The following is a 57,671-nucleotide window of genomic DNA, read 5'->3' as shown; positions in this document are numbered from 1 at the left end:
AGGCTCCTCCAGATACCCGGGCACCGACTTGCCTTCGCTGTGCCCGGCGATGTACTGGCCACGCACCACCTGAGTGGTCAGGCCTTCCGGACTGATCGGCGCCAGGGCCTTGAGCACTTTGACTTTCTCGTCACGGATGCTGTCGGCGGACAGGTCGGCCGGCGGGTCCATGGCGATCAGGCAGAGCAGTTGCAGCAGGTGATTCTGGATCATGTCCCGCAGCTGGCCGGCCTTGTCGAAATAGCCCCAGCGGCCCTCGATCCCGACCTTCTCGGCTACGGTGATTTCCACGTGGGAGATGTAATTCTGGTTCCACTGGGTTTCGAACAGGCTGTTGGCGAAACGCAGGGCGATCAGGTTTTGTACGGTCTCTTTGCCCAGGTAGTGGTCGATGCGGTAGGTGCGGTTCTCCGGGAAGAACTGCGCCACGGCGTCGTTGACCTTGCGCGAGGACTCAAGGTCCGACCCGATGGGTTTTTCCAGCACCACGCGGGTGTTTTCGGTGAGGCCGACCTTCGACAGGTTTTCGCAGATCGCGCCGTAGACCGCTGCCGGCGTCGCGAAGTAGGCAATCACTCGCTGGGCACTGCCGGCCGCTTCGGCCAGGGCGACGTAGTCGTCAGCCTTGAGGAAGTCGACGTGCAGGTAACTCAGGCGGGCCAGGAAGCGTTCAACCACCGCTTCGTCCAGCTCCTTGTCACTGACGTAGCGGCGCAGTTCGGCGGCGATGAATGCCAGGTGCTGCTGCTCGCTGCCAGGCTCACGGGCCAGCGCGATGATGCGCGTATCCTCATGAAGCAGGCCTGCGCCATCGAGTTGATAGAGGGCAGGAAACAGCTTGCGCAGGGCCAGATCGCCAAGGGCGCCGAACAAGGCAAAGGTGCACGGTTCAACCGTTATCGAAGGCATGATGTTTGTTCTTTTATCAAGTTAAGCTACAAATACCTTTTTTCAAGGCATCACTCAAGGGGAAATGTAGTAATAAACACAACATTTTAGCAAAATAGAGATTCCGAGTGGTGGTCGGTCGGAGCCATCAGTAGGATAGGCCACCGTGACGGGCCCGATCAAAGTCCCAATTTGCATAGCCGGGGCCCTTATTTGCATTGCTCTCTTGTTTGCGGAGCTAAGGAACATATATGGACCGCGTGCGAAATTTACTGGAACAGATCCAGAATCGCCTTGAAGACTTGAACAAGGCGGAACGCAAAGTCGCCGAAGTGATCCTGCTCAACCCACAGCAGGCCACCCGGTTCAGCATTGCCGCCCTCGCCCAGGCCTCGAAGGTCAGCGAGCCGACGGTCAACCGTTTCTGCCGTTCATTCGGCGTCAGCGGTTATCCGGAACTCAAGCTTCAATTGGCCCAGAGCCTGGCCAGTGGCGCGGCGTACGTCAGCCGTGCGGTCGAGGCCGACGACAATCCCGAAGCCTATACCAAGAAGATTTTCGGCAGCGCCATCGCCTCGTTGGACAGTGCCTTGCAGGCCCTTGATCCCAACCTGATCAGTCGCGCCGTCGACCTGTTGATCCAGGCCCGACAGATCCACTTCTTCGGCCTCGGCGCCTCGGCCCCGGTGGCGCTGGATGCGCAGCACAAGTTCTTCCGCTTCAACCTGGCCGTCACCGCCCATGCGGACGTGCTGATGCAGCGCATGATTGCTTCGGTGGCCCACACTGGCGAGTTGTTCGTGATCATTTCCTACACCGGCCGCACCCGCGAACTGGTGGAAGTGGCGCGCCTTGCCCGGGAAAACGGCGCCTCGGTGCTCGGCCTGACAGCCGAAGGTTCGCCCTTGGCCAAGGCCAGTACCCTGAGCCTGAACATTCCATTGCCGGAAGACACCGATATCTATATGCCGATGACGTCGCGGATCATTCAGCTGACGGTGCTGGATGTGCTGGCGACCGGCATGACCTTGCGTAGGGGCGTGGATTTCCAGCCGCATTTGCGCAAGATCAAGGAAAGCCTGAATGCCAGTCGGTATCCGATTGGGGATGAGTTCAACTAGGCCGATATCTTCATTACCTGCCTGAGCCTCTTCGCGAGCAGGCTCGCTCCCACAGTTGACCTGCTTTGAATACAAATACTGTGTCCACCGAAGATCTAATGTGGGAGCGAGCCTGCTCGCGAAGAGGCCAGCCGCAGCACTGCAAATCCTGGCCTAAACCCCTATCCGCGCCTGCAAACTCAAATGTGCCCGCTCCCCCGGCGCCAGGCTCAGGCTATCGGTCCCGCCACTCGCCGCTTCCACGCAGACAAACTCGGACATCTCATTCCAGCTCACCCCCAGCAACGGTCGCGACCCCGGATGCCAGACTACCGTGTCCGCATCGTCACCGGTGTCGATGCACAATTCGCGCTGCCAGGCGTGGTCCTTGAGCTGCAATTCGCCTTCCTGCTGGAACACTCGCTGACAGCCACCCTCGATTCGCAACTCGCCTTCCTGCTGACAAACCTGACGGTTCAACTGGTCGTAGCCTTGGGCACCATCGAGCCCAGACAGCGCTACCTCGCCGACGTCGCCAATACGCCAGTACGCATGCAACGCCTGGCTCAACTGGCACGGCAGGCTGTCCTGGTGCTCGGTGCTCAGGCGCAATTCCATGCGCTCGCCCAGGTGCGCATGCAGGTCCACTTGCCAGTCGCACAACTGGAGTTGCCAGTGCAGCCGCACGCCATCGTCGTCACTGCTGCTGTCCAGCAGCTTCCAGTCGAGCAGCCGGGCCCAGCCATGGGACGGCCAGGCGTTTTCGCTTGGATGGCGACCATACCAGGGCCAGCACACCGGCACGCCGCCGCGAATAGCCCCCACATGCGGCCATTTGGCTGCGCACCAGAGCCAGGGTTTCTGGTCCCGGGGCTGGAAGTGCAACAACTGCGCGCCCTGCCGACTGAACACCGCCTGACACAGCGGATGATCGATCACCAGCACATCGCGCATCTGATAGCGCTCCCACGCGAACACCGGACGTTCGCGCAAGGACTTGAAGAAGCGTTGTAGCGGATGCTCATGCATGTGCCACGGTCCTGAAAATCATCCTGTTACCCGGGGTGCGCCGCCCGCAAAAAAAAACGGACAGCCATGGCCGTCCGCAAAAATGCGCACATAGAGAGGAGCTTATCGCAACAACGTCAGAACACCGACTGAATTTTCAGGCCGGCCACCAGCGCGTTATCAACTTCATCCACACCACCCGGGTGAGTGATGTATTGCAGGTTGGGACGTACGGTCAGCCAGTTGGTCACGTGGAAGCCGTAGTTGAGCTCGTAGTTGTATTCGGTGTCGCGCAGCGGCGAGAAAGCCGGATCCTGGTAGTCGGTAGCGCCATTGGAGGCGTTGACCAATTGCGCGTTCTTCTTCACGTCATCGTTGACATGGATACGGGCGAAACCGATACCGACGTCATCTTTTGGACGGGCATCGAACGGACCCTTGTACACAAACATCAGCGACTGGTAGTTGTCGACGATGTTGGTGTCTTTATCGTGGAACGTGGCGTTCGCCGATACGGTCAGGCCGCGCGAAGCATCACCGTTGTGGCTGGTGAGTTGTTGCTGGGCAACGAACCAGTAGCCGGACTTGCTGCTGTGGCTGCGGTAAGCGTTGCCGCTGGTGGCCGCATCATTGCCGTCTTCGTCTTCACGAACGTCATCGGCCTTGGCCGTGCTTTTGTAGTAGCCGACACGGTATTCGCCCGGCAGGTTGTTGGGGTTGGGCAACCAGACCAGTTCGACCGGCAACACAGTGCCCTTGGTCCCACTGCCGCTGAGCTTGAAGCCGTTACCGTGTTCCAGTTGCGACGGGTTCTGGTTGTACGCGCCGATCTGCGCATAGAACTCGGGCGAGATGTTGTACTTCACGCGGATCGCGGCCTGGCTGACCGGCCAGTTGTACCAGATATTGGTCGCCCAGTTACCCACCTGGGAACCGCAGAACGCCAGGTTCTGGAACTCGCACGGGAAGGTGTTGAAGTCTTCGCCTTCGCCGAAGTAACCGGCCTTGACGTCCAGTTTACCGTCGAGGAACTGGTGCTTGATCCACAATTGGGTCAGGCGGACCATGTGGCCACGGCCGTAGACTTCCTGGGAGGAACTCAAGGTACCGGCACGCGGGTCGCCGACACGGTCATTGGAGATGTTCTCGCCGTTACGGTTGGTGAGCTGGATCTTGGCCTGGGTGTTATCCCAGCCCCACAGTTTTTGCAGGTCCAGTGCCACGCCCAGGCCAAACTGGTCGGCGTACCGCGCCGTCTTGTCGTTGTTGTAGCCGCCGTGGAGGTTGCCGCCCACTTCACCGACGTAGTCCATCTTGATGTCGATACCCTGCTCGATCAGCCGGGTCCGCTCGCCACCCCAATCACCGGTCATCCACTCGGAGTCGGCGCTGAACGCGTCAGCCGCGTGCACACTACCGGCCAGGGTCATTGCCGCAATCGCTGACAACTGGCAGATAAGCTGAGCGTTGTTGTTCTTCTTCATCCCTACATCCTCGTTTTATTGTTATTAACTGTTTTTATTTAACGCGGTTACATCGGTTACAGAGAGCGACAGGCCGCTCACTGCATATCCCCCTGCAGGAATCGGCTATTGTGGGAGCTGGCCTGCCGGCGATGGCATCAACTCGGTTCAACGTAAAACCGAGTCGCCTGCATCGCTGGCAGGCCAGCTCCCACACAACCGCATTCCCACACTTGTTCTTCAGCGGCCTTTGAATTGCGCTACGTTGGCAGCGTGAGCCTCGGCTTTTGGCACACCGGCCACCCCAAGTCGTTCACCCGTCTTGGCATCGAACAACAGCACTTTCGATGGGTCGAACTGCAGGGTCAGGGTCTCGCCCACGGCCGGTGCAACGTCCGGCGCCAGGCGGCAACAAACCTTGGTCTCGTTGAGGTTGACGAACACCAGGGTGTCGGGACCGGTCGGTTCGGTGACCTGGACTTCGGCGCGAATGGTCGGCAAACCGTTCGGCTCGGTGCCCGCCAGCACGATCTGCTCCGGGCGCATGCCGAGGATCACTTCGCGATCTTCCAGACCGGCATCCTGCATGCCCAACGGCAATTCGCAGCGCGCCTGGCCGCTGTCGAGCAGCGCCACCAGACGACCTTCCTTGCGCTGCAGTCGCAGGGGGATGAAGTTCATCGGCGGCGAACCGATGAAGCTCGCCACGAACAGGTTGGCCGGGTTGTTGTAGATGTCTTTCGGCGTGCCGAATTGCTGAATGATCCCGTCCTTCATCACCGCCACTTTGTCGCCCAGGGTCATGGCTTCGATCTGGTCGTGGGTCACGTAGACCGTGGTGGTTTTCAGGCGCTGGTGCATCAGTTTCATTTCGGTGCGCATCTCGACCCGCAGCTTGGCGTCGAGGTTGGACAGCGGTTCGTCGAACAGGTAAATCTTCGGCCGCCGCGCCAGGGCACGGCCCATGGCCACACGCTGTTGCTGACCACCGGAGAGCTGGCCGGGTTTGCGGCTGAGCAAATGTTCGATCTGCAACAGCTTGGCCACGCGAGCGACTTCTTCGTCGATTTCGGCAGTTGGCATCTTGCGAATCTTCAGGCCGAACGCGATGTTGTCCCGCACGCTCATGGTCGGGTACAGCGCGTAGGACTGGAACACCATGGCGATGTCGCGATCTTTGGGGCTCATGCCGCTGATGTCGGCGTCGTCCACCAGGATCGCGCCGCCGCTGATGTTTTCCAGGCCGGCGATGCAATTCATCAGCGTGGATTTACCGCAGCCCGACGGACCGACCAGGATCAGGAATTCCCCGTCATCGATCTTCAGTTCGATGTTTTTCAGGGTGTCCGGCAAGCCGGCGCCATAGGTCTTGTTGACGTTGCGTAATTCGAGAGTTGCCATGTTCTACCCCTTGACCGCGCCGGACGTCAGCCCACGCAGGAAATACTTGCCAGCGAATATGTAGACCAGCAGTGTCGGCAGCCCGGCGATCATCGCGGCGGCCATATCAACGTTGTATTCCTTGGCCCCGGTGCTGGTGTTGACCAGGTTGTTCAGGGCCACGGTGATCGGTTGCGCATCGCCACTGGCGAAGACCACGCCGAACAGGAAGTCATTCCAGATCTGGGTGAACTGCCAGATCAGGCAGACCATCACGATCGGGATCGACATCGGCAGCAGGATCTTCCAGAAAATCGTGAAGAAGCCTGCGCCATCCAGGCGTGCCGCCTTGACCAGCGCGTCCGGAATGCTCACGTAGTAGTTGCGGAAGAACAGCGTGGTGAACGCCAGGCCGTAGACCACGTGCACCAGCACCAGGCCGGTGGTGGTGTTGGCCAGGCCGAACTTGCCGAGGGTGAACGAGGCTGGCAGCAGCACGGTCTGGAACGGCAGGAAGCAGCCGAACAGCAACAGGCCGAAGAACAGTTGCGAGCCACGGAAGCGCCACATCGACAGCACGTAGCCGTTCATGGCACCGATGAAGGTGGAGATCAGCACGGCCGGAACGGTGATTTTCACCGAGTTCCAGAAGTAGCCGCCGACGGTGTCCCAGGCCTTGATCCAGCCGATGCCGTCAATCACCTGCGGCCAGCTCAGCAGGTTGCCGGTGCGGATGTCTTCCGGGGATTTGAAACTGGTCAGCAGCATCACCACCAGCGGGATCAGGTAGATCGCCGCGGCCAGTAACAAGGTGGCGTAGATGGCGATGCGGCTGAAGCTGATCGGCGGTTTTGCGAGTTGATTACTCATGGCGTTTGCCTCGCAATTCGGAGTACAGGTACGGCACCAGGATCGCCAGGATCGCACCAAGCATCATCATGGCGCTGGCCGAACCAATACCCATCTGGCCGCGGCTGAAGGTGAAGGAATACATGAACATGGCCGGCAGGTCGGACGAGTAGCCGGGACCACCGGCCGTCATCGCCGCCACCAGGTCGAAGCTCTTGATCGCGATGTGCGCGAGGATCATGAAGGCGCTGAAGAACACCGGGCGCAGGCTCGGCAATACGATCTTCAGGTAAATGGTCGGCAGGCTTGCACCGTCGACTTGCGCGGCGCGGATGATCGATTGATCGACACCGCGCAGGCCGGCCAGGAACATCGCCATCACAAACCCGGAGGCTTGCCATACGGCGGCGATCACCAGGCAATACACCACGCGATCCTGATCCACCAGCCAGTCGAGACGGAAGCCTTCCCAGCCCCAGTCGCGCAGCATCTTGTCCAGGCCCAGGCCCGGGTTGAGCAGCCATTTCCACGCGGTACCGGTGACGATCATCGAGAGCGCCATCGGGTACAGGTACACGGTGCGGATGAAGCCTTCCTTGCGGATGCGCTGATCCAGCAGCACCGCGAGGAACACCCCCAGCACCAGGCTGATGCCGATGAACATGCCGCCGAATAGCGCGAGGTTCTTGCTCGCGACCCACCAGCGATCGTTGTCCATCAGGCGGATGTATTGCTGCAGGCCGACCCATTTGTAGCTCGGCATGAAGCTGGAATTGGTGAAGGACAGAACGAATGTCCAGATGATGTAACCGTAGAAGCCAACCAGCACGATCAGCATGCTCGGCGCGAGTACCAACTTGGGTAACCAGCGTTGCAGCGCATCGAACGGTGAGGCTTTGCTGAAAACCGCCACAGAGCTCATCGGGATAATCCAGGTGAAGAAGTGAGGATCGGAGTGCGGTCCCTTGTGGGAGCGAGCTTGCTCGCGATAGCGGTGTAACAGTCGACATCTCTTTTGAATGTCAGCCAGCTATCGCGAGCAAGCTCGGTCCCACAGGGGAGAACTCACTCAGGTAAATGCAGCAGGGATTACTGGGCAGCTTTGACAGCCGATGCCAGTTGCGCGCTGGCCTTGGCCGGGTCAGCGTTCTTGTCGTTCATGAAGTTGGTGACCACGTCGAAGATCGCGCCCTGCACGGCCAGGGAAGTGGCCATGTTGTGCGCCATGCTCGGTTGCAGGCCGCCGGTCTTCTCGTCCGCCAGGAAATCCTTGGCCGCCGTTTGGGCACAGGAATCGAAGCCCAGACCGCTCATGTCGTTAAGCATGTCGGTACGCACCGGGATAGAGCCTTTGTTGATGCTGAAGATTTTCTGGAAGTCTTTACCCAGCGCGACCTTGGCCAGGTCTTGCTGAGCGGCGATGTCGCCTTTGCGATCAGCTTTCAACTTGAACACGGCCAGCGAATCGATGTTGTAGGTGAAGGCTTTTTCGGTGCCAGGGAATGGCACGCACTGGTAGTCCTTGCCCGCAACTTTTTTGGCCGCGGTCCATTCGCTCTTGGCCCAGTCGCCCATCATCTGCATACCGGCCTTGCCGTTGATGACGTCGGCGGCGGCGATGTTCCAGTCACGACCGGCGCGGTTCGGGTCCATGTAGCCGGTGAGTTTCTTCAGCTCGGTGAAGGCCTTGGTCATCTCGGCACCCGAGAGGGTTTTCTGATCCAGGTCGACCAGGGCTTTCTTGTAACCGTCGGCACCCATGACCGAGAGCACCACGTCTTCGAATACGGTGCTGTCCTGCCATGGCTGGCCACCGTGGGCGAGCGCGATAAAGCCGGCGGCCTTGAGCTTGTCGCCGGCGGCGTAGAATTCTTCAAGGGTGGTCGGCGCTTTTTCGATCCCGGCTTTCTTGAACACCTCCGGGTTGATCCACAGCCAGTTGACGCGGTGGATGTTCACCGGCACGGCCACGTAGTCACCTTCGTATTTCACCGTATCGGAGACTTTCGCAGGCAGCAGGCTGTCCCAGTTTTCCGACTTGGAAACGTCTTTCAACGCGTCGGTGCTCAGCAGGCCAGTGCTGCCCCACTCCTGGATGTCCGGACCCTTGATCTGGGCCACGCCCGGCGGGTTGCCAGCCACTGCGCGGCTCTTGAGCACGGTCATGGCCGTGGAACCGCCACCACCGGCGACTGCGCCGTCCTTCCAGGTGAAGCCGTCTTTTTCGACTTGAGCCTTGAGCACATCGACCGCTGCTTTTTCACCACCCGACGTCCACCAGTGAACGACTTCCACCGAACCTTTGGCATCGGCGGCAAGGGCACTCAGAGGGAATGCAGACAGAGGCAGCAACGAGGCGAGAGAAATGACAGTAGCGAGGCGAGAAATCGCATTCATCTAGTAGTACCTTTCTTGTTGTTATGCATGCAAGTCTGGTGCTTGCGCTGCATGTATTTTAAACAGGAGGCATCCCTTCGCAGGTAACGAAGGGACGTTCGAATGTCACCACATGGTTACACAGGAACGCTCTGGGACAACTGCCCCAGGGCAGTGGCCATGCTGGGTGCCAGTGGCAGGCGCGGGATCAGCAGGGCTTGCCAGGCGTGATACAGGTCCGGTTTGCCGGCCCAGATATCGGCGCTCGGGCAGTTCTGCGGATCGAGTTCGTGATACCAGCTGCCATCGTGGCGGTCGATGAAATGACTGTCACAAAATTCCCAAAACAGTCGGTACCAGTGTTCGTATTGTTCATCGCCCGTGCGCTTGAGCAAGGCACTGGCAGCCGCGCTGGCTTCGCAATGGGTCCAGTGCAGGCGATGACGCACCACCGCGCGATTGTCCCAGTCGAGGGTGTAGACAATCCCCGGAGCACCGTCGACGTTCCAGCCGTGACGGCAGTTGTGCTCGAACAGTTTTTGCGCATCGGTGGCGAGCCATCCCGGCGTCAGCATCCCCGCCTGCACCCGCGCCGCTTCCAGGTGCAGCAACAACCGCGCCCACTCGAAACCGTGGCCGGGCGTGGTGCCGTAGGGACGAAAACCGTCGGCCGGATTGTCGTGGTTGTATTCGCGCAACGGCTGCCAGTCGCGGTCGAAATGCTCGATCACCAGGTAATCGTTGGCTGCAGCATGGGCGTGGATGACGCGCTCGACGATGCGCTGGGCGCGAATCAGCCAGCGATTGTCCCCGGTGACATCGGCCAGGGCGAGGAAGGCTTCGGTGGCGTGCATGTTGCTGTTGGCGCCGCGATAGGCTTCCTCGCAACTGAAGTCGCGATTGAAAGATTCGCGCATGGCGCCCTCCTCTTCGCTCCAGAAGCGGGTGTCGAGAATGTGGATCGCATCGTCGAGCAAGGCTTGAGCGCCGGGGCGGCGGGCGACCACCGCCGAACTCGCGGCCAGCGCCACGAAGGCATGCAGGTAAGCGGCCTTGCCGGTATTGCCATCGCGGTGTCCGGGGACGGCGAACCAACCGCCGTGTTCGGCGTCGCGCAGCGGCCCGCAGAGGGCTTTGATACCGTGATCCACCAGCTCGGCAAAACCCGGCAGCCCCTGGATGTGGGCCATGGCGAAGCTGTGAGTCATGCGCGCGGTGTTCATGGTTTCGGCGTGGGCATTGGCCGGGAGGTGGCCCCGCTCATCGAGATTACCGAAGCCTTCAGGGAGTTTCGAAGCCTTGGCAAATGCGAGCAGGCGCAGGCCTTCGGCGCCAAGCCATTGCTGATGGGCAGGTGCGTTCAGCCAACTGCTGAAAGCCGGTTGGAAGGTGTCCATGGGGTGCCTTTTTTGTTGTTATGACTGGGGGCAGTCTAAACAACGGGCGGTGGCGGGCTTGTAACGAAGGGGGCGAGTTATGTCACCGTTCTGTGACATTTTTTTGAGGAATGTGTTGAATCGGCTGACGTCTTCGCGAGCAGGCTCGCTCCCACAGGGGGTTATGCGTCGTACACAAATCCACTGTGGGAGCGAGCCTGCTCGCGAAGAACGATAACGCGGTGTGCCTAATCAACACTGCGCGGCAATTGCAACGTCACCCTTAACCCGCCTTCACGCAAATTCTGCAGGCTGACCTCCCCCCCATGGCTATGCGCAATATTGCGCGCAATCCCCAACCCCAACCCATACCCCTGCTGCTGTCCGGCCAAGCGAAAGTGCGGTTCGAACACCTGCTCCATCCGCTGCTGCGGAACCCCCGGCCCTTCATCATCGACATGCAGGACAAATGCGCTTTCATCGTCATCGATGTGCAGGTGCGCTTTCTGTCCATACTTCAAGGCGTTGTCGATCAGGTTGCCAATGCAACGCTTGAGCGCCAACGGCTTACCGGGATACGCCGCCAGCGCCCGCCCCTGCTGGGTCACCCGGCCATTGCCGTTGGGTGCAAGATACGGCTCCACCAGGCAATCGAGCACATGATTGAGGTCCACCGGTTCGATGTTTTCGTGGATGTCGGTGTCTTTCACACATTGCAGCGCGCCTTTGACCAGCAGTTCCAGCTCATCCAGGTCGCGGCCGAACTTGGCTTGCAGTTTTTCGTCTTCGAGCAGCTCCACCCGCAGGCGCAGGCGGGTAATCGGCGTGCGCAGGTCATGGGAAATCGCGCTGAACAACTGGCTGCGTTCGGTCAGGTAACGGCTGATACGCTCACGCATCGCGTTGAAGGCGCGACCCACTTCGACCACTTCACTGCCGCCGCCTTCCGCCACGGGCTCGACTTCCGCCCCCAGGGACATATCCCGTGCCGCCCGTGCAAGACGCTTGAGCGGTCGGCTCTGCCAGTGCACCAGCAAGCCGATGAACAACAGCAGAAAACCACTGGTGAGGACGATGAACCAGACTTGTTGCGCCGGCAGCCCCTGCTCTTCAAGGCTGGTATACGGCTCGGGCAACAGCGAAGCGATGTACAGCCACTCCCCCGGCGCCATCTGGATCTGCGTGACCAGCACCGGTGGATTGACCGGCTCCAGAGTCAGTGCGTAATGCGCCCAGGAGCGCGGCAACTCGTCGAGTTTCAGGCCACCGTTGAAAATCCGCAGGTCTTCGGGGCTGACGAACGTCACGGAGATATCCGTGTCCTGACCCAGGGACTGGCGCAGCACTTCATCAACCGCCTTGAGCACCGCCGCTTTGCGCGGGGTGATCGGCAATACTTCCATGCCCAAGGGTTTGTCGTTGAGTGTCACCACGAACCGGGTGCCGCCCATGCTGCGCAACTGATCGAGCACCAGCGGCCGGAACGCCACGGGCAACGAGCGGAAGTAACTGACGCTGGCGGTCATCGAATGCGCCAGGCTGCGGGCACTGGTGACCAGGCCTTCCAGCTGCGTGGCGCGCAGTTGCGAGACCCAGATCACGCTCGACAGCGCCTGGGCAAACAGCACCGCGAGCAAGGTCAGCAGCAACATGCGCCCGAGCAGCGAACGCGGCACCGGCACCTTGGCGGCGAGCTTGCGGAAAAACTCAGTGACCATTGCCGGCAACCACATTGGCGGCCAGTTGGTAGCCGCTGCCGCGCACGGTACGGATCAGCCGCGGCGGTTTTTCAGTGTCGCGCAGACGCTGACGCAGACGGCTGACGGCCATGTCGACGATGCGATCCAGGGGCATCAGATCGCGGCCACGGGTGGCGTTGCCGATGGTGTCGCGGTCGAGGATTTCCTGAGGGTGATCGAGGAACAGTTTCAGCAGGGCGAAATCGGCGCCGGAGAGGATCACTTCTTCGCCGTCGATGTGGAACAGCCGATGACTGACCATGTCCAGGCGCCAGTCGTCGAAGGCCAGCACTTCACCGCCGGAACGTTCCTGGCCGAATTGCGCGCGACGCAGCAGTGCTTTGATCCGCGCCTGCAATTCACGGGGGCTGAAGGGCTTGCCAAGGTAGTCGTCGGCGCCCAGCTCCAGGCCAATGACACGGTCCGCTTCGTCGGAACTGGCGGTGAGCATGATGATCGGCACCTGGGCCTGACGCGGGTGCTGGCGAATCCAGCGGCACAGACTGAAACCGTCTTCGTCCGGGAGCATCACGTCGAGGATCACCAGGTCGCTCGGCGCCTCGTTCATGGCCTGGCGAAAGCCGGCGCCATCGGGGGTGGTGCGGACCTGGAAACCGGCGCGGGTCAGGTAGGTGTCCAGCAACTCGCGTATCTCTTGATCGTCATCGACCAACAAAATCGACTTGTTGACTGAGCTCACGGGGCGGCGTCCTTGTTATTTGAGTTGGGCGGATTATGCCTTAAGCACGAAATCTACAAACACCGCAGAACCAATTGTGGGAGCGAGCCTGCTCGCGATGGGGCCATCACATTCAACATCCTTGTTGACTGACACACCGCCATCGCGAGCAGGCTCGCTCCCACAGGATCGCATTTCAGGCTGGAATGGACTGATCCAGCGCCACACCCGCGCCAACAAGGCCCGAATACGGCGCCGTCACCAGCCACACCGGAATGCCCTTGAAGTAATCGCTCATGCAGCCCTTGTCGGCGAAGCACCGGGCAAAACCGCTTTCGATGAAGAAGTCGGCAAACCGCGGTATCACCCCACCGACGATGTACACGCCACCGCGTGCACCGGTGGTCAGCACATTGTTGCCGGCCACGCGACCGAGCCAGCAGCAGAACTGCTCAAGCACTTCCAGGGCAATCGGATCACCCGCCAGGCCGGCGGCGGTAATCGATTCCGGGGTGTCGAGCACGGCGTCGTGGCCGTCCACCGCACAGATCGCCCGATAAACCCGTGGCAAGCCGCTGCCACTCAACGCCGTTTCCGCGCTGACATGCCCGATCTCGGTGAAGATGTGTTGCCATAGCTGGATTTCGCGCCGGCTGCTCAAGGGCAAGTCAACGTGGCCGCCCTCCCCCGGCAACGCAGCGAACCGGCCTTCGCCCAGGTCCAGCAAGGTACCGACGCCAAGACCCGTGCCGGGCCCGATCACCACCGCGGGCCGCAACGGTTCCGGGGTACCTTCGCAGACCACGCGAAATTCGTCCGGCTGCAAGCGGGTCATGCCCAGGGCCATGGCCGAGAAATCGTTGACCAGCAGCAGTCGGTCCACCTGCAACAGCTTGCAGAACCCCTGGCGACTGAGCCGCCAATGATTGTTGGTGAACTTGAACTCATCGCCGCCGACCGGACCGGCCACCGACAGGCACACCGAACCGATCGACCCCGGCGCCAGGCCGAGCCCGCTCAGGTAGAGGCCGATGGCCTCTTCCGGGCTGGCGTGGTCTGCCGTCGCCAGCACCTGGATCGACTCCAGCTGCTGGTTTTTCCACAACGCGAAACGTGCGTTGGTCCCACCGATGTCACCGACCAAAGCCAGTTTCAATTAAGCGTCTCCAGGGCAGAAGTAAAGGCGCTGGCGCCCTGCTCTGCGGAGCTGAAGGCCATGCGCATGAAACCAAACAGTTCGCGACCGCTGCCGATGTTATTGCCCAACAGGCCCTTGGCAGGTTCGCGCGCTGCGAATTCCTCGGCGTCTACCTTAAGCTCCAGAGTGCCCTCGACGCCATCGACGCGGATGATATCGCCCTCTTGCACCCGCGCCAAAGCGCCGCCCACGTAAGCTTCGGGGCTGACATGAATCGCCGCCGGGATCTTCCCGGAAGCACCGGACATACGTCCGTCGGTCACCAGTGCCACTTTGAAGCCACGATCCTGCAGCACGCCGAGGAACGGCGTCATCTTGTGCAATTCCGGCATGCCGTTGGAGCGCGGGCCCTGGAAGCGCATCACGGCAACGAAGTCCTTCTCCAGCAAACCGGCCTTGAACGCATCGGCCAGGTCCTGCTGATCCTGGAACACCATCGCCGGTGCTTCGACGATCTGGTTTTCCAGAGCGACCGCCGAGACTTTCATCACGCCCCGACCCAGGTTGCCTTCCATGACGCGCAAGCCACCTTCAGGGGAGAACGCGCGTGCCACCGGCCGCAGGATGTTTTCGTCGAGGCTGTCGGTCGGGCCTTCGCGCCACACCAGCTCACCATTATCGAGGAACGGTTCCATGGTGTAGCGGCTCAGACCGTGGCCCAGCACCGTGTTGACGTTCTCGTGCAGCAGCCCGGCTTCCAGCAGTTCGCGGATCAGGAACGACATGCCGCCCGCCGCCTGGAAGTGGTTGATGTCTGCTTTGCCGTTCGGGTAGACGTGGCTCAGGGTCGGCACGACTTCGGAAAGGTCGGCCATGTCCTGCCAGGTCAATTGAATGCCCGCCGCCATGGCGATGGCCGGCATGTGCAAGGTGTGGTTGGTCGAACCGCCAGTGGCGTGCAGGGCGACGATCGAGTTCACCAGTGAACGCTCGTCGACGATTTCGCCGATCGGCATGAAATGGCCGTTCTGCTTGGTCAGGCGCGTGACCTGATGCGCCGCTTCGCGGGTCAGGGCATCGCGCAACGGCGTGTTCGGGTTGACGAAAGAGGCACCCGGCAAGTGCAGGCCCATGACTTCCATCAGCAACTGGTTGGTGTTGGCGGTGCCGTAGAAGGTGCAGGTGCCGGGGCTGTGGTAGGACTTCATTTCCGACTCCAGCAGCTCTTCGCGGCTGGCCTTGCCTTCGGCGTAACGCTGGCGCACATCGGCTTTCTGCTTGTTGGAAATGCCCGACACCATCGGTCCGCCCGGCACGAAGATCGTCGGCAGATGACCGAAACGCAACGCGCCCATCATCAGGCCCGGGACGATCTTGTCGCAGATGCCGAGCATCAGCGCGCCGTCGAACATGTTGTGCGACAGCGCCACTGCGGTGGACAGCGCGATCACTTCGCGGCTGGGCAGGCTCAGCTCCATCCCCGGCTCGCCCTGGGTCACGCCATCGCACATGGCGGGGGTGCCACCGGCGAACTGACCGACGGAACCGATTTCGCGCAGGGCCTTTTTGATCTGTTCAGGGAAGACTTCGTACGGCTGATGCGCCGAGAGCATGTCGTTATATGACGAAACAATTGCAATGTTGGCGGCGTTCATCATCCGCAGACTGTGCTTGTCGTCGCTGCCGCAGCCAGCCACGCCGTGGGCGAAGTTGGCGCATTGCAGCTTGCCGCGCATCGGACCGTCGCTGGCGGCACCCCGAATCAGTGCAAGGTAAGCCTCACGTGTGGCGCGGCTGCGGGCGATAAGCCGTTCGGTGACCTCAAGGACGCGGGGATGCATGTGTAGAACTCCAGGCTAACGGATGTGGCGACCTGATTGTCTATGCTGATCGAGGGCCGTTGTCGATGGGATGACAGACGGTTTTCTTGATCGGTCGGACCAGTTGGTTCAGGTCACTCGTTGTAGATTGAACAAAATATTGCCATTAAAAAGGCTTGTTTTCTATTTTTATGCGAATAATCTTGTAATTCCAACAACAAAACGACGGCGGCCCTGTTAAATGACTCTTCGAATCGCAATCAATGGTTTTGGCCGTATTGGCCGTAACGTGCTTCGCGCACTGTATACCCAAGGCTATCGCCAGGACCTGCAGATCGTGGCCATCAATGATTTGGGCGACAGTGCGATCAACGCTCATCTGCTCAAGTACGACACTGTTCATGGCACGTTCGACGCCGATGTCCAGCACGACCGCGAGAGCCTGACCGTCAACGGCGACCGTATTGCCGTCAGCGCCATTCGCAACCCGGCCGAGCTGCCCTGGGCCGCGGAAAAGATTGACGTCGTGTTTGAATGCACCGGGCTGTTCACCGACCGGGCCAAAGCTGCCGCGCATATTAGCGCCGGCGCGCGCAAAGTGATCATCTCGGCCCCGGCCAAAGGCGCCGACGCCACCGTGGTGTATGGCGTTAACCACGACATTCTGCGCCAGTCGCATCAAATCATTTCCAATGCTTCGTGCACCACCAACTGCCTGGCCCCGGTGGCCCAGGTGCTGCACCGCGAGCTGGGGATCGAAAGCGGCCTGATGACCACTATTCACGCCTATACCAACGATCAGAACCTGACCGACGTTTACCACAGCGATCCGTACCGCGCCCGTTCGGCGACCCAGAACATGATCCCGAGCAAGACCGGCGCTGCCGAAGCGGTCGGCCTGGTGCTGCCGGAACTGGCGGGCAAACTGACCGGCATGGCGGTGCGTGTACCGGTGATCAATGTGTCGCTGGTGGACCTGACGGTGCAGCTCAAGCGCGAAGCGTCGGCGGATGAAGTGAACGCGCGGCTCAAAGAAGCCAGCCAGCATTCGAAGATCCTCGGCTACAACACCCTGCCGCTGGTCTCCAGTGACTTCAACCATAACCCGCTGTCGTCGATTTTCGACGCCAACCACACCAAATCCAGCGGCAAGCTGCTCAAGGTGCTGGCCTGGTACGACAACGAATGGGGCTTCTCCAACCGCATGCTCGATAACTGCCTGGCGCTGTGCAACGCAGAGTAAGCGAAATTTGCTCATAGGAGCTGGCTTGCGGGCGAAGGCGATCTCACGGGCGCCCTCGCGGGCAAGCCAGACGCCCCCCGTTGCCTATGGAACAACCCCATGATCGGTATCAGCTTTACGCAAAAGACCGTGGCGGCGCGCAAGCGTATCGCCCTGGTTGCCCATGATCATTGCAAAGTGTTTTTACTGGAGTGGGCCGAGCGCCACAAAGACAAGCTCGCACAACATGAACTGGTCGCCACCGGCACGACGGGGTTGTTGTTGCAACAACGTCTCGACCTGCCCGTGGAAAGCATGATCAGCGGTCCACTGGGTGGCGACCAACAGCTCGGCGGGCGCATCGCCGAGCAACGGGTCGACATGCTGGTGTTCTTCTGGGACCCGTTCGAACCGCAGCCCCACGACCCGGATATCAAGGCTTTACTGCGGGTCGCGGCGGTCTGGAACATCCCCGTCGCCTGCAACGAATGCAGCGCCGACTATCTGCTGAGCAGCCCGTTGATGGACCAGGCGCATCAGCAACGGATCCCGGATTACGCAACCTATCTGTTGGGCCGTGCATAAACCTTCACAATTGAGCACTTGACCACTCGAGCGGATGATAAGCATTATCATTCGCTCGAAATGGATCAGGTCCTCCCGTGAGTCAATCGCGTTTCAATCACGTCTTCATCGCCCAGCGAGTCTCGCTGCTGCGCACGTTGGAGCGGATGGTCAATAATCACAGCACCGCCGAAGACCTCCTGCAGGAAACCTACCTGCGCGTGACCCGGGCGCTCAGTGAACGGGCCATCGATCACCTGGAACCCTTCGTTTTCCAGACCGCGCGCAACCTGGCACTGGACCATCTGCGTGCGCGCCGTATCCAGTCCAGGACAATGCTCGACGACGTTCCGCCGGACGTGGTGGAGAGCGTCGCGGCCCCCGCCAGCAGTGCCGAGGATGCCGCCTATGCCGAACAATTGCTGGAGCGTTTGAACGTGAGTCTCAGTGAACTCAGCAGCCGCCAGCAGCAGATCTTCATCCTCAGCCGCCTGCACGGGCACAGTTATCTGGAGATTGCCGAGAAACTCGACGTATCGTTGAGTACCGTGCAGAAAGAACTGAAGCTGATCATGGCGATCTGCATCGGTGTCGCCGAGCGCCTGAACAGCGACTGAGCCCGGGAGGCTTTGCTACCCTTGCCTCTCTTCCAGGCTTCATTAAAAAATACAGCGGTGCACAGACACTGCCGAGGAAACACCGTGACGGACACCCGCCGCTCGCCTCCGCCTTCGCCGGCGCAGGACTCCGCAAGCGCGATGGACCAGGCTCTGGACTGGCTGATCGTGCTGGGCAGTCCGAGCGAGGAACAGACCCGACAATTCCATGAATGGCTCGCCGCCGACCCCTTGCATGGGCAAGCGTTCGCCAGGGCCCAGGCCATCTGGGACGGCCCGCAAGTCGTGCAGTGCGCGCAAAACATGGCCGCGCGGCCACCGAAGGTGAGCGTGCTGTCGCGCCTGCGGCCGCACTGCAAAGCCCTGGCCACGGCCGCCGTGCTGATTCTCGGCTTGTTCAGCTTCAGCAACCTGCCGATGCGCCTCCAGGCCGATCACTTGACCGTGGTCGGCGAGCGTCAGCGCCTGCAGCTGGAGGACGGTTCGAACGTCCTGCTCAATACCAATTCAGCCTTCTCCAGCACCATCAACGATCAGCAACGTGTCGCCCGTTTGTATCAGGGCGAGGCCTTTTTCGAAGTACCGGCCCATCGCGGCCAGCCGCTGGAAATCGATGCTGGCCCGGTCAAGGCCAGCGTGCGCGATACCGCGTTCGCGGTGCGCTATCTCGATGGCGTGGCACAGGTCCGGGTGCAACGTGGCGCCGTCGACTTGCAAGCAACCCGCAGCGACGCGCGGGTCCGTTTGTCCGCCGGGGAAAGCATCCGCATCGGTCCCAACGGTTTCGATCGCCCGGCCAGGCTCGATGCCGCCACCGAGCTGGCCTGGGTCCAGGGCCGACTGGTGTTCGAAAACTGCCCGCTGAACCAGGTGCTGGCGGAACTGCGTCGCTATTATCCAGGCTGGATCATCAACACCAACGAACAGTTGGCCGACGTCGCGGTGACCGGCAACTATCGCCTCGATCAGCCGTTGGACGTGGTTCGTTCACTGGCCCACATCACCTCGGCCCGCCTGCAGGAATTCCCGGCGCTGGTGATCCTGAACTGAATGAGAATTATTTTTACTCGATAGCCAATGTTCGTACGTCTCGTTATAGCCAATGCAATTGATTCGCATCTCGACATGCCAATCAGCACCTATAAAGATTCGTGCGACCCGGAGCGCTATCGATGTCCTCTCGCCTCACCCGCCAGTCCTCTTCACCTTCGCGCGTGCTGTCGCTGCTCACCGCCGCCATCCTGATGGCCGGCAGCGCGCCGCTGATGGCGGCCACCGCCGACGGGCAGCCGACCCGCAACATCGGCGACTATTCGTTCGCGATCCCTCAGCAATCGCTGGTCTCGGCACTCAATGCCTTTACCGCCGTGACTGGCTGGCAAGTCGGCTTGCCGGCCGAACTGGGACAAGGCGTGGCATCGCCGGGTGTACGCGGCTCGCTGCCGCCGGAGAAAGCCCTGGATCGCCTGTTGGTGGGGACCAACCTGAGCTATCGCAAACTGGGCAACACCAACATCGTGCTGGAGAAGCGCAGCACCGGCAGCGCTATCAACCTGCAACAGATGACCATCAGCGCCACTCGCCAGGAACAGAGCGTGGAAAGCGTGCCGGCCACCGTCACCGTTCACACCCGTGAAGAACTGGACCGCAACAACGTCAACACCATCAAGGATCTGGTGCGCTACGAACCGGGTGTATCGGTGGGGGGTGCCGGCCAGCGCGGTGGGATCAGCGGCTACAACATTCGAGGCATCGATGGCGACCGGATCCTGACCCAGGTCGACGGCGTCGAGATCCCCAATGGTTTCTTCAACGGCCCCTACGCCAAGACTCAACGCAACTACGTCGACCCGGAAATCATCAAGCGCGTGGAAATCCTGCGCGGCCCGGCCTCGGTACTCTATGGCAGCAACGCCATCGGCGGCGCGGTCAGCTACTTCACCCTCGACCCCGACGACATCATCAAGCCTGGCCAGGACGTCGGTGCGCGCCTCAAGACCGGATACAGCTCCGCCGATGAGAGCTGGCTCAAGTCCGCCACCGTCGCCGGTCGTGTCGATCAGTTCGACGGTTTGCTGCATTACAGTCAGCGTGACGGTCACGAAACCGAATCCTATGGCAGCCACAACGTTACCGGCCTGGCGCGCACCGCGGCCAACCCGGAGGACGTCAGAGCCAACAACGTACTGGCCAAGATCGGCTGGAACTACAACGACGATTCGCGCCTGGGCCTGACTTACGAGAAGTACAAGGACGACCGCGACAGCGACCTGAAAAGCGCTTACGGCGGGCCCTTCTTCAATGGCCAGCCGACCCTTCCCGCGAGCATCCTGCCGGGCGGCATGTACCAGTGGCGCACCGGTAACGACACGGTCACTCGTGAGCGTTTCGGCCTGGAACACAGCTTCGCCCTCGACAGCCTGCTGGCGGACAACATCAAATGGAGCCTGAACCATCAGGTGGCCAAAACCGATCAGAGCACCGCCGAGTTTTACTACCCGGTCTCGCGCCAGGTACTGCGAACCCGCGAAACGCTCTACGAGGAAAAGCAGTGGGTACTGGATGCGCAACTGGATAAGGCTTTCAGCCTCGGCGACACCGAGCACCTGTTGACCTACGGCACCACCATCAAGCAACAGAAAGTCACCGGCTCGCGCAGCGGCAACGGCACTTGCCTTGCGGTGTCTGGCAGCTGCCGGGTCATCGGCGCGGTCAGCCCGGGCGATGTGCTGAGAAAATCCAGTGACTTCCCGGACCCGACCATCAACACCTACAGCATGTTTGCCCAGGATCAGATCAGCTGGGATAAATGGACCTTCCTGCCGGGGCTGCGCTACGACTACACGCAACTCAAGCCGCACATCACTCAGGAATTCCTCAACACTGTGGCCGCCGACGGTCGCGGCGCCGTGAGCGACGAGAACAAAACCTGGCACAAGGTTTCACCCAAGTTCGGCCTGACCTATGCCCTGACCGATCAATACACCTGGTATGGCCAGTACGCCGAAGGTTTCCGCACGCCCACCGCCAAGGCACTGTACGGACGGTTCGATAACACCGCCGCCGGTTATCGCGTGGAACCGAACCCGGACCTCGATCCGGAAAAAAGCAAAAGCTTCGAAACCGGATTGCGCGGCAATTTCGAGCACGGCTCGTTCGATGTGGCGGTGTTCTATAACAAGTATCGCGACTTCATCAACGAAGATGCGATCACTCCCGGCTACGACGAGCTGGCGTTCCAGAGCAACAACATCAAGCGCGCCACCATCAAGGGCGCGGAGATCAAGGGTCGCTTGAACCTCGATGCCTTCGGTGCGCCACAGGGCCTGTACACCCAGGGTTCGGTGGCTTACGCCTACGGTCGCAACAACGACAGCGGCGAGCCGATCAATAGCGTCAACCCGATGACCGGTGTGTTCGGCCTCGGTTACGACCAGGACAACTATGGCGGCCTGCTCAGCTGGACCCTGGTGAAGAAGAAGGACCGTGTCGACGACAGCAACTTCAACACGCCGGACGGGGTCAGCAGCCAGTTCAAGTCTCCGGGCTTCGGCATGCTCGATCTGACCGGCTTCTACAAGGTGACCGACGACGTGACCGTCAGCGCCGGCCTCTACAACCTGACCGACAAGAAGTACTGGCTGTGGGATGACGTGCGCGGTTATGACGGCGTTGGCGAGGCAGCCGTGATCAATCCGGCCAATCTTGATCGCCTGACCCAGCCGGGGCGCAATTTCGCGGTCAATCTGGTCTGGGATATCTGATCCTCGCAACCTCACTACGCGGCTGTCCAGCGCCGCGCAGCGAGGATTTTTTTACTCTGCCGCGACGGCTGGTTCGTCTAGTTCATTAACGACAGTCATCCAGCACCGACTTCTCAAGGAAAGAACAGCATGGCCTCCCAAACTCCCGCTTCCGATGCCAGCCAGCCAACGGTCCCGCGCTCCCAGCGCATCAGAGAGCTGACTCACGACCTGCACAAACGTCTTGAAGATACCGTCAGCGAATGGGCGCCTACCGAAACGCATGCCGGCTTCACCCGATTCGTCCAAATGCAGTATTTGTTCCAATCGGAAATCCAGGCGCTGTACCACGACGCGGAGCTGATCAAGCTCTTTGCGGACTTGCCTGAGCGCTGCCGCGTGAAAGCGGCCGAAGCCGACCTGGCAGATCTGGGGTCGGCTATCCCTGAAGCCGTTCCAGGCGCAATACAGTCCCCCACCCGGGCTCAGGCGCTGGCCTGGATTCGGGTTTCGGAAGGCTCGAAACTGGGCGCAGCCATCCTGTTCAAACACGCTGTAGAGCTGGGCTACAGCCAGACCAGAGGAGCACGCCACCTGGCAGAACCGCAAGGTGGTCGCGCAAGAGGCTGGAAAGCATTCAATGCCATCTTCGACAATCTGCAACTGAGCGCCGAAGAAGAAGCCCAGGTGGATCAGGCCTCCAGAGATGCCTTCGCACGCCTGGAGTTGCTGCTCAGGACAGTCGGAACACGCGCGACCAATGCTCAGCCGGCTTAAGTAACAGCCGCCGTAACTGCCAAAAAAACCGGTCGCTGAACACGACCGGACACCCCCGCGTATGTTGGTCATGACTCAACTTCCAGACTCTACTTCAAAACTCGCCCGGTTCCTCTTCGGCCTGCTGGCCTACGGCAGCCTCGGCATCGGCCTGATCGCCATCGTCATACCGGGCTTGCCGACCACCGAGTTCATCCTGCTCGCCGCCTGGGCCGCCACCAAAAGTTCGCCGCGCCTGAGTGCCTGGCTGGAAAACCATTGGCTGTTCGGGCCGATCCTGTGCAACTGGCGCAATGGCAAAATCATCGCGCGCCGGGCCAAGGTCAGTGCCACCGTCAGCATGCTGCTGTGCGCCGGGTTGATGCTGGTGATGTTCGAGCATGGCTGGCCGGTTTACCTGGCGATCGGCGGTATGAGCCTGGGCAACCTGTGGATCTGGTCACGGCCGGAATCGATCCCCCGACCTATCTGATACTACCCGCCCCCTGTGGCGAGCGAGCTTGCTCGCGCTGGGCTGCGAAGTGGCCTCAAGCTCTTGCCTGAGCGACATGTGCGCAGGTTTTTACGCCTGCTACGCAGCCGAACGGGAGCAAGCTCCCTCGCCACAGCCAACCCAAAGCCCAGGCCAATCTGGAGCTGACCACTCGTCGGCTTGCTCTCATGTAAACCTGCCCCACGCCGATGGTTCAGGAATGGCGCTGAATGGACTTGGCGAACCGGGTCGGCCCCGACCTGCAGCCAACACCTCATCCATTCTCGAGTTCGCCCTATGTTCGACGCTCTCTCCATCCGCCTGAAAATCGTTCTGCTGTCCGGCCTGTGCTTGCTGGGCGTGGTCGTGCTGATCGTCGGCATGAACATCTACCAGACCAATCGCAACGATGAATTGGTCAGTGCCTCCAGCAGCAAGATGTTCACCGCCAGCGTGCAGGATTTGCTTCAGGCCAAGGCGGCCGGGCAAGCGGTACGGGTGCAGAAGACCTTTGGCGAAAGCCTGCTGGTAGTGACCGCCCTGGCCGATCAGATCAAGGACATGCGCGCCATGGCCGCCAAGCATTCGCTGGAGGCCGGCGCCCTGCGTGAAGAGTTGAACCACAGTCTGAAAACCGCGTTCGAGCGCAACAGCAAAGTGCTGGGGATCTGGCTGGCATTCGAACCCGACGGCCTGGACGGCAAGGACAGCGAATTCGTCAACGATGCGGCTCGCCAGTCCAACGAAGCCGGCCGTTTCGCCAGTTACTGGAGCCGTGCCGGCGGTGCCGGGATCAATACGATCATGGTCGAAGACGACATGACCAAGACCACCTTGAGCCTCAGTGGTACACCTTATAACAGCTGGTACACCTGCCCTCGCGACAGCAAGCGCACCTGCCTGCTGGACCCGTATGCCGACACCGTCGCCGGCAAGGAAATGCTGATGACCACCATCTCCGTACCGCTGCTGGTGGATGGCAAATCCATCGGCGTGGTCGGGGTGGACATCGCCCTCGACTCCCTGCAAGCGGCGGCCGTTGATTCACAGCGTGATCTGTTCAACAACGCCGGGCACATGCTGATCGTTTCTGGCAGCGGTGTGCTCGCCGGATACAGCGTCGACGCGAGCAAGGTCGGCAAAAGCATCGGTGACACCCTGGGGAAGGACGGCAAGGACGTCCTGCAATTACTCGGCGAGGGCACACCAAAAATTCTCCAGCAAGGCGACCTGATCCGTGCGGTGTACCCGGTCAGCCCGATCCCCGACTCCAAAGCCTGGGGCGTGGTGATCGACCTGCCGAAACACGTGCTGCTGGCCGACTCGTTGAAGCTGCAAACCGTACTCGATGACGCCCAGCAAAGCGGCACAATCAAAGCGCTGCTGGTGGCAGTCGTTGCCGGCCTGATCGGCCTGTTGCTGATCTGGCTCACCGCGTCCGGCGTGACACGGCCGATCAACCGCGTCGCCGAGATGTTCAAGGCGATTGCCAGCGGCGACGGCGACCTGACTCAGCGCCTGCACTACAGCAAGAAAGACGAACTGGGCGAGCTGGTCAACTGGTTCAACCGCTTTCTCGACAAGCTGCAGCCGACCATCGCGCAGATCAAACAGAGCATCACCGACGCCCGCGGCACGGCCGACCAATCCTCGGAAATCGCCCGCCAGACCAGCGAAGGCATGCAGGTGCAGTTCCGGGAAATCGACCAGGTGGCCACCGCGTCCAACGAAATGAGCGCTACCGCTCATGACGTCGCCAACAGCGCATCCAACGCCGCCAACGCTGCAAAAGGCGCCGATCAGTCGGCCCGCGATGGCCTGTCGATCATCGAGCGCAGCACCCGCGACATCAATCAGCTGGCCGACGAAGTCAGCAAGGCGGTGACTGAAGTTGAAGCACTGGCGGTCAACAGCGAACAGATCGGTTCGGTGCTGGAAGTGATCCGCAGCATCGCCGAGCAAACCAACCTGCTGGCGCTCAACGCCGCCATCGAAGCGGCCCGTGCCGGCGAGAGCGGGCGCGGGTTTGCGGTGGTTGCCGACGAAGTACGCAACCTGGCCAAACGCACGCAAGACTCGGTGGAAGAAATCCGCCTGGTGATCGAGCGTATCCAAAGCGCCACCCGCGGCGTGGTGGCCACCATGCATTCAAGCCAGACCCAGGCCCACAGCAATGCCGGGCAGATCCAGCAAGCAGTCCAGGCCTTGAGTAAAATCAGCGACGCGGTCACCGTGATCAGCGACATGAACCTGCAAATTGCCAGCGCCGCCGAACAGCAAAGCGCCGTGGCCGAAGAGGTCAATCGCAACGTTTCGGCCATCCGCACCGTCACCGAAACCCTGACCGGCCAAGCCACCGAATCGGCGCAGATCAGCAGCCACCTCAATGCCCTGACCACCCGCCAGATGAAACTGATGGATCAGTTCCGGGTGTAGCAACCCATCACATTTGCCGTGGGAACCGGGTTGCCTGCGATGGCGGAGTGTCAGTCAACAGAGATGTCGGCTGATACACCGCCTTCGCTGGCAAGCCAGCTCCTACAGGGTCGGATGTTCGGCCAGCAATCGGGGATTCATCCGGGCGGACTGTGTTTGATCTATGCTCGAGCTCTCGCTCCGGAGGGCCTTCGATGACTGATCTGCTCACGTCCGTTCAAGCCGCACTCGGCTTGCCCCACACCCCCATCCCGTTCACCTCGAGGGGCGCCCTGCCCTCGGCGTTTGCCGTGACTGACCTGGCCTGCGCCAGCATTGGCGCCGCCGGCCAGGCCATCAGCGAATTACTCAACCAGCAAACCGGTCGCTTGCCCAACCTTGAGGTCGACCGACGCCTGGCCTCGTTCTGGTTCTCGACTTCGATCCGTCCGGCGGGCTGGAGCGTGCCACCGCTGTGGGATCCGGTCGCGGGAGACTACGCGACCAGGGACGGCTGGATCCGCCTGTACACCAACGCGCCCCATCACCGCGCCGCGGCCGAAAAAGTGCTGGGTGCCTGTGCCGACCGCGCAGCGATGGCGAGCAAGGTTGCGCAATGGGCCAAAACCGACCTGGAACAAGCCGTGGTCGATGCCGGTGGCTGCGCCGCCGAGATGCGATCCCGGGCGCAGTGGCAGGCTCATCCTCAAGGTCAGGCGGTGAACGCCGAACCGCTAATCCAGTTCGCCGCCAACAACCGTCAAGTCGCAACACCGTGGCAGGGTTCGGTGGCGCAGCCGCTGGCCGGGATCAAGGTGCTGGATTTGACCCGGGTGCTCGCCGGCCCCGTCGCCAGCCGCTTTCTCGCCGGCCTTGGCGCTGACGTATTGCGTATCGACCCACCGACCTGGGACGAACCGGGCGTGGTGCCCGAGGTTACCCTGGGCAAACGCTGTGCGCGTCTGGACCTGCATGACAAGACCGATCGTTGCCTGTTCGAAAGCCTGCTCAAGGACGCGGACATCCTGCTCCACGGCTACCGTGCCGACGCCCTGGAGCGACTGGGTTACGGTGTCGCCGAGCGCCGGCAGCTGGCGCCCGGTCTGGTCGACGTCTGCCTCAATGCCTACGGCTGGAGCGGCCCGTGGCAGAACCGCCGTGGCTTCGACAGCCTGGTGCAGATGAGCAGCGGCATTGCCGAAGCGGGCATGCAATGGAAACACGCGGACAAACCGACACCCTTGCCCTTGCAAGCGCTCGATCACGCCACCGGGTATTTGATGGCGGCCAGCGCGATCAGGCTATTGGCGCAGCGGTTGAGCAGCGGACAAGGTGGCTCGGCGCGGTTGTCGCTGGCGCGGACGGCGAAATTATTGATCGAGGCTGGCGCGGGGTCGGATGTGCCGTTGCGGGCGGAAGAGGAAAGCGATCAGGGATTGTTGGTTGAACAGACGCCCTGGGGGCCGGCGCATCGATTGCAGGTGCCGCTGAAGATTATCGGGACGCCGTTGCAGTGGGCGCTTCCGGCTGCTGAATTGGGTTCCCACCGCGCGCAGTGGTGGTAACTGTCCGATTGCTTTCGCGAGCAGGCTCGCTCCCACAGTAGCCCGGGTTTACCTGAACGAACGCGGTCAAATGTGGGAGCGAGCCTGCTCGCGAAGGGGCCCGACCCGTCGCTACGCCAACAGCAACCTCATATCCTCTCCACTTTCGTTAGGTCCATCGTTAGTTACCAGTAAAAGAAACTCTCGGGGCAGGCCCGAGGTCTGCCTTGATTCAATGCCTATTTGATGGAGAGACGCCAATGGCCACGTTCGAGCCCGGTCACCTGCACATCGAGCGTCACGCGCTGAACGACGATGATTACAGCTACAACCTGAGCATCGACTATGCAGTCAGCCAGGAGCCCGAGGAAGGCATGCTGTTCAAGATGCATGGCTCGGTGGAAGACAAGGAACTGAATGAAGAATTCTTCCTGCCTAAGGACCAGGCCTTCGACTTCGCCCGCCATGCCACACGTATCGCGCAGAAATACGGACTTCCCAAGGAAGCCAGCATCGGTTCGATGCACAAGGAATACGACGCGATGTTTGAAGATGTGCGGGCGCAGCTGGATGTGAAATCCGGCGACCCGGTAAAACCTGAGCACCTGGAATAATTGCTCCCCAACCCTGTGGGAGCGAGCCTGCTCGCGAAAGCAATCTGACATTCAACGTTGACGTCGACTGACACACCGCCTTCGCGAGCAAGCCGGTCTTGCTCCCACAGGAGATCATCATTGCATTGAAGTCCTGCGCAGGATTTCACCATTGGCCCTCCCCAAGGCATACTTGCCACCCTCCGCACTCCAGAACCAAAAACCGCCCCATGCGTATCCACGTCAGTTTCATCGACCGCGTCGGCATTACCCAGGAAGTCCTGGCCTTGCTCGGTGGGCGCAATCTCAATCTGGATGCGGTGGAGATGGTGCCGCCCAACGTCTACATCGACGCCCCGACCCTGAGCCCGCAGGTCCTCGAAGAACTGCGCGATGCGTTGTTCAGCGTCCATGGCGTGCAGGCGGTGACGGTGGTCGACATCCTGCCCGGCCAGCGTCGGCACCTGCAACTCGATGCGCTGCTCGCGGCCATGACGGACCCGGTGCTGGCCCTGGACAGCGCCGGCAAGGTGCTGCTGGCCAACCCGGCGCTGATCGCCCTCTACGGTCGCGAACCGGCCGGTGAAAGCGTCGCCGACCTGTTCGCCGACGCGGCCCTGCTGGACGCGCTGCTGGAACACGGCTTCCGTCTGCCTCTGCGCGAGATCACCGTCAACGGCCAGACCCTGTTGCTGGACGCCACGCCAATCACCGACGCTGGCGCCCTGCTGACCCTGTATCAACCAAACCGCATCGGCGAACGGCTCTCGGCGCTGCATCACGACCATGCCGAGGGTTTCGATGCATTGCTGGGCGAGTCCCCGTCGATTCGTACCCTCAAGGCCCGCGCTCAACGGGTCGCGGCCCTCGATGCGCCCTTGTTGATCCAGGGCGAAACCGGCACCGGCAAAGAACTGGTGGCCCGCGCCTGTCACGCCATCAGTGCGCGACACAGCTCGCCGTTCCTGGCGCTGAACTGCGCGGCATTGCCGGAGAACCTCGCCGAAAGCGAGCTGTTCGGCTACGCCCCCGGCGCCTTCACCGGCGCACAACGGGGCGGCAAACCGGGGCTGATGGAACTGGCGAACCAGGGCACGGTGTTTCTCGACGAGATCGGCGAGATGTCGCCATACCTGCAGGCGAAATTGCTGCGGTTTCTCAATGACGGCAGCTTCCGTCGTGTGGGTGGTGATCGTGAGGTCAAGGTCAACGTACGGATCCTCAGCGCGACTCACCGCAACCTGGAAAAAATGGTCAGCGAAGGATCGTTCCGCGAAGACCTGTTCTATCGCCTCAACGTTCTGAACGTCGAAGTCCCGCCCCTGCGCGAACGCGGCCAGGACATCCTGCTGCTGGCGCGCTATTTCATGCAGCAGGCCTGCGCGCAGATCCAGCGTCCGGTCTGTCGCCTGGCGCCGGGCACCTATCCGGCATTGCTGGGTAACCGCTGGCCGGGCAACGTGCGGCAACTGCAGAACGTGATCTTCCGTGCTGCGGCGATTTGCGAAAGCAGCCTGGTGGACATTGGCGACCTGGACATCGCCGGCACCTCCGTGGCGCGTCAGAGCGACAGCGAAGTCGACAGCCTCGAACAAGCCATGGAAGAGTTCGAAAAGGCACTGCTGGAAAAACTCTACGTCAGCTACCCCTCGACCCGCCAGCTGGCCAGCCGCCTGCAGACCTCCCACACGGCAATTGCCCATCGACTACGCAAGTACGGCATTCCCAACAAGCCCTGAAATTGCCCAAACACACCGTAGCCCCCTGTGGGAGCCAGCCTGCTGGCGATTGCGGTGTGTCAGGCAAAAAAGATGTCGACTGACATAACCTCATCGCCAGCAGGCTGGCTCCCACAGGTTCTGTGTTCATACTGAATCCTGTTCAAAAACGACCTCCATCTGTACTGAAAGCGCTACAGCGGAATGATATCGCTACACCCTCCTCCGATCACCGCTGCGCAAGGCTTTGATCCACCTAGGCTTTTTTCTTCGCCTCCAGCTGTAGCGTTTTCGCTACAGTCATTCAGTCTCGGTTTTCGCCAAAACAACATAAGCCTTTGATTTATAACGAATAAATAACATTGGCCGCAAATTTGCTTAGTAACCACTCATAAATCAGGGCATTGCCCAGCATTCCATCGCGTCCACCAGACGAGTCTGGCCCCAAGGAGTTTCCATGAGCGAATTGCGTTTTACTGAAGATCACGAATGGCTGCGCACCGAAGCTGACGGCAGCGTTACAGTCGGCATCACCGCTTTCGCGCAGAACGCCCTGGGCGATGTGGTTTTCGTACAACTGCCTGAGCTGCAGTCCTACGACAAAGGCGCTGAAGCCGCCACCGTGGAATCGGTAAAAGCGGCCAGCGGCGTGTACATGCCACTGGACGGAGAAGTGCTGGAAGTGAACCCGGCACTCGACAGCAGCCCTGAACTGGTCAACGAAGATCCGCTGGGCGAAGGCTGGTTCTTCCGCTTCCAGCCAACCGACGCCTCGGCTGTCGCCAGACTGCTCGATCAGGACGCCTACGACCGTCTGATCAAAGCCAACGCCGAAGCCTGAGGAGCGCGAACATGACTCAAGTACTTCCTGTTTCTGTAAATGTGACCACCGCCAACGAATTCATCGCCCGCCACATCGGCCCGCGTTCCGGCGACGAGCAAGCCATGCTCAACAGCCTCGGTTTCGACTCTCTGGAAGCCCTGAGCGCCAGCGTCATTCCCGAAAGCATTAAAGGCACCAGCGTCCTCGGCATGGACGACGGCCTGAGTGAAGCCGATGCCCTGGCGTTGATCAAATCCATCGCCGGCAAAAACCAGCTGTTCAAGACCTACATCGGCCAGGGCTACTACGGCACCCACACGCCATCACCGATCCTGCGCAACCTGCTGGAAAACCCGGCCTGGTACACCGCCTACACCCCATACCAGCCGGAGATTTCCCAGGGCCGCCTCGAAGCGCTGCTGAACTTCCAGACGCTGATCAGCGACCTGACCGGCCTGCCGATCGCCAATGCCTCGCTGCTCGATGAAGCCACCGCCGCCGCCGAAGCCATGACCTTCTGCAAGCGCCTGAGCAAGAACAAGGGCAGCCACGCGTTCTTCGCTTCGGTGCATTGCCACCCGCAAACCCTCGACGTACTGCGCACCCGTGCCGAGCCTTTGGGCATCGACGTCGTCGTCGGTGACGAGCTTGAACTGACTGACGTGACGCCATTCTTCGGCGCCCTGCTGCAGTACCCGGCGAGCAACGGTGATGTGTTCGACTACCGCGAACTGACCGAACGCTTCCACGCCGCCAACGCCCTGGTCGCGGTCGCCGCTGACCTGCTGGCCCTGACCGTGCTGACCCCGCCGGGCGAATTCGGCGCCGACGTCGCCATCGGCAGCGCGCAACGCTTCGGCGTGCCGCTGGGCTTCGGTGGCCCGCACGCCGCTTACTTCTCGACTAAAGATGCGTTCAAGCGCGACATGCCCGGCCGTCTGGTCGGCGTCTCGGTGGACCGTTTCGGCAAACCGGCGCTGCGCCTGGCGATGCAGACCCGCGAACAACACATCCGTCGCGAAAAGGCCACCAGCAACATCTGCACCGCGCAAGTGCTGCTGGCCAACATCGCCAGCATGTACGCCGTGTACCACGGTCCGAAAGGCCTGACGCAGATCGCCAATCGTGTACATCACCTGACCGCGATTCTGGCCAAGGGCTTGAGCGCTTTGGGTCTGAGCGTTGAGCAGGAAAGCTTCTTCGACACCCTGACGATCAAGACCGGTGCGCAAACTGCCGCGCTGCACGACAAGGCGCGTGCCCAGCAGATCAATCTGCGCGTAATCGATGGCGAACGTCTGGGCCTGTCCCTCGACGAAACCACTTCGCAAGCTGACGTGGAAACCCTGTGGGCCCTGCTGGCCGAAGGCAAAACCCTGCCGGACTTCGCGGCATTGGCTGCAAGCGTTGAAAGCACGATCCCGGCAGCGCTGGTTCGCCAGTCGCCAATCCTCAGCCACCCGGTGTTCAACCGTTACCATTCGGAAACCGAGCTGATGCGCTACCTGCGCAAGCTCGCCGACAAGGACCTGGCCCTGGATCGCACCATGATCCCGCTGGGTTCCTGCACCATGAAACTCAACGCCGCCAGCGAAATGATCCCGGTGACCTGGGCTGAATTCGGCGCCCTGCATCCGTTCGCTCCGGCCGAGCAAAGCGCCGGCTACCAGCAACTGACCGACGAACTGGAAGCGATGCTCTGCGCCGCCACCGGTTACGATTCGATCTCGCTGCAACCGAACGCCGGTTCCCAAGGTGAATACGCCGGCCTGCTGGCGATTCGCGCTTATCACCAGAGCCGCGGCGAAGACCGTCGCGACATCTGCCTGATCCCCTCGTCCGCCCATGGCACCAACCCTGCGACCGCCAACATGGCCGGTATGCGCGTGGTCGTGACCGCCTGCGATGCCCGTGGCAACGTCGACATCGAAGACCTGCGCGCCAAGGCCATCGAGCACCGCGAACACCTCGCCGCGCTGATGATCACCTATCCATCGACCCACGGCGTGTTCGAGGAAGGCATCCGCGAAATCTGCGGCATCATTCATGACAACGGCGGCCAGGTGTACATCGACGGCGCCAACATGAACGCCATGGTCGGCCTCTGCGCCCCGGGCAAGTTCGGCGGCGACGTGTCGCACCTGAACCTGCACAAGACCTTCTGCATCCCCCACGGCGGTGGCGGCCCGGGCGTCGGCCCGATTGGCGTTAAATCGCACCTGACCCCGTTCCTGCCGGGCCACGCCCAGATGGAGCGCAAGGAAGGCGCGGTCTGCGCGGCACCGTTCGGCAGTGCGAGCATTCTGCCGATCACCTGGATGTACATCCGGATGATGGGCGGCGCGGGTCTCAAACGCGCCTCGCAACTGGCGATCCTCAATGCCAACTACATTTCCCGTCGCCTTGAAGAGCATTACCCAGTGCTCTACACCGGCAGCAATGGCCTGGTGGCGCACGAATGCATCCTCGACCTGCGCCCGCTGAAAGACAGCAGCGGCATCAGCGTCGATGACGTCGCCAAGCGCCTGATCGACTTCGGCTTCCACGCCCCGACCATGTCGTTCCCGGTGGCTGGCACGCTGATGATCGAGCCAACCGAAAGCGAATCCAAGGAAGAACTGGACCGCTTCTGCGACGCCATGATCCGCATCCGCGAAGAAATCCGCGCAGTGGAAAACGGCACCCTGGACAAGGACGACAACCCGCTGAAAAACGCTCCGCACACCGCGGCAGAGCTGGTCGGCGAGTGGACGCATCCGTACAGCCGCGAGCAAGCGGTGTATCCGGTTGCGTCGCTGATCGACGGCAAGTACTGGCCACCGGTCGGCCGGGTCGACAACGTCTTCGGCGATCGCAACCTGGTTTGCGCCTGCCCGTCGATCGAAAGCTACGCTTAAACCAATGAGGGGCAGGTTTACCTGCCCCTTTTTCCAGAACACCACAAAAACCTGTGGGAGCTGGCCTGCCAGCGATAGCGGTGGATCAATCTCCATTTCTGTTGCCTGACACACTGCCATCGCTGGCAGGCCAGCTCCCACAGGGGAATACACCAAGCCTGATATTCCGCCATTCCCATAACAAGAAAACCGGAGAACAACCATGGCTTTAAGCGTGTTCGACCTGTTCAAGATTGGCATCGGCCCCTCCAGCTCCCACACGGTCGGCCCGATGCGTGCTGCTGCACGTTTCGTCGAAGGCTTGCGCCGTGAAGAGCTGCTGGCCGCGACCGCCTGCGTCAAAGTCGAACTCTATGGATCCCTCGGTGCCACCGGCAAAGGCCACGGCAGCGACAAAGCCGTGCTGCTCGGCCTGGAAGGCGAACACCCGGACACCGTGGACACCGAAACCGTCGCCGCGCGCCTGCAAGACATTCGCGGCAGCGGGCGCTTGAACCTGCTCGGTGAACACAGCATTGCGTTCAACGAAAAAGAACACCTGGCGATGATCCGCAAACCGCTGGCGTATCACCCCAACGGCATGATCTTCCGCGCCTTCGACGCCGCGGGCCTGCAGATCCGCAGCCGCGAGTACTACTCGGTCGGCGGCGGTTTCGTCGTCGATGAAGACGCCGCCGGCGCCGACCGCATCGTCGAAGATGCCACCAAGCTGACCTTCCCGTTTAAAAGCGCCAAGGACCTGCTCGGTCACTGCAGCACCTACGGCTTATCGATCAGCCAGGTGATGCTGACCAACGAAAGTGCCTGGCGCCCGGAAGCGGAAACCCGCGCCGGCCTGTTGAAAATCTGGCAAGTCATGCAGGACTGCGTCGCCGCCGGTTGCCGCAACGAAGGCATTCTGCCCGGTGGTTTGAAGGTTAAACGCCGGGCGGCGGCGCTGCATCGGCAGTTGTGCAAGAACCCGGAATCTTCACTGCGCGATCCGCTGTCGGTACTGGACTGGGTCAATCTGTACGCCCTGGCGGTCAACGAAGAAAACGCCAACGGCGGACGTGTCGTCACTGCGCCTACCAACGGTGCAGCGGGAATCGTCCCGGCCGTGCTCCATTACTACATGCGCTTTATCCCCGGCGCCACCGAAGACGGCGTCGTGCGCTTTCTGCTGACTGCCGCCGCCATCGGCATTTTGTACAAGGAAAACGCCTCGATCTCCGGCGCCGAAGTCGGCTGTCAGGGTGAAGTCGGCGTGGCCTGCTCGATGGCCGCCGGCGCCTTGTGCGAAGTCCTCGGCGGCACCGTGCAGCAAGTGGAAAACGCCGCCGAAATCGGCATGGAACACAACCTCGGCCTGACCTGCGACCCGATCGGCGGGCTGGTGCAAGTACCCTGCATCGAGCGCAATGCCATGGGCTCGGTCAAGGCCATCAATGCGGTGCGCATGGCCCTGCGTGGCGACGGCCAGCACTTCGTCTCCCTCGACAAGGTCATCCGCACCATGCGCCAGACCGGCGCCGACATGAAAAGCAAATACAAGGAAACCGCCCGTGGCGGTTTGGCGGTCAACATTATCGAGTGCTGATGCGCTTACCCGCATCTGCATCATTTTCAGGAGCTGAATATGTCCACCGAACAACTGTCGAAAACCCCGCTGCACGCTCTGCACATCGAACTCGGCGCCCGCATGGTGCCGTTCGCCGGCTATGACATGCCGGTGCAATATCCGCTGGGCGTGATGAAAGAACACCAGCACACCCGTGAGCAGGCCGGGTTGTTCGATGTCTCGCACATGGGCCAGATCCGCCTGACCGGCGCCAATGCCGCCCAGGCCCTCGAGACCCTGGTGCCGGTGGACATCATCGACCTGCCCGAAGGCATGCAGCGCTATGCGATGTTCACCAACGAGACCGGGGGCATTCTCGACGACCTGATGGTCGCCAACCTGGGCAACGACAAACTGTTCCTGGTGGTCAACGCCGCCTGCAAGGATCAGGACCTGGCGCATCTGCGCAAGCACATCGGCGACCAATGCACCATCGAGCCGCTGTTCGAAGAACGCGCGTTACTGGCGTTGCAAGGTCCGGCCGCGGTCACCGTGCTCGCGCGCCTGGCACCTGAAGTTGCGAAGATGACCTTCATGCAGTTCGCCCGCGTGAAACTGTTGGGCGCGGATTGCCTTGTCAGCCGTTCGGGCTACACCGGTGAAGACGGTTTCGAAATCTCCGTCCCGGCCGCCAGCGCCGAAGCCCTGGCTCGCGCCCTGCTGGCCGAACCAGAAGTAGCGGCCATCGGCCTTGGCGCGCGCGATTCCCTGCGCCTGGAAGCCGGCCTGTGCCTCTATGGGCACGACATGAACACCGAGTCGACCCCGATCGAGGCAAGTCTGCTGTGGGCCATCTCCAAACCCCGGCGTGCCGATGGTGCGCGGGCCGGCGGCTTCCCTGGTGCTGACAGCGTATTCGCTCAGCAGCAAGCCGGTGTCAGCCGCAAGCGCGTCGGCCTGTTGCCACAGGAACGCACGCCGGTGCGTGAGGGGGCGGAGATCGTCAACGAGGCAGGAGACATCATCGGTAGCGTATGCAGCGGCGGGTTCGGTCCGACCCTGGGCGGCCCGCTGGCCATGGGTTACCTCGACACGGCTTATACCGCTCTCGATACGCCGGTATGGGCGATCGTGCGTGGGAAAAAGGTGCCTTTGCTTGTAAGCAAACTGCCATTTGTTCCACAACGCTACTACCGTGGCTGATTGACTGTTTCTATAAGTAACGCGATTGCGTTAACAGTGCACTAATGTGTAACGCAATCGCCATAAAACAGTGCAACCCGCCCGCTCTAAGCTTCGTTTATGAACCTTGCTTATAACGATTGAAAACAACTGAACACCTCTAACGCATAAGCCGGCACTAGTTGCGCCTATGGCTGCGCACCCCAGCAAATCCGGGGCGCGCACAGGGCTTGTTTTTTCTCCCGTAGTTGGCGTAGAGTTTGTTCACTGTGTTTGCATGGGTCGCTTGGAATCGTGACCTGGGCAGTAGCCTACAAGTTAGCTACATCCCGTTCGACGTCTTCTTACTCTCCTGCAACCAGCCCCAGTACTCTTTCATGAGAAGGAGACTGTCATTAATTTTTGCGTCAAAGGAAATAAGAAATGTCCCAACGTCAGAGCGGTACCGTCAAGTGGTTTAACGACGAGAAAGGTTTTGGTTTTATCACTCCTGAAAGCGGTCCGGATCTGTTCGTGCATTTCCGCGCCATCCAGGGCAACGGCTTCAAGAGCCTGAAAGAAGGCCAGAAAGTGACTTTCGTCGCTGTGCAAGGCCAGAAAGGCATGCAGGCTGACGAGGTACAGGCAGAAGCCTGACCTTCTGTAACGAAAAAGCCCCTGATGGTGACATCAGGGGCTTTTTTGTGCGCATAAATCCGTAAAATGGCTTCTTTTTTCGCCGAGAGCCCTGCCATGTCGAAACACCTGCTGAAACCCCAGGGCGAATTTCCCGCCGTTGGCCTGGGTCGTCGCCTGGCAGCGATGTTCTATGATTTCCTGCTGTGTACCGCTCTGCTGATTGTCACCAGCGGCATTTACAAGATGATCCAGATGGCGATCCTCGGCGAAGACAAAATGCGCGTCCTGACGGAAGCCGGCGCGCTGGACGGTGACCCGCTGCTCTCGACGGTGCTGCTGTTCGTGTTGTTTGGCTTCTTCGCCAAGTTCTGGACCTGGTCGGGCCAGACCCTGGGCATGCAGGTGTGGTGCATCCGCGTACAGAACGCCGATGGCTCATCCATCAGCCTGTGGCAGGCGCTGCTGCGCTTTGTGGTATCGATCGCTTCGTTGTTGTGCGTCGGGCTGGGGTTCTTCTGGTCGCTGTTCGACAAACAGAAACGCAGCTGGCATGACATGTATTCCAATACCCAGCTCGTCCGGATCCCGAAAAAGACCAAATAATTCAGCCATACGAAAATCACTGTGGGAGCGAGCTTGCTCCGGGCGGCGCTCCGACGATTGCGGTGCATCAGTCAACATTGATATGACTGACAGACCGCTATCGCGAGCAAGCTCGCTCCCACAGGTTTTTTGACTTGACTGAAAGACCTCAGGCGTTGCCGGCCAGCTTCATCCGCGCAGCCTGGGTGAAGTCGAGCATCCGCTTCAACGGCCGAATCGCCTGCGGAATCAACGCCGGATCGACAAAGATCTCGTTCGTCCCTTCCTTCAAGCTCTTCAGCGTGCGCTCAAGGGTATTCATCGCCATCCACGGGCAATGTGCGCAACTGCGGCACGCTGCGCCGTTACCGGCCGTTGGCGCTTCGATGAAGACCTTGTCCGGGCACAGCTGCTGCATCTTGTAGAAGATGCCGCGGTCAGTGGCGACGATCAGCGTCTTGTTCGGCAAGCGCTGCGCCGCCGCGATCAGCTGGCTGGTGGAACCGACGGCATCCGCCAGCTCGATCACCGAAGTCGGCGACTCCGGGTGCACCAGGATCGCTGCATCGGGGTACAGCGCCTTCATGTCCTCGAGCTGCTTGGACTTGAACTCTTCGTGAACGATACAGGCACCGTCCCATAGCAACATGTCCGCGCCGGTCTGGCGCTGGATGTAGGTGCCCAAATGCTTGTCCGGCCCCCAGATGATCGTTTCGCCGTTATCCATCAGGCTTTCGACGATCTCCAGGGCGCAGCTGGACGTCACCACCCAGTCCGCCCGGGCTTTGACCGCTGCCGAGGTGTTGGCATACACCACCACCGTGCGTTCCGGGTGCTGATCGCAGAACGCCGAAAACTCGTCGACCGGGCAACCCAGGTCCAGGGAGCAGGTCGCTTCCAGGGTCGGCATCAGGATGCGTTTTTCAGGGTTGAGGATCTTGGCCGTCTCGCCCATGAACTTCACACCAGCAACGACCACTGTCCTGGCCGGGTGAGCATTGCCGAAGCGGGCCATCTCCAGCGAGTCAGAGACGCAGCCACCGGTTTCTTCGGCCAGGGCCTGAATGACGGGATCGCAATAGAAATGGGCAACCAGCACCGCGTCCTGAGCCCTGAGCTCGGCAGCGATGGCGGCGCGGTAATACGCCTCTTCCTCGGCAGTCAGCGGTTTGGGCTGCTTGGCGTCGAGGTGGGCTTGAACCAGAAGGCGTTCGGAAATCTGCGTCATGTTCGCAAGACCTGCAGGCGCTTTCGCGCGAAAGTCGAGTATACACCCGGCTCCGGACCCTTCAGGGTACCGCCGGGAGAGTGAGTATCATCAGGCATGGACAACATTGGAGCTGCGCAAGGCTACAGAATATCCCGTTGATGCAAAAGATGATTCTGATCTGCGTCACGCGGAGCAGCGCCGGAGCGGTCCGAGCTCAAATCGCGGGCAAAAAAAAATCCGGAAATCCTCACTTGCGTGGGCCTTCCAGACTTTTAAAACTGCTACAAAAATGGTGGGTCGTGTGGGATTCGAACCTACGACCAATTGGTTAAAAGCCAACTGCTCTACCAACTGAGCTAACGACCCGCTGTGTGGTGGCGCGTATAATACTGATTTTTAAGGACTATTCAACACCTAATTTGAAATAAATCAAAAATAAGGTGTCGGGTCGCTGATTCCGGCCGCCGCGAAGCCTTCCGCACGCAGGCGGCAGCTGTCGCATTTGCCGCAGGCACGGCCGTTATCGTCGGCCTGATAGCAGGAAACGGTCAGGCCATAGTCGACACCAAGCTTTACGCCTGCCTGGACGATTTGCGCCTTGCTGAGGTTCTGCAGTGGCGCCTGAATACGGAAGCCATTGCCCTCTACACCGGCCTTCGTCGCCAGATTGGCCATGCGCTCGAAGGATTCGATGAACTCGGGACGGCAGTCCGGGTAACCGGAATAATCCACCGCATTCACGCCGATAAAGATGTCACGCGCGCCGAGCACTTCAGCCCACCCCAACGCCAGGGACAGAAACACCGTGTTGCGCGCCGGTACGTAGGTCACCGGAATACCTTCGCCCGCTTCTTCTGGCACATCGATGCTGCTGTCGGTCAGTGCCGAACCGCCGATACCGTTCAGGTTCAGGCCAATCACCTTGTGCTCCACGACACCCAAGTCTCGCGCGACACGCTCGGCCGCGTACAACTCGGCGTGAGAGCGTTGACCGTAATCGAAGCTCATGGTGTAGCAGCTGTAGCCTTCGGCACGGGCCATGGCCACGACCGTCGCCGAGTCGAGGCCGCCGGACAGCAGGATGACCGCACGTTTTTCGGTAGTGTTCAATTGCTCAGTCATGTCAGCGCCCCGGCTCGTCATTCCAAAGATATTTATGCAGCTGCAATTGCAGGCGCACTGGCAGGTTGTCCGCCACCACCCAGTCCGCCAGGTCCCGAGCATTCAGGTCGTGGTGACTTGGCGAGAACAGCACTTCGCCGGCACGCTGATCCAGACCGTACTGAATCAGCTTGGACACGGCCCAGTCGTAGTCTTCCCGCGAGCAGATGACAAACTTCACCTGATCGTTGGGCGTCAGCAGCTCGATGTTCTCGTAGCGGTTGCGGTGTGCTTCTTTCGAGCCCGGGGTTTTCAGGTCGACGACGCGACTGACCCGGGAATCTACCGCCGAGATGTCGAGCGCACCACTGGTTTCCAGTGACACTTCGTAACCGGCGTCGCACAACTGCTTGAGCAATGGGATGGCATTGGGTTGGGCCAGGGGCTCGCCGCCCGTGACACACACATAACGCGGACGATAGCCGGCCACTTGCTCGAGGATGTCGTCGAGGGAGCGAACGGTGCCGCCGCTGAACGCATAGGCGCTGTCGCAGTATTGGCAACGCAATGGGCAACCGGTCAGGCGCACAAAAACAGTGGGCAGCCCGGCAGTCCGCGTTTCCCCCTGCAACGAGTAGAAAACTTCGGTGATTCTCAATGTGTCTTGCATAGTCGCCACGGGCATGACAGCTAAACAGGCTGTCCGCCTCCGTCAGGCACTTCAAGGAACCCCGCCAACGCGCAGATCCCAAAAAGCGTGTTTCATAAAAAGGGCGTGAATTCTAACGAAAAAACCCGCGACTAGCGCGGGTTTCTTCGAAACAGGTCAAGCAGCCTTACATTTTCTGCAGATCGCGCTGGGCCAGCTGTGCGGCGGAAGTGCCCGGATATTGGGACACAACCTGCTGCAGAATGCCTTTGACCTTGTCTGGATGACCGAGGCGGCGCTCTACATCAGCGAGCTTGTACAGCGAATCAGGCACTTTGTTGTGCTTGGGATACAACTGCGAAACCTTGGCAAATGCCTGGCCTGCGCCTTGCAGATCACCTTTGGCCAGGTTCACTTCGCCCAACCAGTACTGGGCGTTGCCCGCGTACTGGCTGTTCGGGTATTTGCGCAGGAATGCGGCAAAAGCCTGGCTGGCCTTGCCGAAATCCTTGGCCTTGATCAGGTCGAAGGCTGCATCGTAGTACAGTTTTTCCTTCGCCGGATCCGCCGGTTCGCTGCCCGCGGCAGGTGCCTGAGCGGCGGCCGCTCCCGCACCTGCGCCGGCTGCCGCACCGGGGGCGTTCAAGTCGCCACCGGTGGAAGAATTATCAGGAGTCGCGGCTGGTGCAACGCCGGATCCTATGCGCCGATCAAGATCCTGATATCGCTCCAGGCTTTCCTGCTTCATGCGCGCTACATCATTTTGCAGAACTTCGATGATGCCTTGTTGGCGCGAGATCTGCTCCTGCATCGATTGCAGTTGGTTGAACAGCTCGCCCTGTGCCGAGACAGGGGCCGAAACCCCTCCCCCGGCATAGGCGCCGTTCGTACCGTAACCTGCAGGCGGATAACTGCTCCCGCTATTGTTATAGCCGGAGTTGTCCTCGACCACAGGAACCGCAGCCCACACCGCAAGCGGTGCGAGGCTGAGAGCCAAGACAGTTACAGCACGACGGCACGTTCGCATGGCGAATTACTTACGCAGTTCGACGCGACGGTTTTGAGCCCAGGACTGCTCGTCGTTGCCGGTAGCAACTGGACGCTCTTCGCCGTAGGAAACCAGTTCCAGCTGAGCTGGGGAAACGCCTTGCAGTACCAGGTAACGCTGAACGGCTTTCGCACGACGCTCGCCCAGTGCCATGTTGTACTCACGAGTACCACGTTCGTCGGTGTTGCCTTCCAGAACAACGCGAGCGCCGTTTGCTTTCAGGTCTTTGGCGTGAACGTCCAGAGCGCGCATGGCTTCTGGCTTCAGGTCCGAACTGTCGTATTCGAAGTAGAAAGTGGTGATAGCGCGCAGAGCAGCTTCTTCGCTCAGGGAGCCATCGACAGCACCGGTGTTGGCGCCGTAACCAGCGTTTGGATCAACAGCCACTGCGCCTTCACCGGCATTGTCGCCGCCTTTGGACGAGCAACCAACGGCTACGGACAGAGCCAGAGCCAGAGCAGCAAACTTACCAAACTTCAGCATTTCCATCGTGAAACTCCTAATGAACCCCAATGTGTTAAGTAAAACGTGTAGCGCCGCGTCAGTTCAGGTAAGGGGACCAGGACGGTTCTCTGACTTCGCCTTGTGCGGTAGGAAGCGGGAGCCTAACGCGTCCATTTATGGACACGAGCATCAAGACTCCCCGGCCCTGCTGGCGGGTGGCGTAGATTACCATGGTGCCGTTGGGCGCAACAGTAGGCGACTCGTCCAGAGTGCTATCAGTGAGGATCTTTACACTACCTCGCTGCAAATCCTGGGCCGCTACCTTGAAATTGGTGAAACCTTCCTGGCGATGGATCATGACCAGGGTCTTTTCATCGGCCGACAGTTTAGGGTTGGCATTGTAGTTACCGATGAAGGTCACACGCTCCGCACCACCGCCACCGGCGCTGGTTTTGTAGATCTGTGGCTTGCCGCCACGGTCGGAGGTGAAGTAGATGGTCGAACCATCTTTACCCCAGAACGGTTCGGTGTTGATGCCGGGACCGTTGGTGACACGGGTGATCTGACGCGAACCCAGGTTCATCACGTAGATGTCCGGGTTACCGTCCTTGGACAGCACGAATGCCAGGCGATTGCCATCCGGCGACCAGGCTGGCGCACCGTTCAGGCCTTCGAAGTTGGTGATCTGCTCACGGCGACCGGTGTCGATGTTCTGCATGAAGATACGCGGACGCTTCTGCTCGAACGAGACATAAGCGATGCGCTTGCCGTCCGGTGCGAAACGCGGCGACAGGATCGGCTCGCGCGATTGCAGCAGGGTCACGGCGCGGGCACCGTCATAGTCGGAACGTTGCAGCGTGTAGCGCGTGTTCTTCTCGGAGAAGCGTTCGGCTGTCACGTACAGCAGGCGAGTCGAGAACGCACCTTTGATACCGGTGAGTTTTTCGAACGACTGGTCGGCGATGTAGTGCGACATGTCGCGCAGCTGATCGACGCTGCCCGAGACGCTGCCGGTCAGCACTTGCTGCTCGGTGGCGACGTTGAACAGCGCGTATTGAACCTGCAGACGACCGCCTGCGGGAGCAACGCTGCCGACCATGACGTACTGGGCGCCCAGCGCCTTGAAGTCACGGAAGATGATTTCGCTGGCCTGGCTCGGCTGGCTGATCATGTTCTGCTTTGGAATCGGCGAGTAGTAACCCGAATTGCGCAGGTCGTTACCGATGATTTCGGCCATGTCGTCCGGCAGTACGCTGCCGCCCTGATTGCCGAATGGAACGACGGCGATCGGGGTGGCCCGATCACTGCCGCTGGTGACCAGAATGTTTTTTTCATCTGCCGCCGCCATCCCTGCCAGGCAGCAGATAGCGACAAGCATTCCTCGAAGAAGGTTTCTCACAAGGCTAGATCCTCAGGTGTGAATGTCATCTTGAATGAACGATACGGAGCGAAATCGCTCGGCTTCATTCCCTGCATTTCTGTCAAACGTCCAATGTTCTTGACCGCTGCGACCGCCGAAGCGTCGAACGGACCATCGCCGCTGGACCTGGCCACGTTGACCGAGGTCAAGGTACCGTCCGGCAACATGCCGATTTGCAACACGACCGTCATGCCTTTGCGTGCCGAAGGTGGACGAGCCCAGCCTTCCGCTGCACGAGCACGAATCAGGTCATCGAAACTGCCGGCGACTTCGTCACCCTGCTCATCCGCCAAGGCCTGCTGACGCTGCGGCGTGTCGGAAAGCAAATCTGCCAGGGCCTGGGCCTTTTTGTCTTCGGCGGACTTACGTGCCGCTTCCTGCGATTTCTTCTTCGCAGCATCGGCAGCAGCTTTCTTCTTCGCGTCTTCGGCGACTTTCTTCTTCGCCTCTTCAGCTTCGGATTTCTTCTTGGCGTCTTCCGCGGCTTTCTTCTTCGCGTCTTCGACGATCTTTTTCTTCGCTTCTTCAGCGGCCGCTTTCTTGGCCTCTTCTTCAGCAGCTTTCTTGGCTTCTTCTTCAGATTTCTTCTTGGCTATATCAGCCAATTGTTTCTCTTCGGCCTTTTTGGCTTCGGCGGTCTTCTTGGCTTCATCAGCCTTCTTCGCTTCATCGGCTTTCTTGGCTTCATCAGCCTTTTTTGCCTCTTCCGCTTTCTTGGTCTCGTCGGCCTTCTTGGATTCTTCGGCCTTTTGAGCCGTATCTTCCTTCTTTTGTTCCGCGGCCTTGATCGCTTCCTGCTCGATCTTTTTCTGTTCCATCTGTTCGACTTCAGTCTGGCGCGCGGCGGATTTCTTCGCCTCACCCGCAATCTTCTGATTGGTCTGGGTGGTCGCCTGACTTTTCGATTTCAGCTGGTACAAGGTCGCCTGGACAATCGGCTTGGCCGGCGGCAGTTCCGGTGTGAAGGCAAAACTGACGAACAGCATGCCAAAAACCAGCACGTGCAAGACCAGCGCCCAGACACTAGGCCAGAAATAGCTTTCCGAGGCGGACGGCTCTCGCATTTGCTGCATCAGGGTGCCTCGGTAATCAAGCCAACATTACCGACCCCGGCTTTCTGCAACCCGCCCATGGCACCCATGACGGCACCGTAATCGACGGTCTTGTCGCCGCGAATGAACACCTGGGTACGCTTGCCGCCTTCGGTACCGGCGCGAATGATCTTGGTCACCGCATCGGTCATTTGCGGCAAGGTCATGGCCTTGTCCTGCTGCTTCTCGGTGTCGACTTCGCTGCCAAGGTTCCAGTAGTAGGTCTTGTCAGCCTTGATCGAAATGGTCAGGACCTGGGTGTTGTTGTCCTGCGGCAAGGCTTCGCTGGAAACCTTGGGCAGATCAACTTTCACGCCTTGATTGAGCATCGGTGCGGTCACCATGAAGATGACCAGCAGCACCAGCATCACGTCGATGTAAGGCACCACGTTCATCTCGGCAACCGGCTTGCGCTTTTTGCGAGCTCGAGCGATTAAAGCCATTGGAAATTACCTGCTTATTCTTCGCTGGTGTGCACTTTGCGGTGCAGGATCGCCTGGAATTCATCGGCGAAGGTGTAGTAACGGCCCAGCAGGGTTTCACTGCGAGCAGCAAAACGGTTGTAAGCGATAACGGCCGGGATGGCGGCGAACAGGCCGATCGCCGTGGCGATCAGTGCTTCGGCAATACCCGGAGCCACGGTGGCCAGGGTCGCTTGCTGGGCAGTGGCCAAGCCACGGAAGGAGTTCATGATGCCCCAGACCGTACCGAACAGACCGATGTACGGGCTGACGGAGCCGACGGTGGCGAGGAACGGCAGGCTCTGTTCGAGCTTTTCTTCTTCGCGGGAAATGGCGACGCGCATGGCCCGGGCCACGCCTTCCATGACCGCTTCCGGGTCGACGCCCGGCTGCTGGCGCAGACGGGAGAATTCCTTGAAACCGGCACGGAAGATCTGCTCGACGCCCGAATCCGGGTCAGGATTGCTGCCGGCCTGGCGGTAGAGTTTGGACAAGTCGATACCCGACCAGAAACGCTCCTCGAAGCTCTCCAGGGCACGTCGACCGGCGCGCAGCAGGTTGCTGCGCTGAAAGATCATGATCCATGAGGTCACCGATGCGGCTACCAGGATCAGCATTACCAGTTGCACCACGATACTGGCATTGCTGACCAGGCTCCACATGGAGGAATGGTCGACGACGTTAGCTTCCACGCTTTATCTCCTGCTTTGAGTGTGTACCCGCGCCGCTCACGTCGGCAAAGGCCGCACGTAGAGCTTCGGGAATGGCCCGGGGTTTTAAACTTTCAGTGCGCACACAGGCCACCAGAAACTGCCCTTCGCAGAGCAGCACATTATCCGTAGCCCGCCTGACCTGCTGCTTGAAGCGCAGGCTGGCACGGTTCAATTCGATTACTTCAGCGCTTACCAGCAGTTCATCGTCCAGTCGCGCCGGCGCGTGGTAACGCGCTTCGCTGGAATGCACGACAAACAACAGGTCCTCACCTGCCAGCGCCGACTGGGCAAAGCCCAGCTCCCGGAGCCGCTCGGTTCGAGCCCGTTCCATAAACTTGAGGTAATTGACGTAATACACGATGCCGCCCGCATCGGTGTCCTCGTAATAAACGCGACAACGAAATGCGAAAGGCTCAAGCCCGTTTTGCGCGCGCATACTCTAGTGCTTACTCCTCAGGTTGCCAATCCGGCCAGGCAACTGTTTTTCATTGTTCTGCGGCTTTCTCGCGAAAGTACGGTCCTAGGACAGCACAATGCCCGAAAATTCAGCACGCAAAAGTTAATTAATCGTCTACGGCATCAAGGAATTCGTCTACCACGGGCATCTCGCCCAATCGTGACGGAATGTTTAAGCCGAAATGCAGATAGGCATGCCGCGTCACCACCCGCCCCCGCGGTGTGCGCATGATGTAGCCCTGCTGGATCAGGTACGGCTCCAGCACGTCTTCGATGGTGTGGCGTTCTTCGCTGATCGCGGCCGCCAGGCTGTCCACCCCGACCGGGCCGCCATCGAATTTCTCGATCATGGTCAACAACAGACGTCGATCCTGGTGATCGAAGCCGCGCTCGTCGACGTCCAGCAGGTTCAAGGCCAGGTCGGCGATCGGCTTGGTGATGTGGCCCTTGGCCCGCACCTCGGCAAAGTCCCGCACCCGGCGCAGCAAACGGTTGGCGATCCGCGGAGTGCCGCGGGCGCGGCGGGCGATTTCAAAGGCGCCTTCCGGGTCCAGGGGCAGCCCGAGGATGGTCGCCGAACGGCTGACAATCGTCGCCAGATCGGCGGTGTTGTAGAACTCCAGGCGCTGGACGATGCCGAAACGGTCGCGCAACGGGTTGGTCAGCATGCCGGCCCGGGTGGTCGCGCCGACCAGGGTGAACGGCGGCAGATCAAGCTTGATCGAGCGTGCCGCCGGCCCTTCGCCGATCATGATGTCGAGCTGGAAATCTTCCATGGCCGGGTACAGCACTTCTTCGACGATCGGTGACAAGCGATGGATCTCGTCGATGAACAGCACGTCGTGAGGCTCGAGGTTGGTCAGCAGCGCGGCCAGATCACCCGGGCGTTCAAGGACCGGACCCGAGGTGCTTTTGATCGAGACGCCCATTTCCTGGGCGATGATGTTGGCCAGCGTGGTTTTACCCAGCCCCGGCGGGCCGAAGATCAGCGTGTGGTCCAGGGACTCGTTACGGCCACGGGCAGCCTGGATGAACAACTCCATTTGCTCGCGAACGGTCGGCTGGCCAATGTATTCGGCCAGGCTGACGGGACGAATCGCCCGGTCCTGGACTTCCTCGCGGTCACGCGGCCCCGCCGCGGCGGCGATCAGACGATCAGCTTCAATCACTTAAATCATTCCCTTCAGGGCACGACGAATCATGTCTTCACTGCTCAAACCTTTCTCCTTGATAGCGGAAATCGCCTTGCTGGCTTCCTGCGGCTTGTAGCCCAGGGAAATCAGCGCGCTGACCGCGTCATTTTCGGCCGTGGCGACCGGCGCCGTATCGGGCCCACCGGGCTGGTTTGGCACCAAAGCGAACATCGCCGGCACAGTTTCCCACGCTTTGAAGCGATCCTTGAGCTCTACCAGCAAGCGTTCGGCGGTCTTCTTGCCCACACCCGGCACCTTGGTCAGGGCCGAGGTGTCCTGGGATTGCACGCAACGCACCAGCTCGTCGACTTCCAGACTCGACATCAAGGCCAGGGCCAGTTTCGGGCCTACACCATTGAGACGGATCAACTCGCGAAAAAAGTCTCGCTCACGCTTGCCGAAGAAGCCATAGAGTAACTGCGCGTCTTCGCGTACGACCAGATGGGTGTGCAAGGTAAGCGGTTCACCGACCGACGGCAGGCGATACAGCGTGGTCATGGGCACTTCCAGCTCGTACCCCAGACCATTTACATCCAGAATCAGGTGCGGCGGCTGTTTCTCAGCCAGTGTGCCGCGCAAGCGTCCAATCACGTTTCAGATCCTTGAGCGTTGGCCAGATCAGTGCTGGCGACTGACAGAACAAGGGTTTTGCACCGACAACCCAGGCGCAAAACCCTCGTTCCGCAAAAAATGATTGCTGATGCTATCAGAGACGCAGGCGCCCGCCACGACTGCGTGCCGCGCCCAGGCCATGGGGAAGCAGGCTGGACCGGGTGTGCGCATGACAAATGGCAATCGCCAGGGCGTCCGAGGCATCAATTTGCGGCTTGCTGGTCAATTTCAACATATGCATGACCATCATCTGCACCTGTTCCTTATTCGCCGAACCGGTGCCGGTGACCGCCTGCTTGACTTGAGTTGCCGTGTACTCGGCGATCTCCAGGCTTTCTTCGGCGCCTGCAACGATGGCAGCACCTCGGGCCTGGCCCAGCTTCAATGCCGAGTCGGCGTTGCGCGCCATGAACACCTTTTCGATGCCCATGGTCACCGGGCCGTAGGTCTGGATGACTTCACGCACACCGCGATAGACGATTTGCAACCGCTCATGCAACTCGCCGGATCCTGTGCGAATGCAACCCGACGCCACATACACGCAGCCACGCCCGGTATCGCGTACCACGCCATAACCGGTGATGCGCGAACCGGGGTCGATACCAAGAATTAAAGTCATAACGCCTGCGGGTCTGGTAAGAGCACGATATTCAATACAGCGAATAACAAATGTGGGAGCGAGCCTGCTCGCGAAAACGGTTTCATATTCAGCAACGATGCTGTTTGGAAATCCGCGTTCGCGAGCAGGCTCGCTCCCACATTGGATCTTACTCGCCCTTAACCCAGCTGTGCGGCCACCGACTCCGGAATATCCGCGTTGGAGTAGACGTTCTGCACGTCATCCAGGTCTTCGAGCATGTCGATCAGCTTGAGGACCTTCTCGGCGCCGTCCAGGTCCAGTTCGGCACTGGTGGTTGGCAGCATCACGATTTCTGCGTCATCACCCTTGAAACCGGCCGCTTCCAGTGCGTTACGCACAGAATAGAAGCCTGCAAACGAGGTGAATACGTCGATGGAACCGTCTTCGTGGGTCACCACGTCGTCGGCGTCGGCTTCCATGGCCGCTTCCATCAATGCATCTTCATCAATGCCCGGCGCGAAGGAGATCTGTCCCTTGCGCTCGAACAGGTAAGCCACCGAGCCGTCCGTACCCAGGTTGCCGCCGCACTTGCTGAACGCGTGACGAACAGCGGCTGCAGTGCGATTGCGGTTGTCGGTCATGCACTCGACCATCACCGCCACGCCGCCCGGGCCATAACCTTCGTAGGTCAGTTCGACCATGTCGTCGGTGTCGGCAGCACCGGCACCGCGGGCGACCGCGCGATCAATAATGTCGCGACTCATGTTCGCGCCAAGAGCCTTGTCCAGCGCCAGACGCAGGCGCGGGTTGGAACCCGGATCACCGCCGCCCTGACGGGCAGCAACGGTCAGCTCACGAATCCACTTGGTGAAAATCTTGCCCTTCTTGGCATCCTGACGTTCTTTGCGGTGCTTGATGTTCGCCCACTTGGAATGACCCGCCATAACTCGCTCCGAATTCTCTTTGAAACATTGCCCGCCATACACGGAGTGTCGGCCAGCAAACAAAAAATCTCGACCTGTAAAAAAGGCGCATCCCATAAGGATGCGCCTTCAGGGTCAGTCTTACTCGGCTTTAGGCGTTTCGCGCAGACGAATGTGCAATTCGCGCAATGCCTTGGCATCTACAGCCCCCGGAGCCTGAGTCATGACGTCAGCCGCGCTCTGGGTTTTCGGGAAGGCGATCACTTCACGGATCGACTGGGCACCGGTCATCAGCATCACCAGACGGTCCAGACCGAAGGCCAGGCCACCGTGTGGCGGCGCGCCGTATTTCAGGGCGTCGAGCAGGAAGCCGAACTTCTCTTCCTGTTCCGCTTCATTGATACCCAACAGGCGGAACACCGTCTGCTGCATTTCCTTGCGGTGGATACGGATCGAACCGCCACCCAGTTCGGTGCCGTTCAGGACCATGTCGTAGGCACGGGACAGAGCGGTCGCCGGGTTGGCTTCCAGTTCTTCCGGGGTGCACTTCGGCGCGGTGAACGGGTGGTGCAAGGCACTGAAGCTGCCGTCGTCGTTTTCTTCGAACATCGGGAAGTCGACAACCCACATTGGCGCCCACTTGCAGGTCAGCAGGTCCAGGTCGTTGCCGACCTTGATCCGCAGTGCACCCAGCGCTTCGCTGACGATCTTCGACTTATCGGCGCCGAAGAACACGATGTCGCCATCGACCGCGCCCACACGATCGAGGATCACGTTGAGGTTGGCTTCAGGAATGTTCTTGACGATCGGCGATTGCAGACCTTCAACGCCTTTGGCGCGCTCGTTGACCTTGATGTACGCCAGGCCCTTTGCACCGTAGATGCCGACAAACTTGGTGTAGTCGTCGATCTGCTTGCGCGGCATGCTCGCCGCGCCCGGTACGCGCAAGGCGGCGACACGGCATTTCGGATCGTTGGCAGGACCGCTGAAGACCTTGAAATCGACTTCTTTGAGCTGGTCGGCAACGTCCACCAGTTCCAGCGGGTTACGCAGGTCCGGCTTGTCGGAACCGTAACGTCGCATGGCTTCTTCGAAGGTCATGTGCGGGAATTCGCCGAACTCCAGGTCCAGCACTTCCTTGAACAGGTTGCGGATCATGCCTTCGGTGAGGCCCATGATGTCTTTTTCATCGAGGAAGCTGGTTTCGATGTCGATCTGGGTGAATTCAGGCTGACGGTCGGCACGCAGGTCTTCGTCGCGGAAGCACTTGGCGATCTGGTAGTAGCGATCGAAGCCGGCCACCATCAGCAATTGCTTGAACAACTGCGGCGATTGCGGCAAGGCGAAGAACGAACCGGCGTGAGTACGGCTCGGGACCAGATAATCACGTGCGCCTTCTGGCGTAGCACGGGTCAGGATCGGCGTCTCAACGTCGAGGAAGCCGTTCTCGTCCAGGTAGCGGCGGATGCTGGTGGTCATGCGCGAACGCAGACGCAGCTTCTCGGCCATTTCCGGGCGACGCAGATCAAGGAAGCGATAACGCAGGCGGGTTTCTTCACCGACGTCGGAAAACTCGTTCAGCGGGAACGGCGGGGTTTCCGATTCGTTCAGCACTTCCAGCTCGTAGCCCAGGACTTCGATCATGCCCGACGCCATGTTGGCGTTCGTGGCACCGGCCGGACGCAGGCGCACCTTGCCGGTGATCTTCACGACGTATTCGCTGCGCACGCGATCGGCGGCGGCGAAGCTTTCTGCGCGGTCCGGGTCGAACACCACCTGGGCCAGACCGTCACGATCACGGATATCGAGGAAAATCACCCCACCGTGGTCACGGCGACGGTGAACCCATCCGCAAAGGGTAATTTCCTGGCCTTCCAGGCTTTCGTTCAGTTGGCCGCAATAATGGCTGCGCATCATGGTAGTGGTTTCGCTTCTCGTAATTCGAAATTCGGTTGGAGACCCTGCTCATATCCTGCCCTTGTGAAAGGCGCCAGATGGTGCAAGGACTCACACGTGTCGTTCAACTCAGGTTCCAGACCCTAGTCAGCTTTGTCGCCGCCGGCCAGGTTCTTCTTCGAACCGGTCTTGAAATCGGTTTCGTACCAGCCGGTGCCGCTAAGGCGGAAGCCCGGCATGGACAGCATCTTCCTGAGCTCTGGCGCCTGGCAGGCAGGGCAGTCGACCAGCGGTGCTGCGCTGATCTTTTGAATGGCTTCCAACTGATGACCACAGGAAGCACATTGATAGTCGTACATCGGCATGGGGGTTGTCTCGGCGATCAGATTGCTACCGCACACGCTGGGTTTTGCGGCAAAGAGCGGGATTATATCCATTAAATGCAGCCTGTGCAGCCGTAAGACTGCACAGATCGACACTCGACGCATTCCATTGCCATGGTCAGGCCGTAGCCGGGCAATTCCCTTCCTTCAGGCTGTGCACCACGCAGACAACCCGCACCAGCCCGCTGAAATTCTTCACCCCGCCATGGCGCAAATGCACTTCACGGTCCACGTGAGACAGCAGTGCACTCACCGAACAATGATTGACCTTGGCCATATCGCCCAAAATATCCCAATAAACCTGTTCAAGCCGCAAACAGGTCGCAAAGCCATTCAACCGCACGGATCGGGATAAAGGCTGCGCCAGCCCCATATCGAATTCGCTGACAAATGGATCGATCCTTATATCCTTGGGTTGAGCGCCTCTTCCCTCGCTTCGCCTGTCTTCATAAACCATACCGTTGACACTCCTTTGCCATTCCTGGTTTCCATAAGAGCCCTGTTGCGAGTCCTATAAAAACGCAGGCGCAAAGTTATCTCCAGATGACTTTATGACCATCGACGTAGGATAAGCCAACAGCTGGCGACAGATTATGGAGACCGCCCTGGTCAGACCGATCCCCTGTACAACCTGATGCAAAAGCATTCGAGCGCAAACGACACCTGACGCGTGTCATCCGCGCTCGAGCGGGTTACTGATCGAGCAGTGAACGCAACATCCACGCGGTTTTCTCGTGGACCTGCATACGCTGGGTCAGCAGGTCGGCCGTTGGCTCGTCACTGACTTTTTCCAGCAGCGGGAAGATCCCGCGCGCAGTACGCGTGACGGCTTCCTGACCCTCGACAAGTTGCCTGATCATGTTGTCGGCACTGGGCACACCCTCTTCTTCCTTGATGGAAGACAGGCGCGCATAAATGGAATAGGCGCCCGGGGCCGGAAAGCCTAGCGCACGAATTCGTTCGGCAATCGAGTCCACGGCCAGGGCCAACTCGTTATATTGCTCCTCGAACATCAGGTGCAAGGTCCGGAACATTGGACCGGTGACGTTCCAATGGAAGTTATGGGTTTTCAAATAAAGCACATAAGTGTCCGACAGCAGACGCGAGAGCCCCTCGACGATGGACTTGCGATCTTCTTCACTGATTCCGATATCGATTGCCATGTGTTTCCCCTAAAGGTGATGAAATTCATCCGACAGGTGCAGCACCACTTTAGCAAGCCCGTCGCCGCACCGCAGCCCTGGATGCCCAGCCGAGCTGCGACAAATCGCCCCCGATGCACCGCTGGACTCCTTGATTTGAGTAGCCTGCAGCTTTGCTGTTAAATAGGCAGCGTGTCGTCGGCATCTATTTTTCCGGGTGCTGCGCATAGGCTGATAGCGGGTACGTGTCCAACGCCTCTTATTGTTCTGAAGCGAACCGTGCTTCGTCAGCTCTTCCTTGTGATCCGTCTTAACGTGAGTTAATCAAAATGTTGAAAATCGTCCACCTGCTAATGGGCGCAGCGGCACTGCTGCTGTCCTTCATCCCTAGCCTGCGAACCGAAGCGGTACCTTACCTGCAACAACCCGATGCGCTGTACCTGGCCTTTTTCGGCCTGCTCAACCTCACCCTCGCTCCAGTTATTCCTTACTGGAACAAAGGCCCGCGTCATCAACTGCAAATCCTGGTCAGCGCCCTCCTGGTTCTGGCTGTGGTGCTGCAAACCCTGACACTGCTGGCGCCAATGCCCATCATCGCCGGCCAACCTGCCGTTCTGTTCAGCCTGGTGGTTGCATTGATCGCCGTTCTTCTGCACCTGGCCATCAGCTTCTACCGATCGTCACCGGCTGCCGCTTCGCCAAGCTATGACATGAGCAACCGCGATACCGGCACCGTCAAGTGGTTCAATACCTCCAAAGGCTTCGGCTTTATTTCCCGTGATTCCGGCGATGATATTTTCGTACATTTCCGGGCCATTCGTGGCGAAGGCCATCGTGTCCTGGTCGAAGGCCAGCGCGTAGAGTTCTCCGTCATGAATCGTGACAAGGGCCTGCAAGCCGAAGATGTGATCGCCGCATTGCCGCGACGCTGATTCAGGGCTGAAAAAAAACCGCGAACAGCCAGGCTGTTCGCGGTTTTTTATTGCCTGCTTTCTGATCAGTAATGCGGCGGGGGGGCCTCTTCTTCGAACGTTTCAAACTGGCCGGCCATTTCCTCTTGCCGCTTGAGCAAGGCGGCCATTTGCAGCTGCAGGCGCTCCACGGCGCGCTGCTGTGTCGCCAGCACATCGCTCAATGCCTGGATGGTGTCATCCTGAAACGCCAGCTGGCTCTCCAGATCGGTAACGCGTGCTTCCAGGCTCATGATTCAACCCTCCAGGAACGTGAAATCGTCGGTCAATACCAAGCGCAGCCGCTCGCGAATCAGCGCAATCTGCTCTGCGCTGTATGGCACAGCCGGATGCTTGCCCCAGACCGGGGCTGGCCAGGCCGCATCCTCCCGCTTGCGCACAATCACATGCATGTGCAACTGGCTGACGACGTTCCCCAGGGCTGCGACGTTCAATTTGTCCGCGTCGAACGAGTCCTTGAGCATTTCCGCCAACGCGGTCGTTTCCTGCCACAGCTGCTGTTGATCTGCGACACCCAACTGAAATATCTCGCTGATATCCTCGCGGCGTGGCACCAGGATGAACCAGGGATAGTTCGAATCGTTGGACAACAGCAACCGACAGAGCGGGAAATCCCCGATCGGTAGCGTGTCTTGTTGAAGTCGTGGATCTAAAGCGAACATCGCGCGCACTCCCGCCTGGTCATTCATTTTTCAGCTTAGCGCCCGTCCGGCAAGACGGCGCACCAAGCGACAGGACGGCAGCATACCTGCGATCGCCGCGTGCTTCACGCCGAACCCAGCCAACGCAAGCCAAAGCATCGACCAGCGACCCAATATGGGACGTTTTACATCGGAACGCACCAGTACAGAACCGACGGTTACGTCAAAAACGCAGAAATGACTGATAAACAAGGATGCGTCCGTTTCTCAAAAAGGCTGCACTGTATGAAATCAGCACAGCGATTAAGATTTTTTGCACCAAAACCGCACAGTGCGTCTACGCTCAGTGCGACAGGCATCCGCCGTCTACTCACTGGCGGGGTGAACCGGTAACGTTTTTGGTTGTCATGCAGCCGGTCCTGGTGCCCCAACACCATGCAAACCATGGCGTCAAGTACCTGAAAAACAAGCGTGTACCCCCCGGTTTCATGAGGTTTTTACCGCGACAGGCAGGTTTCAGAAAAAAACGGCAAGAAATTTCTGATTTGTGCACGCTTGTTGCATTCACACCCACATCGCCTTGAAAGCGCCCGCTGGAAGCGCAAGCCTTCAAGGCACATAAAAACAGTGGCAGGGTTGCCCGATGGAGATTCAAACGTTTCACCAGGGACTCTTTTTACCGATACTCAAGCCCGGAAAAACAATGCTGAAGTCATCGATCCACTTGCATTGGGGCTGTAAATTTGCGACATCTACCAAGCCATTTGCGACAGGGTCGTAAAGAAGCTGAAAGGTGAGGTTCGCAAGTATCGCCAACATGGTCGGCGTGATATAAGTTTGCGCCGACACAAAAAGAAAGAGCCGCCCAGATAATAAAACAGGTGGGACGGCAGTACTCTTCTAAAACCAAAGGAGCAAATCACGATGCGCGTGATGAAGTGGAGCATGATCGCACTGGCAGTTGCAGCAGCAGCCAGTACTCAATTGGCAACGGCCGCACCTTTCGTAGGCGACCAGGCCGAAGCCAAAGGTTTTGTTGAAGACGCAAAATTCGACTTGCTGCTTCGCAACTACTATTTCAACCGTAACAAGAAAGATGGCGCAGTCGACGATAAAGACTGGACCCAGGGTTTCCACGGTGTATTCAGCTCCGGTTACACCCAAGGCACCGTAGGTTTTGGGGTTGACGCCTTCGGTTACCTGGCGATCAAACTGGACGGTACCGACGAGCACTCCGGTTCGGGCAACCTGAGCACTAACGCTGCTGGCGAAAACAATGACAGCCAGGGCAAGGCAGGCGGCGCAGTCAAAGTTCGCGTTTCCAAAACCGAACTGAAATTCGGTGAGATGCAGCCAAGCACCGCACCGGTATTCGCTGTTGGCGGCTCGCGTATCCTTCCGCAAACTGCTACCGGTTTCCAACTGCAGAGCAGCGAAGTCAAAGACCTTGACCTCGAAGCCGGCCACTTCTACTCGGCGAGCAGCCAGGACAAAAACTCCAGTCAAGGCGGCCTGTGGGCCAACTACGCTGGCGTTGAAGCCAACACTATCGATTATTTCGGTGGTAAGTACGGCATCACCGAGAACCTCAGCGCATCCCTGTACGGCGCTCAGCTGGAAGACATCTGGAACCAGTACTACGCCAACCTGAACTACACCATCCCGATGGGTGAGGATCAGTCGGTTAACCTGGACGGTAACATCTACCGCACTGACGACTCCGGCGACGCTGAAGCGGGCGACATCAGCAACACCACGTTCTCGCTGGCAGCCGCTTACTCCTTCCTGAAAGCGCACACCCTCACTGTAGGCTTCCAGAAAGTCAACAGCGACACTCCGTTCGACTACATCGGCGTGGGCAAGAACAACCGCGGCGGCGACTCGATCTTCCTCGCCAACTCCATCCAGTACTCCGACTTCAACGGTCCGAACGAAAAATCTGCACAAGTTCGTTATGACCTGAAAATGGCCGAGTACGGCGTTCCGGGCCTGAGCTTCATGACCCGTTATGTGAAAGGCTGGGATATCGACGGCTCCAACACTCCGACCAACAGTGCCTACACCGGTCTGTATGGCGAAGATGGCAAGCACCACGAAACCAACGTTGAAGCCAAGTACGTAGTACAGACTGGCCCGGCCAAAGATCTGTCCTTCCGTATCCGTCAAGCATGGCACCGCGCCAACACTGACCAGGGCGAAGGCGATATCGACGAGTTCCGTCTGATCGTCGACTACCCGCTGTCGATCTTGTAATCGAAAGCAGTTAGTTTGCCGAAATAAAAAAAGGCCCATCTTCGGATGGGCCTTTTTTATTGGTTACAGCTTTGTGTTTAAAGAATCGGGTGCCAGTGCACGGCACTGACCGACAGGTCAAACATGAACTGAACTGTTCATTACGCCGTTGCCGAGTCCTGTACTACTCGAATAACCCGCTGCGGAAACGGAATATCGATTCCGGCCGTTTTCAGGCGATCGCGCGATTGCTCATTGAACATGAACATCACGCTCCAATAGTCGGCAGTTTTTACCCACACCCGCAGGGAAACAGTGATCGAGCTGTCGCCCAAGGTTGAAATTACGGCTTCCGGAGCTGGTTCGGCCAACACACGCGGATCCTTCGCCAGATCCAGCAGTACTTCACGGGCCTTCTGCAAGTCCGCTTCGTAATCCACACCGACATCAAACACAACCTTGCGGGTCGGCTGACGGTTAGTGTTGGTGATGATGCCGTTCGACAGGTTGCCGTTAGGGACGATGATGGTTTTGTTATCGCCGGTGCGCAGCACGGTATGGAAAATCTGGATGCTGTCGACGGTACCGGCGACACCCTGGGCTTCGATCCAGTCACCAATGCGGAACGGGCGGAACAACAGAATCAGCACGCCGCCGGCGAAGTTCGCCAGACTGCCCTGCAAGGCCAGACCGATGGCCAGACCCGCCGCACCGATGGCCGCAACGAACGAAGTGGTTTCCACGCCGATCATCGAGGCCACACTGACAATCAGCAGTACCTTGAGAATAATGTTCGCCAGGCTGCTGATGAAGCCTTGCAGCGCCAGGTCGGCGTTACGCAGCGCCAGCAGTCCGCCAAGCTTTTGCGTCACTTTGTTGATCAGCCACCAGCCGATGGCCAGGGTGATGATCGCCAGCAGTACACGACTGCCATATTCCATGATCATCGGAATCCAGGCTTGGGATGCCTTGACCAGATTGTCCACTTCAGCATTCAAATCCATCTTCTTTCTCCTGATTCCCGGCTACCCGGCACGCGAAATATGAGCGGCAGAAAAGACTCGCCCGTTGCGGGCTCACCGTTTCTGCCATCGGGCCTCGGACGCCGAAAACGCCGAGAGGTTCCCGCTTAAAGGTCAGTCGCGGAAGTTGTTGAACTGCAGCGGCATGTCGAAGGTCTTGGCACGCAGGGCGGCGATGGCTTCTTGCAAGTCGTCACGCTTCTTGCCGGTGATGCGCACCTGCTCGCCCTGAATGGCGGCCTGGACCTTGAGCTTGGCGTCCTTGACGTGAGCGACGATTTTCTTCGCCAGCTCTTTGTCGATGCCTTCCTTGAGGACCGCTTCCTGCTTCATCAGCTTGCCGGAGGCATAGGCATCCTT

54 protein-coding genes, 1 tRNA gene and 1 pseudogene (2 of these 56 cut by a window edge) are annotated in these 57,671 nt (G+C 59.8%); 21 read left to right on the top strand and 35 right to left on the bottom strand.

Translation table 11 applies throughout. The annotated features are described in order from the left end of the window. On the bottom strand, positions 1-909 hold the 5' portion of the coding sequence (gene zwf / locus ACA041_RS06040) for a glucose-6-phosphate dehydrogenase (protein WP_497440302.1). 561 nt of this gene lie to the left of the window's left edge; 909 of the gene's 1,470 nt are visible here — the first part of the coding sequence; its start codon is at positions 907-909; its stop codon lies beyond the left edge, outside the window. Positions 910-1,148: 239 nt separating this feature from the next. Between zwf and ACA041_RS06035 the strand changes: the two genes are divergently transcribed. Continuing rightward, positions 1,149-2,009 carry a MurR/RpiR family transcriptional regulator gene (locus ACA041_RS06035; RefSeq protein WP_178084775.1) on the top strand — a complete coding sequence of 287 codons (861 nt, stop codon included), beginning with the start codon at positions 1,149-1,151 and terminating at the stop codon, positions 2,007-2,009. A 153-nt stretch (positions 2,010-2,162) separates the two neighbouring features. On the opposite strand, the gene ACA041_RS06030 is transcribed toward ACA041_RS06035, so the two are convergent. From ACA041_RS06030 to edd, 11 genes are all read right to left on the bottom strand, one after another. After that, positions 2,163-3,017, bottom strand: a complete 855-nt coding sequence (locus ACA041_RS06030; protein WP_497440301.1) for a D-hexose-6-phosphate mutarotase — start codon at positions 3,015-3,017, stop codon at positions 2,163-2,165. Between the two features lie 116 nt (positions 3,018-3,133). Beyond that, positions 3,134-4,480, bottom strand: a complete 1,347-nt coding sequence (locus ACA041_RS06025) for a carbohydrate porin (protein WP_497440300.1) — start codon at positions 4,478-4,480, stop codon at positions 3,134-3,136. 219 nt (positions 4,481-4,699) lie between these two features. Next, entirely contained in the window at positions 4,700-5,860 is a 1,161-nt protein-coding gene (locus ACA041_RS06020; protein ID WP_497440299.1) for an ABC transporter ATP-binding protein, read from the bottom strand. A gap of 3 nt (positions 5,861-5,863) precedes the next feature. Continuing rightward, complete coding sequence (locus tag ACA041_RS06015; RefSeq protein ID WP_497440298.1) at positions 5,864-6,709, bottom strand: carbohydrate ABC transporter permease; 846 nt, start codon at positions 6,707-6,709, stop codon at positions 5,864-5,866. Next, complete coding sequence (locus ACA041_RS06010; RefSeq protein WP_064679358.1) at positions 6,702-7,610, bottom strand: carbohydrate ABC transporter permease; 909 nt, start codon at positions 7,608-7,610, stop codon at positions 6,702-6,704. The genes ACA041_RS06015 and ACA041_RS06010 overlap by 8 nt, the downstream gene beginning before the upstream one ends. Before the next feature lie 167 nt (positions 7,611-7,777). Next, positions 7,778-9,085 (bottom strand): ABC transporter substrate-binding protein, encoded by a 1,308-nt coding sequence (locus ACA041_RS06005; protein ID WP_497440297.1) that lies wholly within the window; start codon positions 9,083-9,085, stop codon positions 7,778-7,780. Between the two features lie 116 nt (positions 9,086-9,201). Further along, complete coding sequence (locus ACA041_RS06000) at positions 9,202-10,461, bottom strand: D-mannose isomerase (protein ID WP_497440296.1); 1,260 nt, start codon at positions 10,459-10,461, stop codon at positions 9,202-9,204. A 227-nt stretch (positions 10,462-10,688) separates the two neighbouring features. Next, complete coding sequence (locus ACA041_RS05995) at positions 10,689-12,158, bottom strand: ATP-binding protein (protein WP_497440295.1); 1,470 nt, start codon at positions 12,156-12,158, stop codon at positions 10,689-10,691. Further along, complete coding sequence (locus ACA041_RS05990) at positions 12,148-12,879, bottom strand: response regulator (RefSeq protein WP_497440294.1); 732 nt, start codon at positions 12,877-12,879, stop codon at positions 12,148-12,150. Before ACA041_RS05990 ends, ACA041_RS05995 begins: the two co-directional genes overlap by 11 nt. Before the next feature lie 175 nt (positions 12,880-13,054). Further along, the gene (locus tag ACA041_RS05985; RefSeq protein WP_497440293.1) at positions 13,055-14,014 is read right to left on the bottom strand and encodes a glucokinase; all 960 of its coding nucleotides are present in this window, start codon (positions 14,012-14,014) and stop codon (positions 13,055-13,057) included. Then, entirely contained in the window at positions 14,011-15,837 is a 1,827-nt protein-coding gene (gene edd / locus ACA041_RS05980; protein WP_497440292.1) for a phosphogluconate dehydratase, read from the bottom strand. The genes ACA041_RS05985 and edd overlap by 4 nt, the downstream gene beginning before the upstream one ends. Positions 15,838-16,057: 220 nt before the next feature. Here edd and gap point away from each other — a divergent pair, with 220 nt between their 5' ends. From gap to ACA041_RS05890, 18 genes and pseudogenes are all read left to right on the top strand, one after another. After that, a complete protein-coding gene (gene gap, locus ACA041_RS05975; protein WP_497440291.1) occupies positions 16,058-17,059 on the top strand; it encodes a type I glyceraldehyde-3-phosphate dehydrogenase in 1,002 nt (333 codons plus the stop codon). A 99-nt stretch (positions 17,060-17,158) separates the two neighbouring features. Then, positions 17,159-17,623, top strand: coding sequence for a methylglyoxal synthase (locus tag ACA041_RS05970; protein WP_497440290.1), 465 nt, complete (start codon positions 17,159-17,161; stop codon positions 17,621-17,623). Between the two features lie 77 nt (positions 17,624-17,700). Then, the gene (locus tag ACA041_RS05965) at positions 17,701-18,219 is read left to right on the top strand and encodes an RNA polymerase sigma factor (RefSeq protein ID WP_497440289.1); all 519 of its coding nucleotides are present in this window, start codon (positions 17,701-17,703) and stop codon (positions 18,217-18,219) included. Positions 18,220-18,303: 84 nt separating this feature from the next. Further along, a complete protein-coding gene (locus ACA041_RS05960) occupies positions 18,304-19,269 on the top strand; it encodes a FecR family protein (RefSeq protein ID WP_497440288.1) in 966 nt (321 codons plus the stop codon). Positions 19,270-19,391: 122 nt separating this feature from the next. Next, positions 19,392-21,983: a TonB-dependent receptor gene (locus tag ACA041_RS05955; protein ID WP_497440287.1), complete on the top strand. Its 2,592-nt coding sequence runs from the start codon at positions 19,392-19,394 to the stop codon at positions 21,981-21,983. A gap of 129 nt (positions 21,984-22,112) precedes the next feature. Continuing rightward, positions 22,113-22,739, top strand: a complete 627-nt coding sequence (locus ACA041_RS05950) for a biliverdin-producing heme oxygenase (RefSeq protein ID WP_497440286.1) — start codon at positions 22,113-22,115, stop codon at positions 22,737-22,739. Positions 22,740-22,809: 70 nt separating this feature from the next. Further along, complete coding sequence (locus ACA041_RS05945) at positions 22,810-23,211, top strand: YbaN family protein (protein WP_497440285.1); 402 nt, start codon at positions 22,810-22,812, stop codon at positions 23,209-23,211. Positions 23,212-23,508: 297 nt separating this feature from the next. Continuing rightward, a pseudogene (locus tag ACA041_RS05940) lies at positions 23,509-24,789 on the top strand (methyl-accepting chemotaxis protein); the annotation flags it as partial. 102 nt (positions 24,790-24,891) lie between these two features. Continuing rightward, positions 24,892-25,647: a methyl-accepting chemotaxis protein gene (locus ACA041_RS05935; protein ID WP_497442013.1), complete on the top strand. Its 756-nt coding sequence runs from the start codon at positions 24,892-24,894 to the stop codon at positions 25,645-25,647. A gap of 194 nt (positions 25,648-25,841) precedes the next feature. Then, positions 25,842-27,191: a CoA transferase gene (locus ACA041_RS05930; protein WP_497440284.1), complete on the top strand. Its 1,350-nt coding sequence runs from the start codon at positions 25,842-25,844 to the stop codon at positions 27,189-27,191. Between the two features lie 239 nt (positions 27,192-27,430). Continuing rightward, the gene (locus ACA041_RS05925) at positions 27,431-27,784 is read left to right on the top strand and encodes a DUF5064 family protein (RefSeq protein WP_497440283.1); all 354 of its coding nucleotides are present in this window, start codon (positions 27,431-27,433) and stop codon (positions 27,782-27,784) included. A gap of 209 nt (positions 27,785-27,993) precedes the next feature. Then, positions 27,994-29,502: a transcriptional regulator GcsR gene (gene gcsR, locus ACA041_RS05920; RefSeq protein ID WP_497440282.1), complete on the top strand. Its 1,509-nt coding sequence runs from the start codon at positions 27,994-27,996 to the stop codon at positions 29,500-29,502. Positions 29,503-29,938: 436 nt separating this feature from the next. Further along, positions 29,939-30,322, top strand: a complete 384-nt coding sequence (gene gcvH, locus ACA041_RS05915) for a glycine cleavage system protein GcvH (RefSeq protein ID WP_497440281.1) — start codon at positions 29,939-29,941, stop codon at positions 30,320-30,322. An 11-nt stretch (positions 30,323-30,333) separates the two neighbouring features. Continuing rightward, on the top strand, positions 30,334-33,201 hold the full coding sequence (gene gcvP / locus ACA041_RS05910) for an aminomethyl-transferring glycine dehydrogenase (protein ID WP_497440280.1): 2,868 nt from the start codon (positions 30,334-30,336) through the stop codon (positions 33,199-33,201). 202 nt (positions 33,202-33,403) lie between these two features. Then, positions 33,404-34,780 (top strand): L-serine ammonia-lyase, encoded by a 1,377-nt coding sequence (locus tag ACA041_RS05905; RefSeq protein WP_497440279.1) that lies wholly within the window; start codon positions 33,404-33,406, stop codon positions 34,778-34,780. Between the two features lie 39 nt (positions 34,781-34,819). Next, positions 34,820-35,944, top strand: a complete 1,125-nt coding sequence (gcvT, locus tag ACA041_RS05900) for a glycine cleavage system aminomethyltransferase GcvT (protein ID WP_497440278.1) — start codon at positions 34,820-34,822, stop codon at positions 35,942-35,944. A gap of 402 nt (positions 35,945-36,346) precedes the next feature. Next, positions 36,347-36,559 (top strand): cold-shock protein, encoded by a 213-nt coding sequence (locus ACA041_RS05895; RefSeq protein WP_003175786.1) that lies wholly within the window; start codon positions 36,347-36,349, stop codon positions 36,557-36,559. A gap of 96 nt (positions 36,560-36,655) precedes the next feature. Continuing rightward, positions 36,656-37,144: an RDD family protein gene (locus ACA041_RS05890; RefSeq protein ID WP_497440277.1), complete on the top strand. Its 489-nt coding sequence runs from the start codon at positions 36,656-36,658 to the stop codon at positions 37,142-37,144. 148 nt (positions 37,145-37,292) lie between these two features. Here the strand turns inward: ACA041_RS05890 and nadA are convergent, their stop codons facing one another. The 19 genes from nadA to ACA041_RS05795 form a co-directional block, all read right to left on the bottom strand. Further along, a complete protein-coding gene (gene nadA, locus ACA041_RS05885; protein ID WP_497440276.1) occupies positions 37,293-38,351 on the bottom strand; it encodes a quinolinate synthase NadA in 1,059 nt (352 codons plus the stop codon). 272 nt (positions 38,352-38,623) lie between these two features. After that, positions 38,624-38,699, bottom strand: a tRNA-Lys gene (locus ACA041_RS05880). A 63-nt stretch (positions 38,700-38,762) separates the two neighbouring features. Continuing rightward, positions 38,763-39,455 (bottom strand): 7-cyano-7-deazaguanine synthase QueC, encoded by a 693-nt coding sequence (gene queC, locus ACA041_RS05875; RefSeq protein WP_497440275.1) that lies wholly within the window; start codon positions 39,453-39,455, stop codon positions 38,763-38,765. 1 nt (position 39,456) lies between these two features. Beyond that, on the bottom strand, positions 39,457-40,104 hold the full coding sequence (gene queE / locus ACA041_RS05870; protein WP_497440274.1) for a 7-carboxy-7-deazaguanine synthase QueE: 648 nt from the start codon (positions 40,102-40,104) through the stop codon (positions 39,457-39,459). A gap of 166 nt (positions 40,105-40,270) precedes the next feature. Continuing rightward, positions 40,271-41,110, bottom strand: a complete 840-nt coding sequence (ybgF, locus tag ACA041_RS05865) for a tol-pal system protein YbgF (protein WP_497440273.1) — start codon at positions 41,108-41,110, stop codon at positions 40,271-40,273. A gap of 6 nt (positions 41,111-41,116) precedes the next feature. Next, on the bottom strand, positions 41,117-41,620 hold the full coding sequence (gene pal, locus ACA041_RS05860; protein WP_064679382.1) for a peptidoglycan-associated lipoprotein Pal: 504 nt from the start codon (positions 41,618-41,620) through the stop codon (positions 41,117-41,119). 52 nt (positions 41,621-41,672) lie between these two features. Next, the gene (gene tolB, locus ACA041_RS05855) at positions 41,673-42,953 is read right to left on the bottom strand and encodes a Tol-Pal system beta propeller repeat protein TolB (RefSeq protein WP_497442012.1); all 1,281 of its coding nucleotides are present in this window, start codon (positions 42,951-42,953) and stop codon (positions 41,673-41,675) included. Between the two features lie 17 nt (positions 42,954-42,970). Beyond that, the gene (gene tolA / locus ACA041_RS05850) at positions 42,971-44,068 is read right to left on the bottom strand and encodes a cell envelope integrity protein TolA (RefSeq protein ID WP_497440272.1); all 1,098 of its coding nucleotides are present in this window, start codon (positions 44,066-44,068) and stop codon (positions 42,971-42,973) included. After that, a complete protein-coding gene (tolR, locus tag ACA041_RS05845; protein ID WP_161781290.1) occupies positions 44,068-44,520 on the bottom strand; it encodes a protein TolR in 453 nt (150 codons plus the stop codon). The genes tolA and tolR overlap by 1 nt, the downstream gene beginning before the upstream one ends. Positions 44,521-44,543: 23 nt before the next feature. Next, positions 44,544-45,239: a protein TolQ gene (gene tolQ / locus ACA041_RS05840; RefSeq protein ID WP_008147369.1), complete on the bottom strand. Its 696-nt coding sequence runs from the start codon at positions 45,237-45,239 to the stop codon at positions 44,544-44,546. Next, positions 45,229-45,696 (bottom strand): tol-pal system-associated acyl-CoA thioesterase, encoded by a 468-nt coding sequence (gene ybgC / locus ACA041_RS05835; protein ID WP_497440271.1) that lies wholly within the window; start codon positions 45,694-45,696, stop codon positions 45,229-45,231. The genes tolQ and ybgC overlap by 11 nt, the downstream gene beginning before the upstream one ends. A gap of 127 nt (positions 45,697-45,823) precedes the next feature. Continuing rightward, on the bottom strand, positions 45,824-46,885 hold the full coding sequence (gene ruvB / locus ACA041_RS05830; RefSeq protein WP_497440270.1) for a Holliday junction branch migration DNA helicase RuvB: 1,062 nt from the start codon (positions 46,883-46,885) through the stop codon (positions 45,824-45,826). Then, positions 46,886-47,500: a Holliday junction branch migration protein RuvA gene (gene ruvA, locus ACA041_RS05825; RefSeq protein WP_462021506.1), complete on the bottom strand. Its 615-nt coding sequence runs from the start codon at positions 47,498-47,500 to the stop codon at positions 46,886-46,888. Positions 47,501-47,615: 115 nt separating this feature from the next. Beyond that, positions 47,616-48,140 carry a crossover junction endodeoxyribonuclease RuvC gene (gene ruvC / locus ACA041_RS05820; RefSeq protein ID WP_162439869.1) on the bottom strand — a complete coding sequence of 175 codons (525 nt, stop codon included), beginning with the start codon at positions 48,138-48,140 and terminating at the stop codon, positions 47,616-47,618. 158 nt (positions 48,141-48,298) lie between these two features. After that, on the bottom strand, positions 48,299-49,045 hold the full coding sequence (locus ACA041_RS05815) for a YebC/PmpR family DNA-binding transcriptional regulator (RefSeq protein ID WP_497440269.1): 747 nt from the start codon (positions 49,043-49,045) through the stop codon (positions 48,299-48,301). Positions 49,046-49,165: 120 nt separating this feature from the next. Continuing rightward, entirely contained in the window at positions 49,166-50,941 is a 1,776-nt protein-coding gene (aspS, locus tag ACA041_RS05810; RefSeq protein WP_497440268.1) for an aspartate--tRNA ligase, read from the bottom strand. A 122-nt stretch (positions 50,942-51,063) separates the two neighbouring features. Continuing rightward, positions 51,064-51,285, bottom strand: coding sequence for an FmdB family zinc ribbon protein (locus tag ACA041_RS05805; RefSeq protein ID WP_150745974.1), 222 nt, complete (start codon positions 51,283-51,285; stop codon positions 51,064-51,066). A 136-nt stretch (positions 51,286-51,421) separates the two neighbouring features. After that, entirely contained in the window at positions 51,422-51,760 is a 339-nt protein-coding gene (locus tag ACA041_RS05800; RefSeq protein WP_497440267.1) for a ribbon-helix-helix domain-containing protein, read from the bottom strand. 235 nt (positions 51,761-51,995) lie between these two features. After that, the gene (locus tag ACA041_RS05795) at positions 51,996-52,466 is read right to left on the bottom strand and encodes a Dps family protein (RefSeq protein WP_497440266.1); all 471 of its coding nucleotides are present in this window, start codon (positions 52,464-52,466) and stop codon (positions 51,996-51,998) included. A gap of 308 nt (positions 52,467-52,774) precedes the next feature. Here ACA041_RS05795 and ACA041_RS05790 point away from each other — a divergent pair, with 308 nt between their 5' ends. Then, the gene (locus ACA041_RS05790; RefSeq protein WP_497440265.1) at positions 52,775-53,377 is read left to right on the top strand and encodes a cold-shock protein; all 603 of its coding nucleotides are present in this window, start codon (positions 52,775-52,777) and stop codon (positions 53,375-53,377) included. Between the two features lie 65 nt (positions 53,378-53,442). Here the strand turns inward: ACA041_RS05790 and ACA041_RS05785 are convergent, their stop codons facing one another. Together ACA041_RS05785 and ACA041_RS05780 are read right to left on the bottom strand one after the other, a co-directional pair. After that, positions 53,443-53,649, bottom strand: a complete 207-nt coding sequence (locus ACA041_RS05785) for a SlyX family protein (RefSeq protein ID WP_008147392.1) — start codon at positions 53,647-53,649, stop codon at positions 53,443-53,445. A 3-nt stretch (positions 53,650-53,652) separates the two neighbouring features. Beyond that, the gene (locus ACA041_RS05780; RefSeq protein WP_497440264.1) at positions 53,653-54,078 is read right to left on the bottom strand and encodes an HIT domain-containing protein; all 426 of its coding nucleotides are present in this window, start codon (positions 54,076-54,078) and stop codon (positions 53,653-53,655) included. A 903-nt stretch (positions 54,079-54,981) separates the two neighbouring features. On the opposite strand from ACA041_RS05780, the gene ACA041_RS05775 reads away from it, so the two are divergent. Further along, positions 54,982-56,310, top strand: coding sequence for an OprD family porin (locus ACA041_RS05775; protein ID WP_497440263.1), 1,329 nt, complete (start codon positions 54,982-54,984; stop codon positions 56,308-56,310). Between the two features lie 140 nt (positions 56,311-56,450). Here ACA041_RS05775 and ACA041_RS05770 read toward each other — a convergent pair whose 3' ends face one another. Together ACA041_RS05770 and ACA041_RS05765 are read right to left on the bottom strand one after the other, a co-directional pair. Next, on the bottom strand, positions 56,451-57,293 hold the full coding sequence (locus ACA041_RS05770) for a mechanosensitive ion channel family protein (protein WP_497440262.1): 843 nt from the start codon (positions 57,291-57,293) through the stop codon (positions 56,451-56,453). 132 nt (positions 57,294-57,425) lie between these two features. Continuing rightward, positions 57,426-57,671, bottom strand: partial view of a YajQ family cyclic di-GMP-binding protein gene (locus ACA041_RS05765; protein ID WP_018926510.1) — the 3' portion only. The gene runs 240 nt beyond the window's last position; the window shows 246 of its 486 coding nt (coding positions 241-486); its start codon lies off the right edge, out of view; its stop codon occupies positions 57,426-57,428.

This window comes from Pseudomonas sp. LBUM1676 (assembly GCF_059695605.1).
This window is presented reverse-complemented; position numbering and strand designations above follow the sequence as displayed.

Coding starts and splice junctions, on each gene's coding strand:
- ACA041_RS06030 (WP_497440301.1), bottom strand. CDS start 3,017: ATGCATGAGCATCCGCTACAACGCTTCTTCAAGTCCTTGCGCGAACGT.
- ACA041_RS06025 (WP_497440300.1), bottom strand. CDS start 4,480: ATGAAGAAGAACAACAACGCTCAGCTTATCTGCCAGTTGTCAGCGATT.
- ACA041_RS06020 (WP_497440299.1), bottom strand. CDS start 5,860: ATGGCAACTCTCGAATTACGCAACGTCAACAAGACCTATGGCGCCGGC.
- ACA041_RS06015 (WP_497440298.1), bottom strand. CDS start 6,709: ATGAGTAATCAACTCGCAAAACCGCCGATCAGCTTCAGCCGCATCGCC.
- ACA041_RS06010 (WP_064679358.1), bottom strand. CDS start 7,610: ATGAGCTCTGTGGCGGTTTTCAGCAAAGCCTCACCGTTCGATGCGCTG.
- ACA041_RS06005 (WP_497440297.1), bottom strand. CDS start 9,085: ATGAATGCGATTTCTCGCCTCGCTACTGTCATTTCTCTCGCCTCGTTG.
- ACA041_RS06000 (WP_497440296.1), bottom strand. CDS start 10,461: ATGGACACCTTCCAACCGGCTTTCAGCAGTTGGCTGAACGCACCTGCC.
- ACA041_RS05995 (WP_497440295.1), bottom strand. CDS start 12,158: ATGGTCACTGAGTTTTTCCGCAAGCTCGCCGCCAAGGTGCCGGTGCCG.
- edd (WP_497440292.1), bottom strand. CDS start 15,837: ATGCATCCCCGCGTCCTTGAGGTCACCGAACGGCTTATCGCCCGCAGC.
- gap (WP_497440291.1), top strand. CDS start 16,058: ATGACTCTTCGAATCGCAATCAATGGTTTTGGCCGTATTGGCCGTAAC.
- ACA041_RS05970 (WP_497440290.1), top strand. CDS start 17,159: ATGATCGGTATCAGCTTTACGCAAAAGACCGTGGCGGCGCGCAAGCGT.
- ACA041_RS05955 (WP_497440287.1), top strand. CDS start 19,392: ATGTCCTCTCGCCTCACCCGCCAGTCCTCTTCACCTTCGCGCGTGCTG.
- ACA041_RS05950 (WP_497440286.1), top strand. CDS start 22,113: ATGGCCTCCCAAACTCCCGCTTCCGATGCCAGCCAGCCAACGGTCCCG.
- ACA041_RS05945 (WP_497440285.1), top strand. CDS start 22,810: ATGACTCAACTTCCAGACTCTACTTCAAAACTCGCCCGGTTCCTCTTC.
- ACA041_RS05935 (WP_497442013.1), top strand. CDS start 24,892: ATGCAGGTGCAGTTCCGGGAAATCGACCAGGTGGCCACCGCGTCCAAC.
- ACA041_RS05930 (WP_497440284.1), top strand. CDS start 25,842: ATGACTGATCTGCTCACGTCCGTTCAAGCCGCACTCGGCTTGCCCCAC.
- ACA041_RS05925 (WP_497440283.1), top strand. CDS start 27,431: ATGGCCACGTTCGAGCCCGGTCACCTGCACATCGAGCGTCACGCGCTG.
- gcsR (WP_497440282.1), top strand. CDS start 27,994: ATGCGTATCCACGTCAGTTTCATCGACCGCGTCGGCATTACCCAGGAA.
- gcvH (WP_497440281.1), top strand. CDS start 29,939: ATGAGCGAATTGCGTTTTACTGAAGATCACGAATGGCTGCGCACCGAA.
- gcvP (WP_497440280.1), top strand. CDS start 30,334: ATGACTCAAGTACTTCCTGTTTCTGTAAATGTGACCACCGCCAACGAA.
- ACA041_RS05905 (WP_497440279.1), top strand. CDS start 33,404: ATGGCTTTAAGCGTGTTCGACCTGTTCAAGATTGGCATCGGCCCCTCC.
- gcvT (WP_497440278.1), top strand. CDS start 34,820: ATGTCCACCGAACAACTGTCGAAAACCCCGCTGCACGCTCTGCACATC.
- ACA041_RS05895 (WP_003175786.1), top strand. CDS start 36,347: ATGTCCCAACGTCAGAGCGGTACCGTCAAGTGGTTTAACGACGAGAAA.
- ACA041_RS05890 (WP_497440277.1), top strand. CDS start 36,656: ATGTCGAAACACCTGCTGAAACCCCAGGGCGAATTTCCCGCCGTTGGC.
- nadA (WP_497440276.1), bottom strand. CDS start 38,351: ATGACGCAGATTTCCGAACGCCTTCTGGTTCAAGCCCACCTCGACGCC.
- queC (WP_497440275.1), bottom strand. CDS start 39,455: ATGACTGAGCAATTGAACACTACCGAAAAACGTGCGGTCATCCTGCTG.
- queE (WP_497440274.1), bottom strand. CDS start 40,104: ATGCAAGACACATTGAGAATCACCGAAGTTTTCTACTCGTTGCAGGGG.
- ybgF (WP_497440273.1), bottom strand. CDS start 41,110: ATGCGAACGTGCCGTCGTGCTGTAACTGTCTTGGCTCTCAGCCTCGCA.
- pal (WP_064679382.1), bottom strand. CDS start 41,620: ATGGAAATGCTGAAGTTTGGTAAGTTTGCTGCTCTGGCTCTGGCTCTG.
- tolB (WP_497442012.1), bottom strand. CDS start 42,953: ATGCTTGTCGCTATCTGCTGCCTGGCAGGGATGGCGGCGGCAGATGAA.
- tolA (WP_497440272.1), bottom strand. CDS start 44,068: ATGCAGCAAATGCGAGAGCCGTCCGCCTCGGAAAGCTATTTCTGGCCT.
- ybgC (WP_497440271.1), bottom strand. CDS start 45,696: ATGCGCGCGCAAAACGGGCTTGAGCCTTTCGCATTTCGTTGTCGCGTT.
- ruvC (WP_162439869.1), bottom strand. CDS start 48,140: ATGACTTTAATTCTTGGTATCGACCCCGGTTCGCGCATCACCGGTTAT.
- ACA041_RS05815 (WP_497440269.1), bottom strand. CDS start 49,045: ATGGCGGGTCATTCCAAGTGGGCGAACATCAAGCACCGCAAAGAACGT.
- aspS (WP_497440268.1), bottom strand. CDS start 50,941: ATGATGCGCAGCCATTATTGCGGCCAACTGAACGAAAGCCTGGAAGGC.
- ACA041_RS05805 (WP_150745974.1), bottom strand. CDS start 51,285: ATGCCGATGTACGACTATCAATGTGCTTCCTGTGGTCATCAGTTGGAA.
- ACA041_RS05800 (WP_497440267.1), bottom strand. CDS start 51,760: ATGGTTTATGAAGACAGGCGAAGCGAGGGAAGAGGCGCTCAACCCAAG.
- ACA041_RS05795 (WP_497440266.1), bottom strand. CDS start 52,466: ATGGCAATCGATATCGGAATCAGTGAAGAAGATCGCAAGTCCATCGTC.
- ACA041_RS05790 (WP_497440265.1), top strand. CDS start 52,775: ATGTTGAAAATCGTCCACCTGCTAATGGGCGCAGCGGCACTGCTGCTG.
- ACA041_RS05785 (WP_008147392.1), bottom strand. CDS start 53,649: ATGAGCCTGGAAGCACGCGTTACCGATCTGGAGAGCCAGCTGGCGTTT.
- ACA041_RS05780 (WP_497440264.1), bottom strand. CDS start 54,078: ATGTTCGCTTTAGATCCACGACTTCAACAAGACACGCTACCGATCGGG.
- ACA041_RS05775 (WP_497440263.1), top strand. CDS start 54,982: ATGCGCGTGATGAAGTGGAGCATGATCGCACTGGCAGTTGCAGCAGCA.
- ACA041_RS05770 (WP_497440262.1), bottom strand. CDS start 57,293: ATGGATTTGAATGCTGAAGTGGACAATCTGGTCAAGGCATCCCAAGCC.